General features: G+C 44.6%; 42 protein-coding genes and 1 tRNA gene (2 of these 43 running past the window's edge). 23 read left to right on the forward strand and 20 right to left on the reverse strand.

The genetic code is table 11. The annotated features are described in order from the left end of the window. Positions 1–595 carry the final stretch of an FAD-dependent oxidoreductase gene (locus FE810_RS09455; RefSeq protein ID WP_138319809.1) on the forward strand. It extends 596 nt beyond the left edge of the window, so 595 of the gene's 1,191 nt are visible here — the last part of the coding sequence; the start codon falls outside the window, past its left edge; the stop codon is at positions 593–595. A 129-nt stretch (positions 596–724) separates the two neighbouring features. Here FE810_RS09455 and FE810_RS09460 read toward each other — a convergent pair. Together FE810_RS09460 and FE810_RS09465 are read right to left on the reverse strand one after the other, a co-directional pair. After that, a tRNA-Leu gene (locus tag FE810_RS09460) sits at positions 725–809 on the reverse strand. Between the two features lie 159 nt (positions 810–968). Then, positions 969–2,624 carry a dipeptidyl-peptidase 3 family protein gene (locus tag FE810_RS09465; protein ID WP_138319810.1) on the reverse strand — a complete coding sequence of 552 codons (1,656 nt, stop codon included), beginning with the start codon at positions 2,622–2,624 and terminating at the stop codon, positions 969–971. A 258-nt stretch (positions 2,625–2,882) separates the two neighbouring features. On the opposite strand from FE810_RS09465, the gene FE810_RS09470 reads away from it, so the two are divergent. Beyond that, positions 2,883–3,383, forward strand: a complete 501-nt coding sequence (locus FE810_RS09470) for a glycine cleavage system transcriptional repressor (protein WP_138319811.1) — start codon at positions 2,883–2,885, stop codon at positions 3,381–3,383. Positions 3,384–3,622: 239 nt separating this feature from the next. Here FE810_RS09470 and FE810_RS09475 read toward each other — a convergent pair whose 3' ends face one another. Continuing rightward, positions 3,623–4,591, reverse strand: a complete 969-nt coding sequence (locus tag FE810_RS09475) for a PstS family phosphate ABC transporter substrate-binding protein (protein ID WP_138319812.1) — start codon at positions 4,589–4,591, stop codon at positions 3,623–3,625. A 314-nt stretch (positions 4,592–4,905) separates the two neighbouring features. Between FE810_RS09475 and FE810_RS09480 the strand changes: the two genes are divergently transcribed. From FE810_RS09480 to FE810_RS09495, 4 genes are all read left to right on the forward strand, one after another. Beyond that, positions 4,906–5,847, forward strand: coding sequence for a porin (locus tag FE810_RS09480; RefSeq protein ID WP_138319813.1), 942 nt, complete (start codon positions 4,906–4,908; stop codon positions 5,845–5,847). A 205-nt stretch (positions 5,848–6,052) separates the two neighbouring features. After that, on the forward strand, positions 6,053–6,745 hold the full coding sequence (phoB, locus tag FE810_RS09485) for a phosphate regulon transcriptional regulator PhoB (protein ID WP_138319814.1): 693 nt from the start codon (positions 6,053–6,055) through the stop codon (positions 6,743–6,745). Between the two features lie 6 nt (positions 6,746–6,751). Then, positions 6,752–8,083 (forward strand): phosphate regulon sensor histidine kinase PhoR, encoded by a 1,332-nt coding sequence (gene phoR, locus FE810_RS09490; RefSeq protein WP_138319815.1) that lies wholly within the window; start codon positions 6,752–6,754, stop codon positions 8,081–8,083. 208 nt (positions 8,084–8,291) lie between these two features. Next, positions 8,292–8,531 carry a hypothetical protein gene (locus tag FE810_RS09495; protein WP_138319816.1) on the forward strand — a complete coding sequence of 80 codons (240 nt, stop codon included), beginning with the start codon at positions 8,292–8,294 and terminating at the stop codon, positions 8,529–8,531. A gap of 274 nt (positions 8,532–8,805) precedes the next feature. Here the strand turns inward: FE810_RS09495 and FE810_RS09500 are convergent, their stop codons facing one another. Continuing rightward, positions 8,806–9,150 carry a phage holin family protein gene (locus tag FE810_RS09500; RefSeq protein ID WP_171022322.1) on the reverse strand — a complete coding sequence of 115 codons (345 nt, stop codon included), beginning with the start codon at positions 9,148–9,150 and terminating at the stop codon, positions 8,806–8,808. Between the two features lie 60 nt (positions 9,151–9,210). Here FE810_RS09500 and rdgC point away from each other — a divergent pair, with 60 nt between their 5' ends. Beyond that, positions 9,211–10,131, forward strand: coding sequence for a recombination-associated protein RdgC (gene rdgC / locus FE810_RS09505; protein ID WP_138319817.1), 921 nt, complete (start codon positions 9,211–9,213; stop codon positions 10,129–10,131). 320 nt (positions 10,132–10,451) lie between these two features. Continuing rightward, positions 10,452–10,823 (forward strand): ribosome recycling factor family protein, encoded by a 372-nt coding sequence (locus FE810_RS09510; protein WP_138319818.1) that lies wholly within the window; start codon positions 10,452–10,454, stop codon positions 10,821–10,823. Positions 10,824–11,071: 248 nt separating this feature from the next. On the opposite strand, the gene FE810_RS09515 is transcribed toward FE810_RS09510, so the two are convergent. Together FE810_RS09515 and FE810_RS09520 are read right to left on the reverse strand one after the other, a co-directional pair. After that, positions 11,072–11,518 carry a hypothetical protein gene (locus FE810_RS09515; protein WP_138319819.1) on the reverse strand — a complete coding sequence of 149 codons (447 nt, stop codon included), beginning with the start codon at positions 11,516–11,518 and terminating at the stop codon, positions 11,072–11,074. Positions 11,519–11,655: 137 nt separating this feature from the next. After that, positions 11,656–14,172: a M13 family metallopeptidase gene (locus tag FE810_RS09520; RefSeq protein ID WP_138319820.1), complete on the reverse strand. Its 2,517-nt coding sequence runs from the start codon at positions 14,170–14,172 to the stop codon at positions 11,656–11,658. Between the two features lie 125 nt (positions 14,173–14,297). On the opposite strand from FE810_RS09520, the gene FE810_RS17080 reads away from it, so the two are divergent. Next, entirely contained in the window at positions 14,298–14,456 is a 159-nt protein-coding gene (locus FE810_RS17080) for a hypothetical protein (protein ID WP_171022323.1), read from the forward strand. On the opposite strand, the gene ettA is transcribed toward FE810_RS17080, so the two are convergent. Further along, the gene (gene ettA, locus FE810_RS09525) at positions 14,453–16,129 is read right to left on the reverse strand and encodes an energy-dependent translational throttle protein EttA (protein WP_138319821.1); all 1,677 of its coding nucleotides are present in this window, start codon (positions 16,127–16,129) and stop codon (positions 14,453–14,455) included. The genes FE810_RS17080 and ettA overlap by 4 nt on opposite strands. A gap of 331 nt (positions 16,130–16,460) precedes the next feature. On the opposite strand from ettA, the gene FE810_RS09530 reads away from it, so the two are divergent. Together FE810_RS09530 and FE810_RS09535 are read left to right on the forward strand one after the other, a co-directional pair. Further along, positions 16,461–19,289 (forward strand): response regulator, encoded by a 2,829-nt coding sequence (locus tag FE810_RS09530; RefSeq protein ID WP_171022324.1) that lies wholly within the window; start codon positions 16,461–16,463, stop codon positions 19,287–19,289. 95 nt (positions 19,290–19,384) lie between these two features. Continuing rightward, positions 19,385–19,999, forward strand: a complete 615-nt coding sequence (locus tag FE810_RS09535; protein WP_138319823.1) for a LysE family translocator — start codon at positions 19,385–19,387, stop codon at positions 19,997–19,999. On the opposite strand, the gene FE810_RS09540 is transcribed toward FE810_RS09535, so the two are convergent. The 5 genes from FE810_RS09540 to FE810_RS09560 form a co-directional block, all read right to left on the reverse strand. Further along, positions 19,996–20,568, reverse strand: a complete 573-nt coding sequence (locus tag FE810_RS09540; protein WP_138319824.1) for a 3D domain-containing protein — start codon at positions 20,566–20,568, stop codon at positions 19,996–19,998. The two genes, FE810_RS09535 and FE810_RS09540, sit on opposite strands and share 4 nt — an antisense overlap. A 9-nt stretch (positions 20,569–20,577) precedes the next feature. Then, positions 20,578–21,120: a GNAT family N-acetyltransferase gene (locus FE810_RS09545; protein ID WP_138319825.1), complete on the reverse strand. Its 543-nt coding sequence runs from the start codon at positions 21,118–21,120 to the stop codon at positions 20,578–20,580. A 223-nt stretch (positions 21,121–21,343) separates the two neighbouring features. Continuing rightward, positions 21,344–23,560, reverse strand: a complete 2,217-nt coding sequence (locus FE810_RS09550) for a hypothetical protein (RefSeq protein ID WP_138319826.1) — start codon at positions 23,558–23,560, stop codon at positions 21,344–21,346. A 243-nt stretch (positions 23,561–23,803) separates the two neighbouring features. Further along, positions 23,804–25,207, reverse strand: a complete 1,404-nt coding sequence (locus tag FE810_RS09555) for a sigma-54 dependent transcriptional regulator (RefSeq protein ID WP_138319827.1) — start codon at positions 25,205–25,207, stop codon at positions 23,804–23,806. Between the two features lie 117 nt (positions 25,208–25,324). After that, positions 25,325–27,499 (reverse strand): M3 family metallopeptidase, encoded by a 2,175-nt coding sequence (locus FE810_RS09560; protein WP_138319828.1) that lies wholly within the window; start codon positions 27,497–27,499, stop codon positions 25,325–25,327. Between the two features lie 351 nt (positions 27,500–27,850). On the opposite strand from FE810_RS09560, the gene FE810_RS09565 reads away from it, so the two are divergent. Continuing rightward, positions 27,851–28,501 carry a cupin domain-containing protein gene (locus FE810_RS09565; RefSeq protein ID WP_138319829.1) on the forward strand — a complete coding sequence of 217 codons (651 nt, stop codon included), beginning with the start codon at positions 27,851–27,853 and terminating at the stop codon, positions 28,499–28,501. Here the strand turns inward: FE810_RS09565 and FE810_RS09570 are convergent. Both FE810_RS09570 and FE810_RS09575 read right to left on the reverse strand, forming a co-directional pair. Beyond that, positions 28,470–29,570 (reverse strand): acyltransferase family protein, encoded by a 1,101-nt coding sequence (locus FE810_RS09570; RefSeq protein ID WP_138319830.1) that lies wholly within the window; start codon positions 29,568–29,570, stop codon positions 28,470–28,472. The genes FE810_RS09565 and FE810_RS09570 overlap by 32 nt on opposite strands. A 471-nt stretch (positions 29,571–30,041) precedes the next feature. Continuing rightward, positions 30,042–31,046: a LacI family DNA-binding transcriptional regulator gene (locus FE810_RS09575; RefSeq protein WP_138319831.1), complete on the reverse strand. Its 1,005-nt coding sequence runs from the start codon at positions 31,044–31,046 to the stop codon at positions 30,042–30,044. A gap of 155 nt (positions 31,047–31,201) precedes the next feature. On the opposite strand from FE810_RS09575, the gene FE810_RS09580 reads away from it, so the two are divergent. From FE810_RS09580 to FE810_RS09615, 8 genes are all read left to right on the forward strand, one after another. Then, positions 31,202–32,242: a UDP-glucose--hexose-1-phosphate uridylyltransferase gene (locus tag FE810_RS09580; RefSeq protein ID WP_138319832.1), complete on the forward strand. Its 1,041-nt coding sequence runs from the start codon at positions 31,202–31,204 to the stop codon at positions 32,240–32,242. Positions 32,243–32,244: 2 nt separating this feature from the next. Beyond that, complete coding sequence (gene galK, locus FE810_RS09585) at positions 32,245–33,387, forward strand: galactokinase (RefSeq protein ID WP_138319833.1); 1,143 nt, start codon at positions 32,245–32,247, stop codon at positions 33,385–33,387. A gap of 262 nt (positions 33,388–33,649) precedes the next feature. Further along, on the forward strand, positions 33,650–34,759 hold the full coding sequence (locus tag FE810_RS09590) for a mandelate racemase/muconate lactonizing enzyme family protein (protein ID WP_138319834.1): 1,110 nt from the start codon (positions 33,650–33,652) through the stop codon (positions 34,757–34,759). A 9-nt stretch (positions 34,760–34,768) separates the two neighbouring features. Then, positions 34,769–35,803 carry a zinc-dependent alcohol dehydrogenase gene (locus FE810_RS09595; RefSeq protein WP_138319835.1) on the forward strand — a complete coding sequence of 345 codons (1,035 nt, stop codon included), beginning with the start codon at positions 34,769–34,771 and terminating at the stop codon, positions 35,801–35,803. A gap of 7 nt (positions 35,804–35,810) precedes the next feature. After that, positions 35,811–36,575: an SDR family NAD(P)-dependent oxidoreductase gene (locus FE810_RS09600; protein ID WP_138319836.1), complete on the forward strand. Its 765-nt coding sequence runs from the start codon at positions 35,811–35,813 to the stop codon at positions 36,573–36,575. Further along, entirely contained in the window at positions 36,576–38,027 is a 1,452-nt protein-coding gene (gene aldA / locus FE810_RS09605) for an aldehyde dehydrogenase (protein WP_138319837.1), read from the forward strand. Positions 38,028–38,116: 89 nt separating this feature from the next. Beyond that, positions 38,117–40,501, forward strand: coding sequence for an alkaline phosphatase D family protein (locus FE810_RS09610; protein WP_138319838.1), 2,385 nt, complete (start codon positions 38,117–38,119; stop codon positions 40,499–40,501). 27 nt (positions 40,502–40,528) lie between these two features. After that, the gene (locus FE810_RS09615) at positions 40,529–42,010 is read left to right on the forward strand and encodes a sulfatase family protein (RefSeq protein ID WP_306416902.1); all 1,482 of its coding nucleotides are present in this window, start codon (positions 40,529–40,531) and stop codon (positions 42,008–42,010) included. Between the two features lie 45 nt (positions 42,011–42,055). Here the strand turns inward: FE810_RS09615 and FE810_RS09620 are convergent, their stop codons facing one another. Together FE810_RS09620 and FE810_RS09625 are read right to left on the reverse strand one after the other, a co-directional pair. Then, the gene (locus tag FE810_RS09620) at positions 42,056–42,853 is read right to left on the reverse strand and encodes an alpha/beta hydrolase (RefSeq protein WP_138319839.1); all 798 of its coding nucleotides are present in this window, start codon (positions 42,851–42,853) and stop codon (positions 42,056–42,058) included. A 38-nt stretch (positions 42,854–42,891) separates the two neighbouring features. Further along, positions 42,892–44,004, reverse strand: coding sequence for a Zn-dependent alcohol dehydrogenase (locus FE810_RS09625; protein WP_138319840.1), 1,113 nt, complete (start codon positions 44,002–44,004; stop codon positions 42,892–42,894). 178 nt (positions 44,005–44,182) lie between these two features. Here FE810_RS09625 and FE810_RS09630 point away from each other — a divergent pair, with 178 nt between their 5' ends. Continuing rightward, positions 44,183–45,103 (forward strand): helix-turn-helix transcriptional regulator, encoded by a 921-nt coding sequence (locus FE810_RS09630; RefSeq protein WP_138319841.1) that lies wholly within the window; start codon positions 44,183–44,185, stop codon positions 45,101–45,103. Positions 45,104–45,757: 654 nt separating this feature from the next. On the opposite strand, the gene FE810_RS09635 is transcribed toward FE810_RS09630, so the two are convergent. The 4 genes from FE810_RS09635 to FE810_RS09650 form a co-directional block, all read right to left on the reverse strand. After that, a complete protein-coding gene (locus FE810_RS09635) occupies positions 45,758–48,130 on the reverse strand; it encodes an agarase (protein ID WP_138319842.1) in 2,373 nt (790 codons plus the stop codon). A 1-nt stretch (position 48,131) separates the two neighbouring features. After that, the gene (locus FE810_RS09640) at positions 48,132–50,120 is read right to left on the reverse strand and encodes a CRTAC1 family protein (RefSeq protein WP_138319843.1); all 1,989 of its coding nucleotides are present in this window, start codon (positions 50,118–50,120) and stop codon (positions 48,132–48,134) included. Positions 50,121–50,242: 122 nt separating this feature from the next. Beyond that, complete coding sequence (locus FE810_RS09645) at positions 50,243–50,857, reverse strand: GntR family transcriptional regulator (RefSeq protein ID WP_138319844.1); 615 nt, start codon at positions 50,855–50,857, stop codon at positions 50,243–50,245. Between the two features lie 250 nt (positions 50,858–51,107). Further along, entirely contained in the window at positions 51,108–53,471 is a 2,364-nt protein-coding gene (locus FE810_RS09650; protein WP_138319896.1) for a beta-galactosidase, read from the reverse strand. A gap of 470 nt (positions 53,472–53,941) precedes the next feature. On the opposite strand from FE810_RS09650, the gene FE810_RS09655 reads away from it, so the two are divergent. Together FE810_RS09655 and FE810_RS09660 are read left to right on the forward strand one after the other, a co-directional pair. Next, positions 53,942–57,589, forward strand: coding sequence for a TonB-dependent receptor (locus FE810_RS09655; RefSeq protein WP_138319845.1), 3,648 nt, complete (start codon positions 53,942–53,944; stop codon positions 57,587–57,589). A gap of 60 nt (positions 57,590–57,649) precedes the next feature. Next, on the forward strand, positions 57,650–57,671 hold the start of the coding sequence (locus FE810_RS09660) for an Ig-like domain-containing protein (RefSeq protein ID WP_138319846.1). Its footprint extends 2,039 nt past the window's final position; the window shows 22 of its 2,061 coding nt (coding positions 1–22); its start codon is at positions 57,650–57,652; its stop codon lies off the right edge, out of view.

Below are 57,671 nucleotides of genomic sequence, written 5' to 3' on the forward strand. Positions count from 1 at the left end.
CACTGAGCACGAGCAACAAGACATTACCTGGCAGCATTTTATTGATGGTGCTCCGGTGGCAATGTTACCTTTGCCGGGCAATCGCGCATCGTTGGTTTGGTACGACAAACCCAATACCATCAACGAATTGGCAAATTTGTCAAACGCACAACTCCAACAAAAAATCCTAGACCATTTTCCGAAACGCCTCGGCCAGATAGAGGTTGTTGATAAAGCGGCATTCCCTTTGGTTCGGCGCCATGCTAATCAATATGTGAAAGGCCGTGTTGTTTTGCTTGGTGACGCCGCCCATTCCATCAATCCGTTAGCGGGGCAGGGGGTAAACCTTGGTTTTAAAGATGTAAAAGCGTTACAGGAAGTGATAGCTACCGCGATAGGTTCGGGCGAGCATTACGCAAGTGCGAAGGTTTTACAGCGTTATGAGAAACAGCGTCGCAATGATAATTTGTTGATGATGACAACCATGGATTTAATTTACCGAGGCTTTAAACAACCTTCGGGACCAATAAAACTGTTACGAAATCTAGGGCTCTTCGGCGCTCAACGGCTTGGACCGATTAAAGACAAGGTATTGGCTTACGCCTGCGGCTTGTAAGCTAAAAAAAATCAAGGGGTCAGAGTTGTTGATTTTCCCATCAACAACTCTGACCCCTTGATTTTTTCGTGATAAACGAAAAAAACTCCGAAGTTAATCTCATCAGAAATTAGCTTCGGAGTTTTTTAATGGTGCGGGAGGAGAGACTTGAACTCTCACATCCTAGGATACTGGAACCTAAATCCAGCGCGTCTACCAATTCCGCCACTCCCGCGAACGATGTGCATTATAGGGAAGGCAATTTAAAGCGCAAGCTTTTTTTATGAGGAATTTTAAAAAATTTGTTCGTTTGTCTGATAAATGCTCACAAGGCGGGATGTGTCATCAAAAAAGGCGCAAAATTAGCGCCTTTTCGAGGCATGATCATATCGGCTTAAAGTCCAAGCACCATCTTGCCTTGCTTGAAGACAATGTCGACTGGAATTTGCGCATCTTCAAGTTTGGCTAAATCTGCCGCCAACGCTTCTTTAATCATTCCCGATTCTTCCATGAGCTTGCCGACACCATCATAATCGCCATCACCCTGTAATGTCAGGATCCGCTCCGACAATGAATCGATTGCTGCGGTCATCTTCTCCATGTTGACACTGTATAAACCTTGCTCGTCGCGGGAAAACGCGCCATTGTCGGCAAAGTAATTAAAACGAACCATATTGGCCTTGCCATGGGCGCTGCTGGCTCCGAATCGCACAGAGCGGAAAATGCCCGCCATAAATGTGGTGTAGTAGTCTTTTAACTCACCTTCGGTAATAACCTTCTCGGCTAACAATTGACGCACCATATACAGCCCAAGGATATCCGCTTTCCCTTCCTCTAAGGCAGAAGCATGTTCTTTCAACGCCTGGCGCACGGTGCCTTTGTCATTAATGGTATTTTTAATGCCTAAACCGTGAGCCACTTCATGGAACATGGTATTGGCAAAAAAGGCATTGAAAGTGACGTGTTTGCGGTCTTCTTCAACAATCAGTTGTTTGGAAATTGGCAACATAATGGCGTCAAACTTTGCGCGCATGGCATTTTTTAACTGTAGGCGGCGAGTGCCTTTTTGTAATTGAACTTCTTCGTCATTTGGCAGGTTAATGGCAATCGTTTTACCGCCGGCGTTGGAATGACCCGCGTAGTAGATAACATCGTACGCATTCAGATCGGCATCGGATCCTGGCACTTCTTTTTTATAGGCTTTTTTCACCGGTAAATCTTTCTGAAGTTTGGGCAGGTGTTCGGCATATTTCGCCAACTTGTCGCTCCAACTCATGTCTTTGACCAAGACATAGGATTCAAAGGCGCTGCGATAACCGAACAATAAATCTTCATAGGTTTCGATCGGGCCGATGACCACATCAATGGGGTTGGTTTTCATATCCATCCAAGCCATATCGGATGCCTGATATTCATCACTGCGCAACGCTTTCGCGCGCATTTTTAAGTAATTGCCAAAGGCTTTATCATCGGCATACGTCGACGCTTTTTCTAAAATCGCCGCCGCGCGATCAATGTGATCGGTATAGGCTTCCGAATAGGGGATCGAGAAAAGGTTGCCTTCTTTGTCTTTGCGCACGACAGTGTATAATGACGTTTTGCCTTTAAAATCGGCGTTTTCAAACGCTTCTTTGCTCATATCTTCCGGGTAAAATTGTGCCCCTTCACTCTTTTCTGCCACCGAGGTCAGAAATGGTTTGTCAGCATCGAGACGATCCCAGGGACCATAGTTGATCTCGACAAAACGTTTTACCGCCGGATCATCAATTTGTTTCAGCAGTTCTTTTTTTCCTTCGCCATAGGCTTGTAACCAAAACAGTTCATCCATAATTTTTGAAGCATCAATAAGCAAGGACAACATCTCACGCTGATTATCACTTAAATGGCTAAGGTCGGCATTGAGTTCAACTTCCTGATAGATATTCAGGCGTTCTTTAAATTCTGGTTTTAATGTGAGGCGCTTTTCGGTCGCAGTTACTTGCATGCTACCGAGACTGGTGGCAAGTAATATCGCCGCGCTTAAGCGTGAAATTGATTTTAAAGCCAACATAAAAATACTCCATGACAATTTTTGGCAGTGTGAGAACTGTTTACTTCGTCGCCATTTCTTGGCGAGTAGCGTCAATGAACAGTCCTTAGCTATGGCGAAAGACTAGAAAATTATCGTAACAATAGCAACTTGTGTTGTTTTACCAGTGCCTTCACACCGTTAAACATTATTACCTGCGAAGATTCATTTTTTTGAGCAAAATGATGAATTTTGCGTTAACTTATCAAAGTAGTTTCGATATTTTATGAGGGAAAGGCTATGAAACATATTGTGATTTCGTTTTTAGGTAAGGATAAACCCGGTATCGTTGATACGCTGGCGACAACCGTAAAACAGCATCATGGTAACTGGCAAACCTCAAGTATGCGCAAGTTATCGGGATTTTTTGCAGGTATTTTGGAGGTCTCGGTCGATAGTGAGCACAGCGATGGTCTGTTGTCGGCGCTTGAAAGTATCGACGGATTGCAAATATCTACTCAGGTGGCCGAGCCGGAATCGGCGGCTGATGCAACCATACGATTGGATCTTACCGCCAATGATCGAATCGGTATTATTGGAGAAATTTCGTCCGTTATTCATGCCAAGGGCGGCAATCTGGTAAAGCTGGTCAGTACTCAGGGAAATGCACCGCATTTTGGCCAGAAACTATTTAAAGCGACTGCTACCATCGCCATTACCGGTGAAGAGCATATTGATGCATTAGTTGGAGCGTTAGAAGGGATCGCAGACGATTTAATTGTTGATGTGGTCGTAAACTAACGCTTCTTCGTGTGATAACGGAAATTGAAATTTCCTTAAGATAATAGGTGACAGGGCTCAGAAAAAGCACGTCACCTTGCGTCATTCACCGCTTGAACTCACAGCTCAACTCGGCCGTTGGCACTAAGTGAAATTACCGGATTAGCCTGTATGATGCAAATAAGTAAAAATATTTTTCTAGAGAAACAAAAAAGCCACCAGGCGGTGGCTTTCAACTATAAGGCGTTAATCGTTAACGATTAAAAAAGCCCAAGTTTTTTCAATTCTTTCTCAGATACCGTTGCCGGAAGTGGGATGTAGCCATCTTTTTCGACAATTTTCTGCCCCGACTTCGATAAAAGCATTTTTAAAAACTCGGCTTCTTTTGGCGCTAATGGCTTACTTGGATGCTTATTCACATAAACATACAGATAACGAGACAGTGGATAGTCACCAGAGATAGCATTATCCATATTGGCATCAACGTAATCGTTACCTTTCTTACTCAGGGGCAGGGCACGAACACCAGAAGTCTTATAGCCAATACCTGAATAACCGATACCGTTAAGTGAAGCGGAAACCGATTGCACGACTGAGGCGCTGCCCGGTTGCTCGTTTACGGTATTTTTAAAATCCCCTTTACATAAGGCTTTGGATTTAAAGTAACCGTAAGTACCTGATACAGAGTTTCGGCCATACAGTTGAATGTCTTTCCCAGCCCAGTCACCCGTGAGTTCAAGATCACCCCAGCGATCAAAGTCTTTTTCGCCTTTACATTTACGGTTGCTAGAAAAAATCGCGTCAACCTGTTGAATGCTCAAACCTTCAATCGGGTTATCTTTGTGCACGAACACCGCTAATGCGTCAATGGCAACCCGCACTGGTGTTGGTTTATAACCAAATTTCTTTTCAAAAGCCTGGATTTCTTTAGATTTCATCTTGCGGCTCATTGGCCCCATATTGGCGGTGGCTTCCGTCAATGCAGGTGGCGCCGTTGAAGAACCTGCCGCCTGGATCTGAATGTTCACGCTTGGATAATTGCGCTTAAATTCTTCCGCCCAAAATGTCATCATGTTGGCAAGCGTATCAGAGCCCACAGAAGAAAGGTTGCCAGAAATACCACTTACTTTCTTGTATTCGGGTAGATTCTCATCCATTGCCAATGTAGATTGGCTGGTGAACGTGGCAATCGTAAAACTTACCGCGGTTAATACTCGCTTCATCGTCATTGTATTCTCCCAAGATTTGTCTTGATTAAAAAATTCAAAATTATCTTAAGAACTAATTGTGACGCTTTTATGACAAGTCGTGAATTAATATTTAAAACGATGTAACTACAACCAAATCATCCTATGCCGAATCGTTGCCTTTCCCGATAAATATTATATTTCAGATACCATTTTATTAATGAAAAGTTAATGCTTACAGCGGCGTCTAAAAATAAGGGAAAAAAATTTTAACTTGTCACAAAAGTGTCATATTCAAATGTCACAATGCGCTCAACAAAAATTACTATTAGCCAATTAATCTTTAGGGTAGCGCAATGAACTTAGTAAAAACTTCGGCAGCATTCGCTGTATTCACTGTATTTTCTTCGACAGCTTTAGCAAACAACGAATTTTATGGTAAAGCCAACGTGACTGTTCAACTTTCTGACGAAGGTGAGGGCAGTTTCTCGGAAGTGAAAAGTAACGCATCACGTTTAGGGGTTAACTCTCACTATGAAATTAGTGATGACTTAAAAGTGATTGTTAAATTCGAAGTACAGGTTGATGTAGACGGTGAAGGTGACGAAAACATCTCTGGACGCAATCAATATGTCGGTTTGGAAGGAAGCTTCGGTAAATTAGTACTGGGCAAAAACGATACGGTTACTAAGCAGTCGCAAGGTAAAGTTGATTTATTCAACGATATGGAAGGCGATATCAAAAATATTTTTCAAGGTGAAAACCGTCTTCGTGATACCGTAACCTACAAGACTCCAAAATTTGGCCAGTTCCAGTTAGGTCTTACTTACGTAACTAACGGTAGTGCCAATGAGGATGACGAAGGCGTCAGTGCAGCACTGTTTTACGGGGACAATCAATTGAAGCAAACAGATTGGTTCGCTTCAGTTGCCATGGACCGTGATGTTAAAGGGTATGATGTTAATCGTGCAACGGTTTCAACCAAGTTAGCGGGCATTGTTTTAGGTGCGATGATCCAGAATCAGGAAAATCTTGATTCCGGTGAAGAATTGGACGGATACTTTGTTTCAGCAAAATATTCTATCGAAAACTGGGATCTTAAAGGCCAATTTCAAAGCGGCAATTATGAATTGGAAGAGACGGGTTTGGTAACGTCAGACGATGCGACTGGCTACACCGTTGGTGTTGATTATAAACTTGCCAAAAATGCCAAAATCATGGCGTTTTACACCGACTTTCAATTTGATGATGCAACTGACCGTAACTATTTCGGTACCGGTATCGAATATAAATTCTAAGTTTGAGGGCAGTCAAGGGTTTAAACATCCTGTTTAATCACGCCCCTTAACCCGGACAATAAAGAAGCCGCATTTAATGCGGCTTTTTTCTTGCTAATTGCAACGGTATAACTGATGATCTTTTTATGAACACTGTCATAAAAGTGTCATCTTGGGTAGGCACAATGAGGTTAGTGTTTAGTTAATCAGTTTGTCAGGAAGGACTATGAACCGACAAATATTAGTTGTTGAAGATGAAGCGCCGATCCGGGAAATGATCACCTTTGTGCTCGAGCAAAATGGTTTTAATACCATCGAAGCGGCAGACTATAACGAAGCAAAGGCTTGTTTAGTTGACCCGCTGCCGGATTTGGTATTGTTGGACTGGATGTTACCCGGTGGTAGCGGCATTAAAATTGCCAAGGAGATGAAGCAGCTCGACTACACTCGAAAAATTCCAATCATCATGCTAACGGCTCGCTCCGACGAAGACGATAAAGTGAAAGGCTTTGACGTTGGTGTTGATGACTATGTGACCAAACCTTTTTCTCCCAAAGAACTGATTGCTCGCATTAAAGCGGTGATCCGTCGCGTGGTGCCAACGGCGTTAGAAGAGTTAATCGAGTTCAAAGGCCTTAGCTTAGATCCGGTTTCACACCGTGTTGCCATCGATAACAAGCCAATTGAACTTGGGCCGACAGAGTTTAAGATGCTGCACTTTTTTATGACTCACCCCGAAAGAGTTTACTCCAGAGAACAATTACTTGATAATGTTTGGGGAACCAATGTTTATGTGGAAGACCGAACGGTGGATGTGCATATTCGGCGGCTACGCAAATCTATTTCGGGCGATGGTCATGAAGAGTTTGTGCAAACCGTACGCGGTGCAGGCTATCGATTTTCCAGTAAGGTTAACTAATCAACTATGATCTACCGCTTTTCGTTAAAACAGTTTTTCGGTCGAGTTTTAACGCTCATTGGTTGCCTTGTGGTTGTTGGTTTGCTGTTTGACCAACTGCTGTTAGTGCTATTGTGCGGTGCAGTCATTACCCTGATTTGGAATTACCAACATCTGCTTAAACTAATTAATTGGCTATGGCAGAAAAATCTGATTTCTCCCCCTGAGTCGCACGGCGTCTGGGGCCATATTTACGATGGCATCTACCGACGAACTCAAAAATACCGCCGAAAACAACGTGAATTAAATGCCCGGATCCGCAAATTTCGCGATGGTGCAGAAGCGCTACCCGATGCCGCTATCGTATTGGATTTAGATTATTGTATCCGCTGGTGCAATAAAAAAGCCACGTCTTTGCTCGGCATTCGCTGGCCTTTGGATAATGGCCAACGCATTACCAATTTAGTACGTTCGCCAGAGCTGGCAAATTATGTCGGCAAACAAGATTTTTCCTCACCTTGCTCGCTTGAATCCCCCGACAATGAAGATCAACAATTAGAGCTACGGTTTATGCCATATGGCGAAAAACAGCTGTTGTTGCTTGCCCGTGATGTCAGCCAATTACACCGGGTTGAGAAAATGCGTCGTGATTTCATTGCCAACGTATCCCATGAGTTAAAAACTCCGTTGACTGTGGTGCGCGGGTATGTCGAGATGATCCAGGAAGATAACGATTTTTCTGATCACTGGTCGCGCTCATTTGACACCATTGAACAGCAGGTCACGCGCATGGACCGACTGGTTCAACAACTGCTTATACTCTCTCGGGTGGAGGTCTCCGGTGATAGTGAAATTCGAACTATGGTGAATATTCCTCATCTGATCAGTGCCTTAGTTGAAGATGCCTCGGTGCTAAATAAGAATAAACAGCATCGAATGTCCTTTGATATTGATGAAACCCTTGGCGTGATGGGGAATGAGTCGGAATTAAAAAGTGCGTTTGCAAATTTACTGGTGAATGCAATCAACTACACCAGTGACGGCGGCGAAATCCAAGTCAGCTGGCAGCGAATTGGCGATCATTGTGTGTATCAGGTTTGCGACACCGGCGATGGTATTCGACCCGAAGACATTGACCGCTTAACCGAGCGCTTTTATCGAGTCGATAAATCTCGCTCCAGAAATACAGGCGGAACCGGTTTAGGTCTGGCGATTGTCAAACATGTCGCCCAGCATCATAACGCGCAATTGCATATTGAAAGCATTTTGCATAAGGGCTCAACTTTTCGAATCGAATTCCCTGCCGAGGACAGCTTTATTCTTGGCGAAAACTATCCTCACCAGCAATCGACTTTTTAAATCTCAGCGTCGGCTGTAGCGCATTAATTACCGCGATGTTTACCGTTTAATTACCAACGTCTCATTTTCCTGAACAGAGCTTATATTCAAAGGGATTTACGATACGTCGTATTTCGTAGTATTAGTTGAATTCAATCAGGAAATATGTAAACGTGATAAAACTTAATGTTTTCAATTGGATATCATTATGGTTGCGGGATGTTTGAAAATGGTAGTTTGTGTTGCGGTGTGCACTGTGATTCTTGGTTGCGATGCCAAGGTATCGGTTAACGAATATAGCCACGTGATTGATTCTAAAAATTATCATTCGCAATTAAATCGCTCAAAAGCTAAAAACGTAAAAACGGCAACGTCGTTATGTACACCAGGAAATGAGGTATTACCGATACGCATCAAGGTGGACAAATACAATAACTTATACGCCTATGGCTCGCAAATTAGTGAGTAATACTTCAAACAACGCATTAACGCCTTACCTCCGGGGTGTAATAACGCCCGTATTACATTTCTTTATGAGAGTGAACAATCGCTCGAATATATGAATAAAATCAGTTTGATATTACGGCATTCCGGCACATTTAAAATCTATGATCCGATATTGATCAAACTTCCCAGCCCCAGACTTGATTAATTTGCCAATACCTGTCGCCAGACAATGGTGTGCAAAAGCGTTAATATCGCAATAAAATGACACCTTGGCAAAAGGCAACAATGACCCTGGCTTACCCTGCAGGTAAAAATATCCAACCCAAAATCAGATTGATCACGGTGATAATTAATGACGCGACAAGGGTGGTACCCAAGTCCTCAATTTCAAAGTCATCGAGGATTTGATCGGTTATCCAGAGCAAAAACGCATTTAAGACAAAGACGAATAAGCCAAAGGTGATGATAATCAATGGCATGGAAATAATCACCAGTAACCAGTACAGCAGAATATCGGCAATGCTATATACAATGGCGACAACCACGGCAGTCCAGAAGCTTTTTAGATGAATGCCAGACATCATTTTGGAAACTAAAAAAATAGATATACTCAGCAGTAAGATATTGGTTATGATGCCCATCTCAAATCCTTCTCAATAACGATCCCCGGTATTTCCATGTGAGGGGACAGGAATACGTCCATGTGGTTTAAAAATTTATATATTTTTGCATTTACGCGTCCGTTTACCATAAACGAAGACGAGCTTGAAAGCCAACTTCAGGAAAATCAGTTTACCCCCTGTGGTAAAACCGAAATGTCTCATTTTGGCTGGAGTAATGCACTTGGTAAACACGGTCAGCGCTTGTTGCACCATGCGAACGGCTGTTATTTATTGTCAGCTCGCAAAGAAGAAAAAATTCTGCCGGCTTCGGTTGTGAAAGAAGCGCTTGATGAGAAAGTGGATCAAATTGAACAAGAGCATTCCCGTAAAGCAACCAAGAAAGAAAAAGAGCAGTTTAAAGAAGATATTACCTTTGAACTATTGCCGCGGGCATTTTCGCGCATCAGTGATACGCAAGGTTACATTTGTCCCGATAAAAATATCATTGTAATTAATACTTCTTCACGCGGCAAAGCCGAAGATTTTCTGGCATTGTTGCGAAAATCACTGGGGACGTTACCAGTGACTTCTTTTGCGCCTGAAACCGGGGCCGAAACAATCATGACCAGCTGGTTGTTAGAGCAAACTTTACCAGAACAATTCCTGATTGGCTTTGAAGGGGAATTAAAAGCTCTGGGTGAAGATGCGGCGGTACTTCGTTGTAAGAATCAGGATTTATTGTCCGATGAAATTCTTGCCCATTTAAATACCGACAAACAAGTGGTGAAAATCGCCTTTGATTGGGACCAAACGCTATCTTGTGTGCTGGCCGAAGATTTAAGTGTAAAACGAGTGAAGTTTTTTGATGTGATCCATGAACAAAATGCAGACATTCAAAGTGATGATATTCTCGTTAAAATCGATGCCGACTTTACCTTGATGACCGGCGAGCTTAATCGTTTTATTGATGATTTGCTGGCCCAGTTTGGTTTGAAAACGGATAGTTATCTCGAAGAGTAGAGCCAACACAAGAAACAAAAATTATTCTTGTGAGAGCTCTATATTGAAAAAGGTACGTATCTCACAAGCGATACTCCAAGCACATGAATTGGAGATTCATTTCGGGTACGCGATAAACCTTATCGCTTCGGGTTAAAGCGGCTGTCAACCTGAAGGGCGCTGTTTGCCCATACCCGGAACAAAATCTTGATTTTGTGTACTCGAAGCCAATGCCTTTTATTGGCGTACTCACAACCTTATGTACTAACAATGTTAATGTGCTTTTCGTGCTGATATACTACTGTTCTGATTGGTAAATTCATGCATTTTTGTTGATTCAAATGGCGCAGTTAATCCATATTTTACTCCCCTCATTTTTGCGACGCGTAATGCGCGCTTATGAAGCCAAAGCGATCATCCGTGATAGTGGCGCAGATCTTAGCCGTATTGGCCGCTCGCGCAACTGGCGGCTTTCCGCGAATCGTGAACAATTAACGGCCTTGATTCATGAATTAGAGCAAACCGACGAGCCAAGCTGGCGCTGGGTGCTGACCAAACTCAAAGAAAGTCGTGGTCAGTTGACGCAAAAAGAGTTGGTGAACCTGGTATCGAGAAACCCTGGGATCAGTGTCAAAGAGCTGGTGAGCCTGGCGAGCTGTACGATTGGAGAAGCCCGAGCGGCAATTGATATTTATGAATGGCAGGACGATTAAACCGGATAAGTTGTTACCGACTAGGTAGTAACCGCCTTTGCTTTTTTCGGGCATATTCAGGGGCGTATTCAGGGTTTAGGTAAAGCAGGTTTACGAGATTCGTCGGGCTAAAAAAACGGCACTCGGCCAATCAAACAACGGTTGAATCGTCGCTCAGGCCAAGTGATCTAAATCACCGCTAGCAAATCATCATTCCAAACGGTGAGATCCCCTGCGAGATCTCTGGTGAAAGATACGCGGATAACAATTTAAGGCGTGGTTACTGGTCTAAATCGATTAATGCAGGTTAGCTGACAAACCTTAGCCGCATCCTGAACTCTTTGGCTACAGCCATTTTGCTCTGCTTGTTCATTCAAACCGCAAGCTTCGTAACCCGAATAGGCATTTTTGGCACAGGAATAGACACATTGACTGTATTCATCGCTAACGTTATTTTGCCAAAATTCCGGCGCGAGAAAGAATCGCGCTTCTGGGGTTAAAAATATGCTTGGCTCCTGACCTTCTAAACCCGCAGTCATGGTTGCGATAAGTTTCGTGTGGGTATCTCTGGCCAGTGTATTATTGATTTGCTGAGCTTGTTCGAGTTGTTGAACGCGATTTTGTAACGCTTCAATTTCGTCGGAATTGCTACTGCAACCGTTCAATAGAGTGAGGGATGATGCGATCACAACAAGGCTGACTAAATAAGACTTCATAACAAAACTCCTAATAAATCCAAGTACTTTGAGGATAGTAGAGGCTCAGACATAACGCGAGTGTCTAAAGGTACCCATGATATGGCCTTAACCATGTAAAACTTCATTGATGCGGCCAACACACTTATCAGACCGCGCTACCAAATTTTTACTCGTTTATCTGACTCTAGGTATAATTGGTCTTGTTCGGTAATGTCAAAAGCCGGATAAAATTCATCCATATTGCGCACTGCACCGTTCACCCGATATCGCAGCGGCAGGTAGTCTTCCTGTTGTTGTATTTGTTTTTGTCGCTCGGGACTGTAAAGAACACGCCAGCGCTGGGCATAACCGATAAAAAACCTTTGCATGCCGGTATAACCATCAACGGTGGGACTGGTGCGACCGGATAACGCGTATTGGTATGCGTTTAATGCGACAGCAAGGCTATTGATATCAGAGAGGCTTTGATTCAACGTCTGCTGACCGTTCACCATCGGAAATTGTGGCTCGGTTGCAACGGTTTGCTGTTGTGGGTTTTGTTGGGTTTTATCGCTCTCGGGGGATAATGATGAATCACCACTGGCGCCATCCGGTTGCATTGAGGCAAGATCTGTATTCGTCTGTTCATTTAAATTTGCAGATGGGAATTCGTCGTTAGCCGATGGAAATTCGTCGTTTGTCTCAGATGACGCTTCATTTACCGAGGGAAACTCATCGTTTTCGGAGGTCAAAAATAACTGCTCTTGCACCTGGCTTTCGGTTTCTTCGCTTTGTTCGAATCCTTCAGTTTCATTAACTTCAGGGGCATTGCCTCCATCTGTTACGTCTGAATTGTCTAGTTCCGCTGGTTCAAGTTCCGGTTCAAGTTCCGGTTCAAGTTCTGGATTTTCGGCACGCAATTTTGCGGCTGCCAAGGCTTCTTCTGCAGCCTTGGCTTGAGCTTTGGCAAGCAATGCCTGAGCGTGCAACTGGGTTTCATGTTCGGGGTTCAGAGCCAATAAATCGTATTGTTGAGCAACTTGTTTGCTGAGTTTTTGGTATTCGCGTTGATCTTCATCTAACCACCAGGGACGATAAATTCCCCGTGGGTCAAAGCTTTTGCCGGCGCCATCAATGCTGGCGATTAATTGGTCGGCGATAACGGTTCCAATTGCACCATAATTAACGGCTTGTTCGGCGTTGAAATCGTACAGGGGAGGTTGTAATGCGCCTGCAGGTATCACCAATTCGTTGCGTTCTGGAAGATAGGATATGCGCACCGATTGAGGGAGTTGTTGCCATCGCTTTGGATCTACCTTCTGGTTTAACAGGATCAACTGTTGATGATAATTAAACACCGCGGCACGCTTGCGATTGCCAAAATAGTCATCGAATCGAATGGTTAGATTGGCATAATCCTGCCAAACTTGTGGACCACCGAGTTTGACGGTAAGGCCTTCGAGTTTTTCCAGAGCAATATCCTGAGTGTCGCCGTCAAGCCAGTCAACATCATCGACCTGATTGGATAGCGCTCGTATTTGATTGTTGGTGATTTGTTGGAGGCTTCTCGATGTTTGGACGGTCAGTTGTTCTTTTAAATAGGTTTTACCAACAATATCACCGAGCACATTATTAACGACATCAACGGCGCGCAGTTTCGGTCTTTTCATCGCTCTTTTTTGGTTCAGCTTTCTGCCATAAAAGGCAAAATGCTGGCTGGCAAAACTGCGACTTAAATTATTCGCGTTTGCGTGTATGGCGTGCCAGGTCAGGTATAATTTCCAATCGTCAAGTTCGCTGGTGACCAGCATTTCATTCAGACCACGCAAATAATCGATTTGGGGGACGACCAGGCCATCGATATCTCTGAGCCCGGCATCCGTCATAAACTCTTTCCAGTCAAAATAAGGCATGATTTGCGGCAGGTTGTGATAGAGGAATTTATTGTAGAGACGATCGCCATTGCGGTTATCCGGCTTGTCTTCATGGTGGCTCGCAAGTTCCATTTCCAAGGTGATGACTTTACGTGCCGCAAGCTCTGCATCGGCGATCCCGGCAAGCTCAAACATACTTTGCACATGTGCCCGGTACTCACGCCGCAAATCGCGATACTTTTGCTCATCGCTCAAATAGTATTGTTTATTGGGTAGACCGAGCCCTGCTTGCCAGGTGGATATCATGTAGCTAGAGGTATCCTCCAGATCAATATCTACCCGTAAATTAAATGGTGGGTTGTAACCAACCTTGTTGGCGAAAGCGAGGTATTTTGCAAAGTCAGCGCGGCTATTAATCTCATTGATTCTTTTTAGTGTCGGCTTTAGTGGGGAAAAACCTTTGCGATCGCGACGTTTAAAGTCCAGATAGGACTGATAGAGATCTCCGACTTTCTGTTCATCGGTGCCATTTCCGTAGCGTGTGCGTGCCGCTCGCTCAATAATTTGTAAGACGGCATCGTTGGCTCTTTCTTGCAGTTCATCATAGACATCATACTGATGTTGGTCCGCCGGTAATAAACCATAGTCTTGCCAATGACCGTTTACATATCGGTGAAAATCCTTGCCCGGGGTTTCTTCTGGTAACATATTTTCCAGAGGGATCCCAGAACGGTAGGTGGCTGGCGTAGATTGCCGTGTACCAACCGAACAAGAAAGAAGGGTAATCAGTAAAAATGTTATGACCAGGCTTCGAACCATGGAGGTTTCCGTTTTAGTGCGCAGCAATCTTCCAGATCACTAACCATTGTTATTGCTTAATTAATTAAATATAGACAAGAATTTCAAAAGGGGGGAGTTGAGCGACCGATGTTGGCATCTGAATCGTGAACACGGCTGTGGGAAATGGTCGTGGATTGTTCATATTTGCAGCTGCCAAAGGGGATGGTATGGCTTGCTACGGTACGGAAAAGAACTTTGAGATGGCCGACCAAGCGAAGTTTTATCCTCTACTTGGTCAGCATTTTATGATGAATCCGTTTTAAGCGCTGATTCGCTTATATTTGATTCTGTGCGGTTCCACTGCCTGTGGCCCCAGCGTTTTTTTCAGCCATTCTTCGTATTCCGTAAAGTTCCCTTCAAAGAAATTCACCTGGCCTTCATCACGATAATCAATAATATGCGTTGCGATGCGGTCTAAAAACCAGCGGTCATGGGAAATCACCATGGCACAACCCGGGAATTCCAGCAGCGCTTCTTCTAAAGCTCGTAAGGTTTCTACATCCAAATCATTGGTTGGTTCATCGAGCAATAATACGTTACCGCCGGTTTTCACCAGTTTGGCAAGATGAACTCGGTTGCGTTCACCGCCGGATAAATCACCAATAAACTTTTGTTGATCGTTGCCTTTAAAGTTGAAACGGCTAACATACGCGCGACTTGGCGTTTCATAGCCACCGATAGAAATAATGTCGTTACCTTCCGAAATTTCCTGATACACCGTATTAGTGTCAACCATATCATCACGGAACTGATCTACGCTGGCCAGCTTTACGGTTTCACCGAGGCTGACGCTACCTGAATCCGGAGTTTCAGTGCCACTGAGCATTTTAAATAAGGTGGACTTACCCGCACCGTTGGGACCGATAATGCCAACGATTGCTCCTTTGGGAATGGAAAAGCTCAAATCGTCAATCAATACGCGATCATTAAACGACTTAGTCAGGTTTTCCACATCCAGTACTTTGTCCCCGAGACGAGGCCCAGGAGGGATGTAGAGCTCGTTGGTTTCATTACGCTTTTGATTTTCCTGGCTCGACAATTCTTCAAAACGCGCCATACGCGCTTTACTTTTTGATTGACGCGCTTTGGGATTCGAACGTACCCACTCAAGCTCTTGCTTGATGGTTCTTTGTAGGGCATTTTCGCTGCGTTTTTCCTGCTCCAGACGGGCATCTTTTTGTTCAAGCCAGCTCGAATAGTTGCCTTCCCATGGAATACCATGACCGCGGTCCAGTTCCAAAATCCAACCGGCAACGTTATCCAAGAAGTAACGGTCATGGGTAATAGCAACCACGGTGCCATTGTAATCGTGAAGAAACCGCTCCAGCCAGGCAACGGATTCTGCATCCAAATGGTTGGTTGGCTCATCGAGCAATAACATGTCCGGCTTTTCTAATAACAATCGGCATAGCGCAACACGGCGCCTTTCACCACCAGACAATACTTTGATTTTTTGATCCCATTCCGGTAATCGCAACGCATCCGCGGCACGCTCCAAAACATTGTCAATGTTATGGCCATCCTGAGCGTCGATTATCGCTTCCAATTCACCTTGCTCTTTGGCAAGTGCGTCAAAGTCAGCGCCTTCTTCGGCATATTCTACATAGACCTGATCCAGACGTGCCAGGGCATTTTTTACTTCGCTAACCGCTTGTTCGACGATTTCACGTACCGATGCTTCTTCATCCAGTTCAGGCTCCTGCGGCAGGTAGCCTATTTTGGTGCCAGTAAGCGCCTTTGCTTCGCCCTCAAATTCTGTGTCGACGCCGGCCATAATGCGCAGTAACGTTGATTTACCCGCGCCGTTTAAGCCTAAAACACCAATTTTTGCGCCAGGAAAAAACGACAGAGAGATATCTTTTAAAATGGTTCTTTTTACGGGCACCACTTTAGAGACGCGGTGCATGGAGTAAATAAACTTATCGGGCAAAGCCATGGAGAAAACCTTCATTATTGAGGATTGAATGTATAACCTGATATTTTATCTCAACAATTGCATGATTAACAATTTAATCGATTTGAATTCAACGGTTTTTTATGACTTTCAGATTATTTTAAAAATTGTCGATTTTTGGGCTTCTTTTGTATCAATGTATTCGTGAAAGTGGTATAAAAAACGAACAAGTACAATGTGCAGTTTCACGGCGCTAACAGTTGCGCAAAAGTGAATCTCGCCAACCAAACAGCCTAATTTTATAAAAATAATAACGATAGCTTATATGACGCTCAGTTTACGACTTTTCTTATGTGCTTTTTTAGTATTGGTTTTGCCTCAGGTAATCGCGTTTGAGGAGCAACAACCATCAAACCCGCAATCTTCACAACAATCCTCCCTCGCACAACAACTTGCCCGGATCGCCGCTGAAAAAAACGTTCAGCAAGGGTTGGAAAAGTATCAATCGTTATTAAATCAGGGCGATTTGAGCGATGCCGAACGGCTTGAGGTGATGCGCAGTAAAGCATTGTATACATTCCAGAGTGATGAACTACAGCAGGCCATTGTCATCTATGGCCAGGCGAAAATTATCGCCGAGGCGCTCAATGATCAACGCCAGCTCGCTGAAATAGAGAAAATGTTAGGCGTCATGCGTTATTTTCGAGGCGACAATCAGCAGGCTCTGAGTCATTACAAGCAATCCTTACTCTACTATGTGACTCAAGGGGAAGCATTACAGCAAGCCCATTTATTAAACAATATTGCCTTGGCAAATGCGGCGATGGGAAATTATGAAGTCGCGCTTAACGCCTACGAGCAGGCAGAACCTTTATATTCATTATATGGCAGTACAGGCGATCAAATTGATGTGCGTTTTAATATTGCCGGATTGTATGTCCACCTGTTTCGCTATGATGTGGCGATTGAATCATTTCTTGAGGTAAAAAAATACCGGGAGCAAACTCAGGATTTGGATGGGCTGGCGTTAGTGCACAGTGATTTGGGTATCGCCTATAAATATGCTGGCAATTTTGAACTGGCCGAGAAATTTCAATTGCTCGCATTTCACTATTACCAAGAGCAACAATTGGGTTACCACCTCGCCACTCAGGGGGTAAACCTTGCGGGTTTGTACAATCAATTCGAGCAATTCGATAAAACCCGTTTCTATGCGGAACTTGCAGTAGAGTACGGGACAAAACATGAACATTACGGGGCGCTGGCGGCCAGCTACTATGAGCTGGCGGTCGCCGATTATGTTTCTTCTGCGCATGATAAAGCCTGTGTAAACCTCGATAAGGCAAAGGCTCTCGCCATTAAAGTCGCCGATCAGGACTTATTGGATGATATCTCTCAACTTCGCGCTTTGACCCATGCTGCAACGGGTAAATATATTTTGGCTCTACAAGAGCAAAGCGCATTTACCCAGGAAATCGACCAGCGTTCGAATCAGGAGATGAATGAGAAGTTGGCGGAATTTGAAACCCAGCAATTAAAGCAGCGGATCTCCCACCTCGAAGCACAGGAAAAGCTTTCTCAACTGGAATTTGATAAAGCCAATCAGGCCCGCAATTTCATTGTTTTTATTTTAATTTTTATCACGGTTATCCTCCTCCTGTTGATGCAGAAAAAACGCTCCAAACAAGCGAAGTTAGAATTAGAAAGTATGGTGAATTCACGCACCGAGGAGTTGTTGGAAACGACACGTAAGTTAGAAGATGCGAATCGCATTAAAAATCAATTTCTGGCGAACGTTACCCATGAGATCCGAACCCCCTTGTCTGTGGTGATTGGCAATACCGAGGCCTTGTTAAATAACGAAGTGCAGGCGCAAGAGCAATACCGATGCTATCAGCACTTGCATTCGAATAGTCTGTATTTATTAGAGATTGTTAATGACATCCTTGATTTAAGCAAAATTGAAGCAAATCAAATCCAATTGTCGCCAAAACCGATAGAACTGGGCACTTTATTTGGTGAATTAAATGCGATGTTCGAGGAACAGGCACGAAATAAAGGTTTAGTGTTTCAGGTAAACCTGAATCTGCCTGAGAAAAAAATCATCAATATTGATGCGATGCGATTTAACCAGATACTTATTAATTTGTGTTCCAACGCCGTTAAATTTACCAGTCACGGCAATGTGACCGTTGATGTCTCTTTGCTTGACAATCAATTAATTATTAAGGTTTCGGATACCGGTATTGGTATGGATAGCGTTCAGGTTGAGCAAGTGTTTGGGTGTTTTGTTCAAGGCGATAATAGCATTTCGCGTCGTTTTGGCGGCAGCGGTCTGGGACTGTATCTTGTGTCAAATTTGTGCAAATTAATGGGTGCCACCATTGATGTGAGCAGTAAGCCAGGCCAAGGCAGTATCTTTAGCGTCGCAATCCCAGTTTCCAGCACCAAGCATGACGATCCGTCACAAGCGATGACCGCCAGTATTCATACTCAAACGGCTTACCAATTTTCTGGTCGGGTTTTGGTTGCGGAAGATCATCCTGAAAACCGCGCATTGATACGGCTTTATTTGCAACGACTTGGTCTGACGGTTGAAACCGTTGCGGATGGCCAGCAAGCACTGCATTGGCTGCAAGAGCACGAGGTTGATGTGGTACTGATGGATATTCAAATGCCAAATTTGGACGGGTTTAGCGCGTTGACGCGATTGATAAAATCCGGGTTCGATAAACCGGTTTTCGCGTTTACCGCCAATGCGATGGCCCACGAAATAGAACATTACCTGAATGTTGGATTTACCGGTTATATTGAAAAACCCCTAAACCGAGAAAATATTGTCGAAACTCTAAAACAACATTTACCATTCGAAGCTGAGCACGTTGCTCCGACCGTTCCTAAAGAAACCGTGAATCAAGATGATCAGGTTGAGATTTTAGCCACCAGCTTTATCGTTAGTGCGAAAGGGGATTTGAGCGCAATATGTCGTGCCGATGAAGCTCAAGACTGGCTTTATATGAGCGAACTTTGTCACAAACTCAGTGGCGCGGCACAAATGTTCAACTTTTCAAAGCTGGCAGACATCAGTCGACAGTTGGAATTGTGTTTACTCAATCGACGGTTTGATCAAAAGCGCGCTTTGTTGCTTGCGTTGAAAATGGAAGTGGTGAAATTGAATGAAACGTCGTCCGCTGAATCGTAAATAACGCGACGAGTTAGACTGTTTACGAAAACTTAAGTCCGTGCAATTCACTGGCGATTATTAATCGATTTCAACCGTATAACAGGAGCGGATCAATGACAGCTGACATGTATGCCGCTCTGGTTTTATTTTGTTTTGTCTCTTCGATAACCCCAGGTCCGAATAACCTGATGTTGATGTCTTCAGGGGCGACCTTTGGTTTTCGTCGAACCATTCCGCATATGCTAGGCGTTGGCATCGGCTTTGTGGTGATGGTCATTTTGGTTGGCGTTGGCTTGATGCAACTGTTTGATCTATTTCCTATTAGCTACCAGATCCTAAAATTTGTCAGTGTCTTGTATCTGTTGTATCTCGCTTTTAAAATCGCTCATTCATCGGACCCGGTTGAAGGGAGTAAAAACCAAAGTGATGATAGCAAAAAGCCCAAACCGATAACCTTCCTGCAAGCTTGTGCATTTCAATGGGTAAACCCGAAAGCCTGGACGATGGCATTAACCGCAATCAGTGTTTACGCACCGTCTCAGCAATTTAGCGCGGTATTGCTAGTGGCGTTAATTTTTGGGGCGATCAACTTACCTTGTGTGAGTTCATGGACCATACTCGGTCAGGAGTTACAGCGAGTATTGACCAATCAGCGTCGCTTACAACGGTTCAATTGGACCATGGCGGCATTGCTTGTGTTGTCTTTATACCCGGTGATTGTTAGCTAACCGTTTTTGCCAAAGCACACCGGGTGGTTACCCGTGATCGAATAGGTTCTCAGCTTTGCCTTTTCCCCTTCGCCTGTGTACACATCAACGTGCTTTTGTTTTATGGCACTGCCAACATCGGTGGCAATAAATATGGTGCGTTTTAAGTAGGGCTGAACATTGGGGATAAACACCGTACTTTGTTTGGGGATTAGGGATGTATCTACCGCGACTTCACCAACGTTTAATGTTTTGCCCATCGAATTTAACGGGGCAGGGCTTTTATGCCAGTTTCCGGAAAAGTAGCCTAAATACCAGCCAAAGCGGGTCTTGCCCCAACCCTCAATCCTAACGGCATTGACGAAAGTAACTTTAAATTTGTGGGATTCACCCGTCTTGAGCGTTACCTGTTTATATGGAGATACGCCATAATCCTTTTCTATTGGTGTGTAATAACCGGTAATTCGCCAGTTATCCTCGCATTGAAAGAGCGGATCTTGGTAAGTTATTTGCTCAGGTGCGGTTTGGCAGCCGCTGAGCAACAGCATGAAAGCGCTGAAAATGCAGCCGATTTGTTTTATTGGTGACATGTCTTTTTTTTATTCTTTTATTTTAAGTTGATAATAAACGACTTCTTCGCGAATACCAGAATCTTCATGGGTATAGGTTTTGACATATTCCATGCCCAGTTTTTCCATAATGCGAATCGAACCTTCATTCTCCGGTACCGCCAGAGCTGAGAATTTTTTTACATCCGGTTGAGTCGATAGGGCATCCATCACCGCCTGCGCCGCTTCGGTGGCATAACCTTTGCCCCAGAATTCCTGCTTAAAGCGCCAGCCGAGCTCCAGGTTTTGATCATCGCGCTGCTCGGAGAAAAAGTTCGCCGGGCGAACCAGAATCCAGCCGATAAACTCATCCGTATCGCTCAGGTTTACCTGCCATAATCCCCAACCTTTCGCGAGATTGCGATAAGCATTTAAGCGAGGAATAAAACGGGTTTCAATCTGCTCCCAGGTCGTCGGTTTTCCCTTATTGACATACTTCATCACGGCTGGGTTTTGATCGAGTTCGAACAGCAATTGTTTATCGTCCCCGGACATGAATAGGAATGATAATCTCGTCGTTTTTTGTATTTTCATGGGGTATTAGTTGATATATATCGCCCTGATAGATACTTTCCAGAATACCAGATACGGCGACAAACGTTTTGATATTTCTTTGGTTCTCTAGTTTTTATAGGACAGCAAGAGTGACAGCAATTATAGTGGTGATAAAAAGCAGACAACCAGCGTTGAACTATGCGGGTTATCTGCCAAATTTCGCTCTTCTAGAGCTTTGTTCTATGCTCTAAATAGTCAAAGATTAAGGGTCGACAACCTCCTCAAATTCGGCATCGTAAGAGATATCAAGTAACTCTAACGTATTGCCTCCTTCGGGTATTGCATCATCATCTTTTAGTATCACGTCCAGTGTATCTAAGAAAGGAAGCTCATTTACCCATGCCGAAAATTCACACATGTAAATACTATCTTCAGGCACAGTACCAACCGGTGGCAATGGAGTCTCTAAATTGTCGCCACAAGTCGTGCTCTCAACAAGTAGGCTGGTTAGCGTAACGTTACCAAAATAATCTGTTTCAATGGATTGGATTGTTAACGCGTCTAGGCTTGATTTATTGGAAATAGTAACTTTAAATGTGACCAAAGCTGCTTTCGCCTCAATCATCGCCATAGCGCTGGCTTCTACATCGTTAAAGCCAACGGTTTCACTATCACAGTCACTAACCGACGAGCCATCATCGTCTTGCCCTGAACCGCATGCCTCATTAACGTGGGCGTCGTCTCCGAAATTCCCTTGGATGCTTTCGATGAATTCACAGATTCTTTCTTCCCCTGGCCCCAAGGTAAATGGTACCAAGCAACTTCCTTTATTGTTTAAATCGCCAAAAATATCATCTTCGAGTACGTTAATGGTTACGGAATCAACCGAACTGGTGTTTTTAACTTTCACTTCGAATGTAACATCCACTCCGTCTGCAGATTCATTGACATTTTTATTTCCATCAACACCCTGGATAGCAGTTTTAGTTACATCAATCGTAGAGTCTGTGTCAGTTAAAGTTACTGTTGCAGAGTCTTGATCCATAGTTTCATTATTTTCTTCATCTTTACCTGTCACTTTTACGGTATCGGTTTCGCTATCACCGAAGTTTCCGGTAAAGCTCGCTGAAAACGTACAAACTTCTAATTTTTGCCCAGGTGCAAGAACAACCGAAGATACATCGCATCCGGTTTCTCTTAAACTTTCTCCGATTTTATCTTCAATTGTAGTTAAGGTTAACGTATCAGCAGCATTGGATGTGTTTTCAACCTCAACTTTAAAATAAACCGTTCCACCTGGTTCAGGGATACTTACGCTGTTGCTAAAGGTGCCATCACTTGTTGTTGAAACAGTCTTGATAACATCAATGGTAGGAAGTACATCCAAAATTTTTGCCGTAGCGTCATCCTTAACCGGATCTAGAACTATACCGTTTTTATCCTTACCAGAAACGGTTACTTCATTGGTGTGCATGAGCGGCTGGAGACCAAGGTTTTTAGTAAATGTGCATTGTGCTTCGCCAGGGGTAGAATCATCAATTCGAGCGGGAACTGTGGTGATATTACACTCGATTCCCTTAAGGTCACCGAATTTATCATCAAAAATGCTTTGGATATCGACAGCAACTGAGCTCGGATTCGTAATTTTGATGGTGTACTCGAAATCACCGGCTGCCGTATCACCCTCATTTTGTTGCAACGGAGACACCGTTTTCTCTACATCAATAGATGCAGGAACAATGATATTCACGTTAAATTCATCATCACAATTACATTTAGAGGGAGAGCCTGGATAAGTATCATCGGTACTAGTACAAACTTCATTTGCACCAGACTGACGCCAACTCACACAATTTGGTAAATTCAGTTGATCGTCACCATCCGTATCAGTACACAAAGTCGTTAACTCGACAGTATGAAAATAATTGGTTTTGCCTTCCGCATCGTTACAAATATCACCAATCTGTTCTTGAGAATCGAGATCAACACCATCATCGGTTAACGTGTATATTTGACAAAATCCCGGCTCTTCTTCCGCATCTAGCGCTCGTCGTGCAGAAGAACCACCAGATTTATTGAAATAAAGCCCGATATCGTAACGTTCTTGAGCTGTGGAAAGGACTTCGAAATCCGCGGAAAACGTAACATCTAATCCGTCTACACAGCGTCCGGTACCAACAAAGGGATGATTGGTATCGCCATCTATCGCTTTAACCTGGATGTTACTAGCGTCCGCTATTTGAATGTCGTTAGCTCTACAGGTCAGAGAACTTATCCCCTCTAGATCTGATCTATCTTCCATACAAAATCCCGATTGATTGCCGATATCGATGGCATGCACCTTATTTAAAAACACCAAGCAAATACAAATAGTGAATAGCTTTAAAATGGCAAAAAAATGTTGCTTTCGATTTGTCTTTGAGGACGACGGGGAAGAAGGTGGTTTTAATTTTGAGAGCAGTCTATTGAGATATTGCATATTTGCTTTCCTTACTGTGAGAAATATTCTGGACTGAACAGTATTCAGGGGAACTCAAGTCTCTCAGGCATTTTTCATACCAAAATTAACCTGCTGATTTTTTGATGGTTTTAAAACTAGCCGGTGTAACATTCGCTGGTTTGTTACGCTCCAAACAATGTTTGATACAGGCAGTTGATACAAAAAGGACGAATGCTAGTAGGGGGAGAGTCAGGGTAGATGACATCAACTATGGGGGAAGTGTTACTCTTTCGAAATATCTAAATTGGATTTATGGATAAGTCGGTAAAGGGATGTTCTGGAAATCGACAGTAGTTTTGCCGCTTTAGACAGGTTATAGTCACTGCTTTCGATTGCTTCGATAATTTCTTGCTTTTTTAATTCTCTGGGTCTTTTGATTTTGCGCGCTTCCATATTGGCTGTTTCTAAATTGCTCGCTGATTTTACTGGTTCAAGAATATCAAAAACTTGCTCGTTGTTGCTGTTTTCTGCACCGCCCATCACTACCAAGCGCTCAATAAAGTTAAATAATTCTCGCACATTACCTGGCCAATGGTAGTTTAAAATTTTCAGTGCCAGTTCATCAGCCAGCTGTGCCCCAGAACGATCGTTTAAAAGCTCAGAGAGTTTAGATTTTGCCAGTAATAAAACATCGTCAGAACGATCTCTTAAAGGGGGAGAATGCAGGCGCAAAATATTCAGGCGATGGAATAAATCTTCGCGAAACTTTCCATGCTCAACGGCTTGCTCTAAAGGTTCATGGGTTGCAGCTATGATCCGGCAGTCTATTCTTATCTGCTCATTAGCACCAATTCGTTCCAGCATCTTATCATCCAGAAACTTTAGCAAAATTACTTGCATGTGCGCGGGGAGATCACCGATTTCATTAAGAAAAAGAGTGCCACCCTGTGCTTGTTCAATTTTTCCTATGTGCTGCCCTTCAGCGCCGGTAAAGGCACCTTTTTCGTGACCAAATAGCTCTGACTGAATCAAGTGCTCAGGGAAAGCTGCGCAGTTTATATGAACAAATGGCGCTTTGTTGCGACTCGAAAGCTTGTGAATGATTATGGCGGCAAGGTCTTTACCGGTTCCTGTCTCACCCGTTATCAAAATATTGGCATTGGCATTGGCATTGGTATTAGCCACTAATTTAAGTTGTTGTTTGAAACATTGTATCGCTTCTGATGAACCCAGCATGTCCTCGATAGGCGAGTCGTTATACTTTTTGTCGGATTTTGCCTTGGAAATACTTGCCAATCCGTGTGCGTGACCGAGAGTATGGTTGAGTCGGTCAAAGTCGATTGGAAAGTGATGATAATCGTAAATAAAATCAGGAAGAAGCAGAGAAGCATTACTTTTCTGTAATTGCGACTCTTGCAAAATCGTAATCCATTTCAGTTCTGGAAAGCGATGATGAAGGCGGTCTAGTGAAGCAAAAAGGAGTTGGTGAGAGGGTTGCTCAAAAATCAGGATAATGACTTTAATCGCGTGCTCGCCAATCAGGCTAAACGATTTTTCAACGTCATGTATAGGGCAGTTTACACAATGCCAAGCCGACAGACGGACATTGATTTCAGTAAAAAACTTAATTGAACCAATGACCAGTACACTGCGTTTCTTTGTTTCTTCTGACTTCTTACTACTCATTGAAGACCAGATACTTCTTTAAACACTAATTCATGGCTAAAGCCTAGGGGATACTTGGCTTTTGGGCAAGAAAAAAGCCGGCGAGATGCCGGCTTTGTCAACGATAAAACCTATGGATTATTTCGGTGCGATTAATCCACGACGCTCTAACAAGTGGATCGGATCAGGCTCCTGACCACGAAAGCGCTTGTACATGATCATTGGATCTTCGGTACCACCGGATTCCAGTACGTTTTTGCGATAAGACGTTGCAGTGTCTTGATCGAAAATGCCTTTTTCCTCAAATACTTTCCAGGTATCGGCATCAAAAATATTTGACCAGATGTAACCATAGTATCCCGAGGAATAACCGCCGGCGAAGATGTGTGAGAAGTACGTTGTGCGATAACGAGGTGCGATTTCATTGATCAAGCCGATATTTGCCATGGCGTCAGCTTCAAATTTATCGGCATCTTGCTCTTCAGCGGTCTCTAACGTGTGCCATTTCAAATCAAGCAGGGCGGCGGCCATATATTCAGTGGTGGCAAAACCCTGATTAAATTTGCCAGAGGCCTGGATCTTCTCAACCATTTCCATCGGGATCACTTCACCGGTTTGATAGTGTTTTGCAAACTGCGCTAACACCTGTGGCTCTGTCATCCAGTTTTCCATGACTTGCGAAGGGTACTCAACGTAATCACGCGGTAATGAGGTACCGGTCAAAGAACGGTAATAACCATCCGACAGTAAACCTTGAATGGCATGGCCGAATTCATGGAATAAGGTGGATGCCTGATCGAAGGTAAGCAATACTGGCTCATCACCAATCGGTGCAGGGTAATTTAAAACGTTGTAGATAATCGGTTGAACATCGTCGCCGTACATTTTGTATTGCTTACGGAAAGAGCTCATCCAGGCGCCACCACGCTTAGAAGCGCGAACATAAAAGTCAGTCATGTAGACACCGACAGAAGAACCATCTTTATCGAATACTTCATAAGTCGTAACGTCTGGATGATATTTCGGCAGATCATTACGCTCTTTGAAGGTCACACCCCAAAGTTTTTCTGCGGTATAGAAAACCCCTTGCATGGTATTGTCTAACGAGAAATAGGGTTTGGTGGCTTCTTCGTCGAGGTCGTATTTTTGTTTACGAACTTTCTCTGAGTAATACCACCAGTCCCAGGCTTCTAATTTAAAGTCTGCACCAGTCGATTCCGCGAAAGTTTGCATGTCCGAAACTTCCTGCTTAGCTCGCGCTAAAGACGCAGGCCAGACTTTATCCAATAAGCCATAAACATTTTCAGGGGTTTTTGCCATCGCATTTTCAAGCACGTAATGGGCATGAGTGTCATAGCCGAGTACCTGAGCACGTTGATAACGAAGGGACGCCATTTTCGAGGCGATTTTCTTATTATCATTGGCGTTGTCATTATCGCCACGATGGGTATAGGCGTAGAATAATTGCTCACGCAATTCTCGATTGGTTGAGTAGGTTAAAAACGGGTAGAAGCTTGGACGATGTGTGGTAAATACCCACTTACCTTCATGGCCTCGGTCTGTTGCCGTTTTCGCCGCAGCTGCAACAATACCTTCCGGTAAACCATCAAGTTTGGCTTTGTCGTCAATCACCAATTCAAAATCATTGGTTTCGTTTAACAGGTTCTCGCCAAACTGGATACTCAACTTGGAAAGTTGCTCATTTAAATCACGTAACGTTGCTTTGTCTTCGGCGTTAAGGTTGGCACCGCCGCGAACAAACCCTTTGTAGGTTTTTTCTAAAAGCGTCTTTTGTTCGGTGTTTAATTCTAACGTATCTCTTTGCTCATACACCGCGTTGACGCGCTTAAACAAATCTTCATTCAAGTACACATCGTCAGACAGTTTTGACAGTTTTGGAGAGATCTCTTTCGAGATGGCCTGCATCTCTGGTGTTGACATTGAGCCAATCAAACCGTAAAAAACATTGGTGACCTTAGTGAGTAATTCGCCGCTTTTTTCCATGGCTTCAATAGTGTTATCAAACGTCGGTGCGTCGCTATTATTGGCGATGGTTAGAATTTCGGCTTTTTGCTCTGCAATGCCTTTTTCCAGAGCTGGCATATAGTGATCAATTTTGATTTTTTCAAACGGCGCGATGCCAAACGGCGTGTCATATTCCGAATAGAAAGGATTGCTCATTTCCTGGTTGTCACTGCTTTGTGCGACTTGTTCAGTCGTGGCGGACTGATTGCTGGCCTGGTCTTTGTTTTCAGACTGACAACCTGCTAGGGCAATCGCCAGAGCAATGGGCGTTAACAGATGTTTTTTCATATCTCTTCCTGTTCTATTTTCAAGTCAATTTTTCGGGCACATAGGATTGCGCGTTATCCCTTTCTATCACAGACTAACTGTGACACACCGCGTTTCGACAGCTTAGATGCTGCGGGTGTAAAGGATTTATTTAACTCACTGTTTTATCGTATCCATTGCTATTTGTAAATTGATTTGTCGGCCGGATTCTGGCAATAGTGTTACGAAATGATTCCACTTAGAGGTATGATAAGCAAAGCGTAGGTCGGTGCACAGGCCATACCATGATGCCCAGTGAACGGTTTGCCTTAGGTATACGTATTCCTTCATCGTATCGGGTACTTTTATTACCAAGTAAGAGGGGTTATTTGTTTGTTAAATTTAGATCGCACAGTTCGCCTGGCCATAAATACTGCGGCCATGGATTGGGAGGCATCGCCGGCTCACGGTGTGTATCGCAAGAAGCTGGAACGGGAAGGAGTCGAAAGTGGATTAACGACCAGTGTCGTTAAATATGATGAAAATACCGCATTTGCACCGCATCCTCACCCCCATGGCGAGGAAATTTTTGTTCTCGATGGCGTTTTTGAAGATGAACATGGACAGTATCCGAAAGGGTCATATTTTAGAAATCCTCCAGGCAGTTCCCATGCTCCGAAAAGCCCCCAAGGGTGTGAGTTATTTGTTAAGCTCAATCAATTTCAGCAAGGCGACACTGCTCAGGTACATATCGAAACGGCTAAGCAGCCCTGGCGGCCCGGATTGGTTGATGGTTTGTCGGTTATGCCATTACATTCCTTCACAACTGAACACACGGCGCTAGTGCGCTGGCAACCGGGCACACATTTCCAGCCCCATGTGCACCCAGGCGGCGAAGAAATCTTTGTTCTTGACGGTGTGTTCGAAGATGAGTTTGGTCAATACCCCAAAGGTACATGGTTGCGTAGCCCGCCATACTCAAAACACAATCCTTTTTCAGAGCAAGGCTGCATTATTTTCGTAAAGACGGGTTATATGGGGTAGGGACGCTCTTTGATGGTATCAAAGGCTTGATTGCCGCCGCCGGATTGCCGATGGCATCGGCCGTTTTGACCGGGCGTTTTGGGCGACGTAGACGTTTTGGTAAAAAGCGGTTTCGTAACCATTCATTGCTGCGTTTTTCAAGCAAGTAATACGAGACAATGGAGCATAACCCGCAGGCAGTAACAACGAGTGCCGCGACAAATATGCTTTGCCAACTAAAGGTATCCATACTGAACACAATACGGTCTACGCCATGAACGAGATAGGGGTGGAATAGATAGAGTGAATAGCTGGCATCGCCTAACAAAATTAGCCATAGGGGAAATCTGATGTTTGTCGTGCCCCATAACATCAGGCACACAACGGCAATTGCCGGTAGACCAAAAGAGAGGAAACGGATCCCATTTCGGTCGATAAAAAACATCGACGTAACAATCACCAATGCCAACGCTAAAGACAAATAACTTGCCGCTTTGCTAACCTGCCAATGATGAGTATTTTTCCAGAGTGTGTAAATGGCCATGCCGTAGACAAACTCAAGCAAAATGGTATCCGTATAAAATTGGTAAAACAGGCTACTCGATTTCGTTAGCTGACCGATGCAAATACAGAACACCAGCAGGCATGCGCAAATGGCACTGGCGTGAACTTTTGAAATACGCAAGCTGATGGCAAAAACCACATAGAAAAACATCTCATAATTTAACGTCCAACCCAGCTTTAATACCGGAGCGATTTCACCACTGGCGTTTTGATATGGAATAAAGAGAAGTGATTTGAGCAGTTCTATGAGTGAACCAGGTTCAGAAGAGACAAGAGTCGGAATGTAGTTACCAATTACGAACACACCTATGGTACCTACATAATATAAGGGCAATACTCGAAACACTCGTTTCAGGATAAAGTTATCGCTATCCCGTTCCGTGATAAAGCAAATGATGAAACCACTGACGATAAAGAAAATATCAACGCCAAATTCCCCACGGTTGATCATCGGAATATGGCTAAAAACCACCGCAAAAGCAGCTAAAGCGCGGAGTACCTGCAGGGAGTCTAATTTATTAGTCACGTGTTACTCGCAATATAGGATTTAAAAATTTGCGACATTCAATCCCTGAATTTTTGTACGTTCGAGATTTAAAATGCCAACAAAGCCGACAAAATTAATTTGCTACTGATAAACACTTAAGGAAAGTCGTGTTGAGTCCGTTAACACTAAAAGCAGGCAATGGCACAAAGTGCATTGTTAAAACTAGTGAATAATTTAACTATAGAGTATGTCGACAAAATTCCTATTGATGAGCGAAAAAATAATCTGAAAGTATGGCGCATTGATAATACATCTTTCACATGCAACGAAAATAATCTTACGAATAGCAAAAACAGGGTGGGCAAAACGTGAATGTGCAACGAACAGTCAGCTTGGGAATTATGCAGGTAGATTGATATACGCGTTGAGAGTAATACTCGAACCGAAAAACACAAACACGCTTGTTTGCCGGCTCGGGGCTTATTGGTCAGTCATTTGACGGGAATTCATTTACCTTCTTGCACAAGAGGCGCGTTTAACCAGACGAGGTAAGTATTTCCCTTTAGTGGTCGAGGCATCTGTTGCATCTGATGATACTCGTTGTAATGCCATTTGGGCCGCCTGTTTGGCCATGGTATGTATTGGATAATGCATCGTGGTGAGTTTAGGGCGAGTGTAGCTGGCCAGAATGACATCATCAAAACCGATCACAGAAATGTCTTCCGGTACCCGATAACCATTATCTTCCAAAGTGCTGATGGCCCCGGATGCCATCGCATCGTTGTATACAAACAACGCGGAAAAACGATGTCCTTCCGTTAATAGTTGCTGTGCCGCGATTTCACCGCCTTGTTGATTCGGTGCGCCAAAGCTTACCGGAATCGCAGCATTATTCACGCCTTGCTCTGCCAGGCATTCTTTAAATCCATGCAAACGCAGTCGTGGATCTTCAATCTCATATTCGCTCGATATACAGGCGAAGCGGTTGTGACCCAACGCAAGAAAATGACGAGCGGCAATTCGCCCACCTTCGATATTATCCAGCCAGACACAACGTTCTATGGTCTCTGGGACTAGCCGGTCAATTAGGATCAAACCCGAATGCAGAGCCATTAAATCTTGTAATTTCTTACTGGAAATGTGTTTTGAATGCATGACGATGGCGTCACAGTTGCGATCCAACAAGACATTTAATGCGCTCAGCTCCGATTCTTCACTCCCCATGCCCGTACTCAGCAGAAGTTGCAGATTGTTTTCTTTGGCGACGTTATCAACGCCACTGGCAAGTGCTGCAAAAAATGGATCGGTCAGCTCTGGGATGACAACGCCTAAGGTTGCACTTTTTTGGGTGACTAGAGCTCTTGCGTTAGCATTAGGGCGGTACCCAAGTTGTTGCATCGCACGTGTGACACGATCACGGGTTTGTGCATTTACCTTATCCCCTTGATTTATTACCCGAGAGACAGTGGCAATGGAAACACCAGCAACTTTTGCGACATCCTTAATATTAGCCATAATGAAAACGTTTTAAATTGAGCGGTTATGGAAAAACATACCTAATCATAAGTATTTTCGCCATTGTTGGCTAGTTTAATAATATATTTATGGCTATTGTGATTATTTATGTAAACGTTTACACTTTTGCCTAATGATAACTAATGGAAGCCATTATGACCGATATTTTTGATCCAACAGAGCATCCTCATCGCCGTTTTAATCCGTTAATTGGTGAATGGGTACTGGTTTCTCCCCACCGGGCGAAACGTCCATGGCAAGGCCAGGTAGAGCCTGCCGCTGAGGAAGTTCGTCCAGCGTATGACGAATCTTGTTATTTATGTGCGGGCAATACGCGCATCAATGGCGAAGTGAATGAGCAATACCAAGGCACCTACGTATTTGACAATGACTTTGCGGCGCTCAAAGAAGATACCCCTGTGGCAGCAACGGACGATCCATTGTTTAAAATGCAAACCGAGCAAGGCAAGAGCCGAGTCATCTGTTTTAGTGATGACCACAGTAAAACATTACCGCAATTATCGGTAACTAAGCTTCAGAAGGTAGTGAAAACCTGGCAGCAACAATGTCAGGAGCTTGGTCAAACGTTTCAGTCGGTACAGGTATTTGAAAACAAAGGCGCGATGATGGGCTGCTCGAATCCGCATCCCCATGGTCAGATCTGGGCACAGACGCAACTACCAACATTGGTAAGTAAAAAGCAAAACGCGCAACTTGAGTATTGGCAGACTAACCAGAGTAATCTGCTGCTGGACTATGTTGCACGGGAGATTGAAGCGAAAGAACGAGTCGTCGTTAGTAATGACGACTGGGTTGTCGTGGTTCCTTATTGGGCGGCCTGGCCGTTCGAAACCTTATTGCTGCCAAGGTTCAACATACAACGAATGACGGATTTAACGACCATGCAGACATTGAGTCTGGCCGATATTCTTAAACAAATTACCACCCGCTACGATAATTTGTTTCAGTGTTCATTTCCTTATTCCATGGGCTGGCATGGCGCGCCTTATGATGGCGATGCGCACCCAGAGTGGACATTACACGCAAGTTTCTTACCACCGTTATTGCGCAGCGCGACGGTGAAAAAATTTATGGTGGGCTATGAAATGATGGCCGAAGCCCAACGAGACCTTACCGCAGAACAAGCCGCTGAACGTTTACGCAATGTCAGCGCTACGCACTACAAGGAGTCCTAATTGTGAAATTAAAAGAACAAGCAAGTCAGTATTTTCAACAACAATTTTCGGTAAGCAGCGAATTGGTTTGTTATGCACCGGGTCGTGTCAATGTGATAGGCGATCATACCGATTACAATGACGGCTTCGTGTTACCGGCGGCCATCAATTATGGAACGGCTATTGCCGCATCAAAACGCGATGATAATAAGGTTGTTGTCTATGCCCATGACTGTGAGCAACAAACAACGGAATTCTCGCTCGATGATATTCAGTTTGATGACCAGTATATGTGGAGTAATTATGTCCGCGGTACGATCAAAATGTTGCAACAAAAATTTCCCCAATTAGGTGGTGCAACATTGGCGGTTACCGGTAATGTGCCGCAAGGCGCTGGGCTAAGCTCTTCGGCAAGTTTTGAAATCGCGATTTTAAATACGTTTGCGCAACTATACTCGCTGTCACTTGATGGCATTGAAGCCGCGCTTTTAGGCCAAAAAGCGGAGAATCAGTTTGTCGGTTGTAACTGTGGCATCATGGATCAGTTGATTTCGGCGATGGGACAAAAATCCAATGCGATGTTGCTCGATTGTCGCGCATTAACGTTTGAAGATGCCCCAATTCCGGCAGGGTTTTCATTTGTGATTGTTAATTCTAACGTCAAACGCGGTTTAGTGGATAGTGAATACAACTTGCGCCGAGAGCAGTGCGAAGCGGTTGCAAAACATTTTAACGTGCAAGCACTACGTGATTTAACCATGGAACAATTACAGTCTGAGCAGGCCAATCTATCTGAGGTTGAATATCGTCGTGCTCGTCATGTGATAAGTGAAAATGACCGCACGTTAGCGGCGCTGGCAGCGTTAAAAACCAATGACATTGCTACCATGAGTAAGCTGATGATGGCGTCACACCTGTCATTAAAAGACGATTTTGAAGTGACCACGCCAGAAATGGACGCGTTAGTTGAGATTATTGCTAAGGTGCTTGGCAATAAAGGCGGTACCCGCATGACCGGTGGTGGCTTTGGCGGTTGTGTGGTCGCGTTGGCGCCAACGGAGTTGGTGGAACCCATCAAGGTTGCAATTACCAATCAATATCAACAGCGTTCAGGTCTTGAAGCGGATATCTATGTGTGTACGGCAGAGCAGGGCGCATTTCGCTAAGCGCAGCTAGCAATTGTCTATAACTTTATAAAGAACAATCTATTGAGGCATCGATGGATTGTTCTTTATTCCTCGCCTTAAAATCTATTTTTACCGTCGAATTAATCATTTTCTGCTTCGCAATTTTGTGCCGAATACTCCGATTCCACCCTTATTTTCGAACTTTCTTATTTACATTGTAGGATTGTTAACAATTCATCTTTACAAAACCAGTTGTCGCGTGTAAATTGTTAACAATAAACTCGCTAATAAATAAATAAGAATGATTACTGCGCCAAGTCAAATTTCCTCTGTCAATATTGAATATTACCAGGTGCCATTGGCTGAAGTCCTGTCCGACGCCAAGCATGGCGATCATACCCATTTTGAAATCATTGTCTGTCGTATCATGAGCAGCGATGGCGTCGAAGGGGTTGGGTACACCTACACCGGTGGCAAGGGTGGCCGTGCGATTTATACCCTGCTAAACGATGAGATCCGTCCACATCTTATTGGTCTTAACTGTGCAGATATCGATGCCATCTGGCATAAATTACAGTGGGACTTCCATTATGTTGGCCGTGGCGGGATTTTAAGTTTCGCCATCTCCGCCGTCGATATTGCCCTCTGGGATATCAAATGTAAGCGCTTGGGTCAGCCGCTGTGGCAAGTTGCAGGAGGTGCGAGTAATCGTACTAATTGCTATGCGGGCGGAATTGATTTGAATTTTAGTGAACAAAAATTACTCAATAACATTCAAGGCTATCTGGATCGCGGATTCGAAGCGGTGAAAATCAAAGTCGGTAAAGAAGATTACCGAGAAGATGTTGCCCGGGTCCGCGCCGTACGAGCGTTGATTGGTAATGATCGTACCTTTATGGTGGATGCCAATTACTCGATGAGTATCGATGAGGCGATTCGTTTTGGTCATGCCATTGAAGACCAGGCAATTACCTGGTTTGAAGAGCCAACCATTCCGGATGATTATCAAGGTTATGGTAAAATCGCCGACGCGATTAGTATCCCTTTAGCGATGGGCGAAAATTTACATATTATCCACGAGTTTATTTATGCCATTGAGCAGGCCAAGCTTGGTTATCTGCAACCAGATGCGTCGAATATCGGCGGTATTACCGGCTGGCTTAAAGTTGCCGAAATGGCAAAACAGGCAAATATCCCTGTTTGTAGCCACGGTATGCACGAATTACACGTGTCACTCATGGCTTCTCAACCGCACGCCGGTTATCTGGAAGTACATTCCTTTCCTATTGATCAATATACTAAATCTCCTCTTAGGCTTGAACAGGGAAAGGCTTGTGCTCCAGATACACCTGGTACTGGCGTCGATTTCGACCCAGTACTTCTATCACCGCATTTAATTACACAAAGTTAAGGGTTTACCATGATTGCTGCCCAATATATTGGCAATAAGTCGTTTCAAATTGTTGAAGGTTCTTCGATCCCTCCTAAAGCTGGAGAAGTTCGTCTAAATGTTGGCTATGTTGGTATTTGTGGTACCGACATGCATATTTACCATGGTGTTATGGACCAGCGTGTTAACCCACCAGCCACCATCGGACATGAAATCTCGGGTGTTGTTGCTGAATTAGGTGCTGGCGTTGAAGGTTTTGCCGTAGGCGATAATGTTGTCGTTCGTCCGTTGGATTATTGCGGCCAGTGCCCGGCCTGTGAAGCCGGACATTCTCACGTATGTCAGAACCTGAAGTTTATGGGCATTGATACCCCAGGGGCGTTTCAAAATTCCTGGACCGTGAAAGCTCGTACTTTACATAAACTGCCAGCAAATGTTTCTCTGCAAACCGGCGCTTTGGTGGAGCCTTTAGCCGTCGCTTGCCATGATATTCGTCGTGCCAATCTAAAATCCGGTGAAAAAGCCGTTGTGATTGGTGGTGGTCCGATCGGCCAGTTAGTCGCGCTCGTGGCCAAATCCGTAGGGGCCGAAGTGATCATTTCTGAAGTTAATGATGCGCGTCGTGAGTTTTCTTCGCAATACGATATTGCAACGGTGAACCCATTGCAGCAAGACTTACCGGCTTATGTCAAAGATTGGACGAATGACAAAGGCGCCGATGTCGTCTTTGAAGTGTCCGGTGTTCAGCCCGCGATTGATGTAATGACACAAATTGCTGCTGTGCGTGGTCGAATTTGCATGGTAGCGATTCATGCCAATGCCCCGCAAGTCGACTTATTCCAGTTTTTCTGGAAAGAGCTAGAGTTAGTAGGTGCAAGGGTTTACGAACGTGAAGATTTTGATATGGCCATTGACTTGATCGCCACCGGCAAAGCGGATTTGGCACCGTTTATCAGTTCCGTGAATAGTCTCGATGAAATCGGTAGTGCCTTTGCCAATATCGACAACAATCCAACCGGAATGAAAGCGCTCGTTTCTTGCCAGTCAGAAAAAAATAAGGACTGAAATTACCATGTTAAAGCAATTTGATCTTACAGGAAAAGTCGCCCTGGTAACTGGGTGTAGTCGTGGTATTGGTTTGGCGATGGCGGAAGGTCTGGCAGAAGCTGGCGCCGATGTTATCGGTGTATCTGCAACTTTGGCGTCACAAGGCAGCGCGCCGCAACAAGCGGTAGAAAAAGCCGGTCGTAAATTTTATGCCTATCAATGTGATTTTTCGTCTCGACAAAGCGTTACCGCTTTTCTTAAGCAAGTGTTAAATGATCACCCGTGTATTGATATTTTGGTAAACAATGCCGGTTCGATTTTACGCGATCCTGCCGCGGTGCATAGCGATGAATATTGGGACAATATCATTGAAATTAATCTTAATTCGCAATTTGTGATCAGTCGTGAAATCGGCAAAACCATGGTGGAACGAGGCAGCGGCAAGATTATTTTTACCGCATCGTTATTGACGTTCCAAGGCGGTATCACCGTTCCAGGTTATGCAGCAAGCAAGGGAGCCATTGGCCAGTTAACCAAAGCCCTTGCCAACGAATGGGCCAGTAAAGGTGTTAACGTTAATGCCATTGCGCCTGGGTATATCGCTACAGATAATACTGAAGCTCTGCGCAATGACCCTGAGCGTGCAAAGTCGATTTTAGATCGTATTCCGCAAGCTCGCTGGGGTGAACCTGAGGACTTTAAAGGGCCAACGGTATTTTTGGCGTCAAATGCCTCAAATTATATGAATGGTAGCGTTGTTCTTGTGGACGGCGGTTGGATGGGACGTTAGATGATGATCTTTAATAACCAAAATTTTATTGATGGCAAATATGTCGCGTCAAGTGCCAGCGATACGCTCGATGTACTTAGCCCAAGTACGGGTGAGTTAGTTGGTACCATTCCTGCGGGAACCCGTGACGATGCGCAAGTGGCATTAGAAAGTGCCGAGCAGGCGCAAAAGTTGTGGGCTAAAAAAACAGCACGGGAAAGACAAACAATCTTACGAAAGTTCGCCAGCCTGATCCGTGACAAAAACGAAGAGCTGGCGACTTTATTGGTAAAAGAGCAAGGTAAACTTATCGATGTGGCGCGGATGGAAGCAGAAGTTACCGCGACCTTTATCGAATATGCCTGTGACAATGCATTGACGATAGAAGGTGATATTTTACCGTCAGATATTGCCGATGAAAAAATCTATATTCATAAGGTGCCGCGTGGTGTGATCGTGGCCATCACCGCCTGGAATTTCCCTCTGGCGTTGGCAGGTCGTAAAATTGGTCCAGCACTGATCACGGGTAACTCGATTGTGATCAAACCGACTCAGGAAACACCATTATCGACATTGGCATTAGGTGAACTGGCAAATGCTGCCGGTATCCCGGCGGGTGTCTTAAATATTGTTAACGGAACGGGGTCTGTCGTTGGCCAGCATTTGTGTGAGAGTGAGATCACCAAGCTGATAACGATGACGGGAAGCACTCGAGCAGGACAAATCATTCATCAGGCAAGTAGTAAATATTTAACCCCTTTAATGCTTGAATTGGGTGGCAAAGCACCGTTTGTGGTGATGGAAGATGCGGATTTGGATAAAGCCGTAGCCGATGCGGTCACGACTCGCTATGCCAATTGTGGTCAGGTTTGTACCTGTGCAGAGCGCATCTATGTTCATGCCGCCGTTTATGATGAATTTATTGCGCGCTTTGTACCTAAAGTACAGGCGATTAAAGTTGGTGACCCGATGGATCCCTCCACGGAAATGGGGCCGAAGGTTAATGCCAATGAAATTCGCCACATCCATTCGTTAGTGGAAAAAGGCATTGCGGAAGGCGCTAAACTGGCGACCGGCGGTAAAATTGCCAGTGTTAAAGGTTTTGAAGGCGGCAATTGGTATGAGCCAACGGTATTAGTGGATGTAGAGCAAAATAATACCTTGGTACATGAAGAGACCTTTGGTCCTATTGTTCCTATTGTTAAGTTCAGCACCATTGAAGAAGTTATTGGCTACTGTAATGATTCTGAATACGGGTTGTCGGCCTATCTATATACGCAAAATCAACGCTATATTCATCAGGCTATCGCCGAATTAGAGGTCGGTGAAGTGTATGTGAACCGAGGTATTGGTGAGCAACATCAGGGATTTCACAATGGCTGGAAACTTTCCGGTGCCGGTGGCGAAGATGGTAAATATGGCCTCGAACAATATATGGAAAAGAAGACTGTCTACTTAAACGAGTCTTACTAACCAAACGCTTTGAAAGCCGAACGAAATGCAAATTTTGTTCGGCTTTTTTGTATCCAGCCGATCAACAATAACAACAAAAGAAACGAATTATGCAAAGACGACAATTTCTCAAGGGTGGTGCCTTTTTAGGTGCTTCGGCATTATTGCCACTTTCTCTGCGCTCAATGGCTGCAAAATCTCTGTTAACTACTCGCGACCTGAAGTCCGTTGTAGATTTTAATCCTGACGTTACTCGTCACTGGTTAGGAGAATCTTTATGGGGCAATCGATTACAAGACTGGCAGCTTAATCAGGGCCGAGTAGAGTGCCTGCAAGGCGATAAGAGCTTTGAAGTTCGCACCGTTTCTTTACTCACCCACCAGCTTAATGATAAACCCGCTAACGCACATTTACGGGTGAAACTTGGATTGCTTACTCAAAATCGTAATGGTTTTGCCGGCTTTATTATTGGTGCGGGTGGCACCGAACTGGATTATCGCGGCGCCTCATTGGTGCAGCGCGCCGGTGGCACCAACGGTGGCTTAATGGCGGTTGTCGATGAAAAGGGAGCGTTGAGTTTTCGTGATTTTTCTAATGACGCTCAGCCATTAAACTATCGCTCGCTAAAGGCAAAACCGCTGACCAAAACCGGTAAGTTTTCCCGAAAAGCCTTTTACCTGGATTTACAGATAAATGCACCCGCACCTGGTCAAAGTTCCAACAACACGCTGGTTTTGACGTTATCCGATGCAGGCACAGGAAAAGCCTTAAATCAGGTCGCACTGGACGGTATTGATGCTCAACGGTTGGCCGGTAATATTTTATTGTTGTCATCACCGCCGGTCGGTGAGGGTGGCGCGCGCTGGTGGTTTAATGAACTGGCGTTAACAGGGGATAAGGTCGAAGAAAACCTGTCCCAGACACTTGGCCCTGCTGTGGGATGTTTGTATAGCTTAAATCAGGATTCATTGCGGCTGAGCGCGCAATTAATGCCAGTGGCAAGCAATGAATATCAAAAACTTAGACTGGAAAGTCGTGAGAGTGACAATACGGATGCTGGCTGGAAGGTACATCAAACCGCACCCTTAGAGGAAGGTTTTGTCGCCGCTTTTGATATTGAAAACTGGCCGTATCAGCTAACTCATGACTATCGCATTGTCGATGTTGCCACAGAGCGTGAGCTATATTCTAGCCAAATTGTTAAAGACCCAGGTAATGCGCAGCCGTTGAAAATCGCCTTGCATTCCTGCTTAACGGCAACCGCTAAAAGCCTGGACGCAGGCCCGTATGTGCCGCGCATCAAACAAGAGAAAAATATTGGCCGTTACAGTAAAGACAATATTTTATTTCCGCATCAGCAGTTGGTGCAAAACTGTGATAGCCATCAGCCAGATTTGTATGTGTTTTGTGGCGATCAGTTTTATGAAGGCGTGCCAACCCGGGTCTGGCGCAATAAACCAGATTCAAAGCTGGATCTCCTTTATCGCTGGTATCTTTGGTACTGGACCTATCGTGACTCGGTGCGCAATCGTCCGGTGATCATGCTGGCCGACGATCACGACGTGCTGCAGGGCAACCTTTGGGGCGTTGGTGGTCGTGATCCTGTGGTGTTAGAAACCGATAAACGCATGGAAGAAGATGGTGGTTATACCCAGACCAAATCGTTGGTTCGTATGGCATATCGGATTCAGCATTCCCACAACCCAAGACCGTATGATCCAACACCCATTGATCATGGCATCGAAGTGACTTACGGCGCCTTTATTTATGGCGCGACAAGTTTTGCATTGGTTGAGGACCGAAAGTTTAAATCTCGCCGCAATACCAAAGTAGATCCGCGTCATGCACAGGGAGAACTATTAGGACTGCGTCAGGAGATGTTTCTGCGGGCATGGAAGAATATGCATCCTGGTTTACCTAAGGTGTGCTTAACCGCATCGATGTGGGGCTCAGCGCAAACCCAAGGCAATGTTAAACCGTTACTCGATTATGATTCCAATGGTTATCCTTACGATGGTCGAACCCGAGCCGTGCAACTGATTAAAGATGCGGGCGCAGTGGTGCTGGCCGGTGATCAACACCTTGCGATGGTAGCCAGACAAGGCATCGATGATTTTACCGACGGCCCTTTGTTTTTCGCAGGGCCAGCTGGCGCAGCTTTCTGGCAACGCTGGTTTGAAGGGGAAGGGCGATTAGAAAATAAACGCAACAACGATCCGAATACTGGCGATTTCACCGATACCTTTGGTAATAAAATGCACTTGTTAGCCGTGGCGAACCCTAAAGTCACATATCAAAGCTTTAAGTCTCAGGTTGGCGATAGCTGGTCGAATTTCCTTGCCGATCCTGCCGTTAAAAGCGAAGGCTACGGCTTAGTAAGGGTTGATCATCAACAACAGGCATTTGAGTTTGAATGTTGGGAGTGGAGTGTCGATCCTAAAACCGGAAAACAATTTGATGGCTGGCCCTACCGATTGTCCTTTTCCGATGTCTAGATCTATACCAAATAACGGAGATCTTGCTTGAATCGTACAATCGCAATGACTAAGGCTTTGACGAAAACAATCGGACTATTGTTTTTGTTGCTTGGTGTGAACCCCAGCGTGAAATCGGCAGAGAGCAAAGCGCCTAATATCGTTGTGATTTTTGCCGATGATTTGGGGTATTCGGATGTCGGTTTTACCGGTTCCAAAGAAATTTTCACCCCTAATCTTGATAGTCTTGCTAACAATGGTGTGATATTTACCAACGGCTATGTCACCCATCCTTATTGTGGTCCGTCACGAGCAGGGCTGTTAACCGGGCGTCATCAGGCCCGGTTTGGCATGGAAAATAACGCCGCGCATTCACCACAGGACCCTTATATGGGGTTACCGGTTGAGCAGCAAACCTTTGCCAAACGCTTGCAAAATGCCGGGTATAAAACGGCAGTTATCGGCAAATGGCACTTAGGCTCGCACCCAAATTTTCACCCAAACAACCGTGGTTTTGATTATTTTTATGGATTTTTACCCGGTGGGCATGATTATTTTCCTGACTCGGTCACAGTCAGTGACAATGCTTACCATGTGCCTTTGCAGCGCAATGGTAAGTCGGCGGAATTTAATGAATATCTGACGACGACATTGAGTAAAGATGCTGCGGATTTTATCGATAATACGCACCAGCCTTTCATGTTATATCTTGCCTATAACGCACCCCATGCACCATTACATGCGCCAAAAGTATTAATTGATAAGTATCAGCATATCGAAGATAAAAATCGCCGTATCTATGCCGCGATGATTGATTCCATGGATTCTGGGATCGGGATAGTGGTTGAGGCGTTAAAGCGCAATAAACAATTGGACAATACGCTGATTTTCTTTTTATCGGATAATGGCGGCGTATATCCCGAGTATTGGAATGCCTGGGAAAACTGGGCCGATAATCGACCGTTCAGACGGGGTAAAGTCAGCCTGTTGGAAGGTGGCATTCATGTACCTTTTATTGCCCATTGGCCAGCGAAAATTAAATCCGGTACTCAGTTTGACGGGTTAGTATCTTCCTTAGATATTGCCGCTACTTCGGTTGCTCTGGCAAATGCAGATGTAAAACAATTAGATGGGGTAAACCTGATGCCGTATCTGCTTGGAGAAAAGACCGGTTCGCCGCATCAGGCGTTATTCTGGCGCCTTGAAGAAGCGGATAATATCTGGGCGGTGCGAACCCCAGATGCCAAATTTTTAAATCAGGGCTTGCCCGGTGTCGGCTTGAGCTTGTTCAATATGCAAAGTGATCCTTTTGAGAAAAATAATCTGGTTGGTAAGCGGCCAGAGCTGCAAAAACGGTTGGCAGGGCTTTGGAATGCCTGGAATCTGGATAATCAGACTACGCCTTTGCTACAGGCGCTCCCCTATAAGCAACAGCAGCAAGAGTTCTATCAACGCTTGTATCAACAGGGTAAACAGCAAGCCGAGAACAAAGTGCCATATCAGATAGCGGTAACAGAGGATAGTAAGTAGTAAGTGGAAAGTAGTGAGTGGTCGGCTAAAAACAGTGAGTTAAGGCTATTGCCCTAACTCTATCTGATTGAAAAAGTTAAGCGTATCTTCTAAATGTTGATGCCAGTACGACCATTCATGGCCGCCAGAAAACGCCTCAAAGCTGTGTTTGATGCCAGCATCGTTCAAGGTTTTACTAAGCGCTAAGTTCGAACCATATAACTCATCCTGCATACCACAATCGAGCCTTAGTGGCGGCAGGCTTTGTGCCTTGATGAACCAGGGTAATAATTCACTTTCTGCCAACACCTTTGCGGTAAATAGCTTCTCATCTACATCGGTAAACAGTTTTAAATCGGCAATCGATGTAACACTGGAATGAGCGGAAATTCCCCGATAGTTATCCGGATATTTAGCGCCCAGGCGCAAGGCGCCAAAACCACCCATGGATAACCCGCAGATATACCAGCGACTCTTTGCTGACACACAATCGATAGTTTTCGTGACAGCCGCGCGCAGATCATCGGTTACCCAGGCGTCATAATCTTCGCCGTTAGCCAGCGGCAAATAGCCGCTGCCATCGCCAATACCACCATCGGAAGGCATCACCAGAACAAACTCGTTAAGACCTTGCTGACGCAACCGTTCATAGACGACATGAGCGCCACCTAAGTGCATCCAACACCAGTGATCGCCATAAACTCCATGCATCAAAATAACCACGGGTAAGTCTTTACTTGTACTCTGGGCGTTGTAAACACTGACCGAATGACGACGTGATGTATGGCTACTATGAACCGTTAACAACGTTAGCTTCTCTGGTGTGTACTGATTGTCAGATTGTTCCAGTCTTAAAATTGCCATTGTTAATCCTTAATCTTTTGCCGTTAACCCTGTTGCCACTAACCCTGTTGACCAATCAGGACCACACCTTTGGCGTTTTTGCCATCTAGCATGTCGTTAAGGCCCTCGGTGACGGTTTCCAGGGTGTAGGTATTGGTGACCAGTTCATCCAGTTTCAATTGTCCGGATTCATATAGACGAATCAGCACTGGGAAATCTCGCTGCGGATTGCACTGGCCATAAAGTGGATTGATATAAATTTTATCCCATTCAAACAGTTCACAGTCAAAATCGATTCTTTGTTCAATACCACTTACCTGTACCGCGGTGCCTGCACTGCGAATAAGCGCTAATGGCGCAGAGCCAAGAGCCGGAATAGCAGTACACTCGAACGCATAATCGGCACCTCGGCCACCCAACATTTCCCTAACCTTGGCAGCGACTTCAACAAAATCGATATCATCACGAGCAGCGACAATACCATGCGTGGCGCCAAAGGATTTAGCCTGTGCCAGTCGTGCTTCATTGATATCGATGGCAATAATCGGGTAAGCGCCAGCTTGCTTGGCGCCCTGAATTGCGTTTAAGCCGACGCCACCACAGCCAATAATACAGGCACTGCTGCCCGCTTTTAAATTGGCGGCGTTAATGACCGATCCCCAGCCTGTCATTACGCCACAGCCAACAATAGATGCACTGGCAAACGGAATGTGTTTCGGCATTTTTACCACAGCGGTATGTTTTACCACCGTATATTCACTTAAGGTTCCCAGATGAAATGAACGCTCAAGAGGCATATCATCTTGAGTGCAGGCTTGTGGGTGTGCATGACCGCTCAGGTCACAACTACAAACGGGGGAGTTAACTTCACAGATATGCAGGTTGCCTTCACCACATTGAAAGCATTCACCACAGGGGATCGCCCAGTTCAATATGACATGATCACCAACGGCGACGGAGCTCACCTCACAACCTACAGCAGTAACGATACCCGCGCCTTCGTGACCTACGATAAATTCCTTGTTCCAGTTCTGGATCGAATCCCAGTCCGTATGGCAAAGACCTGCGGCCATAACTTTTACCTGAACTTCATCATTGCCAGGTTCACCCACGGTGATAGTTTTCAGAGCCATATTGCCCTTGCCATCGGAAATAATTGCGCGTGCTTGCATGAAATAACACCTAGTTGTTGTTTAGCGTTCATTAAATCATGAAGTCAGTAAAGTTTTTGACAGCAAGAAGCTATAAAATAATAAAATTATGCCCTGTTACTCACTGAAAAAGCTGTGATAAACTCATCAGAAGATAATTATTATTAAAATCTTGCTCTGTTGGAGAGCGGTCGAGACCATGGCAAATTCCGGAAAAACAAAGTCAGCAACCCGTCAGGTTTATTGCGAACCCTATTGCATCGAGCAGGGGCTGACCTTTGAAGTTCATCATGTGCGTTATTTGCCAGATGATCATTATTCCTGCCTGATGCACTTTCATGAGGTGCACGAATTTATTATTTTTGAGCAGGTTGATGGGTTTTATCTGAACATGCGTGGCCAATCTGCCATTGCTGATAACAGTGTGGTGTTCACCCCTGCGATGGAAAGCCACGATTTCGAATTATCGACGGGTGAAAAAAGCTGGTATATCGTTCAGTTCTTACCCTCATTATTCAATCATGGTGAACTCAAAACATTAGCCACACTATTTAATAATGCGCAAAACTTGCACCCCAAAGAAACGCAGACAAATCACGGGAAAGACGTTCATCAGCGTTTATTGACCCTGGTAAAATGGTTGCAGCAAAGCTATAAGCAAGACCCTCATAGTGCTCACAGTCAGGCACTGATCAGGTTGTTAATTCTTACCGTCGCGGAATTTTATCAGCCTTTGCAACAGCAAGAGCAGACGGCGTTGCCGGTTCGTGACGGTTTTGCCCGTCTGGCACCCTTGATGGGACTATTTAAAAATGATGAGAACATTGAGCTGACCTTAGAGCAAGCCGCTGAAAAATGTTTTTTATCACCGTCGTATTTTTCACGTCTTTTCAAACGCGTATTTCGCTGTAACTATTCCGAGTACGTGGTGCGCCACAAACTGGCAATTGCCGCCAGACAATTAAGCCAAAGTGAGCGCTCAATTACCCAGATAAGCTACGATTTAGGCTTTGCCAACCCGTCACATTTTATTGCCCAGTTCAAAAAAACGTATCAGGAAACGCCATTACAGTTTCGTAAAAAACTGTTAACCCATATCAGCGACGGCCAGTGGAATTAAAATATCAGTTACCGAGACACCCACTGTAATCAAACGGCAAAGTTATTAAGACACCCATGGTAATTACGGCCAAAAATTAACAAGACACCCACTGTAATTAAACCGAAAGGCTTGTTTTCCGACTTCGACACAAAAGCCATAACTGAAGGAGGAGGAAAACTTGCAAGCACCATTTATCCCAGTGTTTAATAACAATCGATAACCGCCAAATCGATTTGCAATTCAAAACAGATTATTAGCTGCACCTATTGAGTTAACAGGCGCCATGCTATGCGTCCTGATGGACGTATGTTAAAACCTTATCAAGACACCCATTGTAACGTCGCAAATAAGCCATACAGTTTTTAGAAATCTAACAGAATGCAACTCGAAGAATTACATGCATAATTCTCCGCTTTTAGGGCCATAAACTTTGCATATTACGGTGGGTGTCCATGTAAGAACTCGCATTCGTTGCCGTGGGTGTCTTAATAAAATCACAGTTAAAAACGTTAGCTGAGTCGCGCAATGAAATGAGTTAGGTAAATGCGAGCTAAACAGGTGTTAATTGATGCAATGGGTGAAACTGCAAGGTATTAGATAGAAAGTGAGGGAGCTAGCCAAAGTGGCTCTGGCTAGCGTTTGTTGAAGCCTCAAATGGGCGGACAATTGTTTCTATTGAATTGTCCGGCCAAGAGGTTGTTCAGTGTTAAATACCTGCAATGCGGTGCTGGCGACAAATCCACCGGTATCGCTAAAGCGGATGCTGATATCATTGTTTTCAGCCAGGGCTGAATAAGGCACTGGTATTTCGATCACGCCGTAAAAGCCATCGCGTGCAACTGAGCTTTTGCCCATTTGCTGATCATAACCGCGAAAATCTTTCGGAACATTTAAGCTCGTGCCGTTGATGGATACCTCCGGCAATAGCGATTTTCCATGATCGCGACCAATACCTAATCGTAATATCGCTTCGCCATGGTCATCTAAAACAATGCCATTTAGCGTGTTGGTAATGAGTTCATTAGCAACGATTGCCTGCTTGTAGCTTTCACCATAATACTTGGTTTCTGCAACAGTCTTAGCCAACGCCGGTGCGCTATCAAACGTCACTTTAACAATCATGGTACTTTCAGCACCTAAGGTTATCACCTCGGGCAATTCGTTATACGCCGACTCAACAATTGCCGATGCCTGAGTGGCATTATCTACGGTGGTTAGGTGCTTAACTTCAACCTTGCTTATATTGGCACTGTCTAATCCAAAGGCATTGAGGTTAATATCCGTGTCGGTAAATTCGAGACTATTGAGAATGATATGTGCGGTTTTTTCATCGACATAGGCATCCACCTGAATGTCCAAATCACTGGCTTTTGTTTCAATGCGGGTACCATTTACCTCAGACCATAACTGATAAAACTGTATCAGATCTGAATATACCCATTTGTCACCGGCAGCATCGCCATCACGCTCAAATTTTTGCACCATTAACCTTGGGCCATAAGGTACCTCGGTACGACCCCATTCCGCTTTAACCACAATAAATGGAATGGTTTTAAGGATCATGTCCGGGCGCTCCATAAACTGCATCAGCATCGAGTTAATCGCTCGCATCTGCAATGTGTTGCGCTCAGGGTTCCAGCCTTGCTTAAACATCGAGTGAATTGCGGCGCCATATTCAGAAATGACTAGCGGTCTCGTTTCCCCAAACTTAAGTAACGAATAGTGCTCAAGCATATCCATTGTCGCTTCGGCGTTACTGCCCTTGCGATATTGCTCTTTATTTTGAAAGGCAGGGAAGTCATATAAATGGATTGCATAGAAATCCATATTCTCTCCGGCGATATCGATAAAGGCTTTATCTCTTTCTTCCCAGCGCTCGAAGTTATCCCAATCAAAATTCGGGAACGCTACCGTGTATCCACCTACCTGAACATCAGGGTTTGTTTTGCGGATTTCATTGGCTACGGCATTGTGAAATTCAAAGATCTTTGCAGGCTCTACCTGATCAGACTGACCTTCGCGATCGGTTACCAGATCGTACAATGGCTCGTTCATCACTTCCACATATGGCGGTTTAACCTGACCATTAGCGACATTATCATTCGGATTTGGATCGAAATATTTGCTGACATACTGACCCATATAATGACCCGTCGCGGTACCAAAAGGTTCTGCGACTGTGTCGGTTTGCGATAGTGCCCAGCCTTGAGCGGTAAGGGTACCGTCTGGCCAATAAGGGTGTTGCTGGGCACCTACCACCATACCAAGGGCGCGGTGTTGAAGCGACCTTATGGTATCCCAGTGGGTACCTGTGTAGTTATTAAATCCCCATTTTTGGCCATTACCCCGGGTCGTCGCATCCGCTTCGGACGCAAATCCTGGACGAGAAGCATCTTCTGCAATCTGGCTTAACTGCCAGGTCATGCCGCCGGTGTTTCGGCCAAAGTAAACATCATAACCGTTAGCAAATGATTCGAGCAGGTTTGGATCTTCGTTTTCCGCATTGGCACTATGAACATTACCTCCGCGCCAGCCGTTTTCGGTGATATCGGCGTGGATGGTAATAAACTTGTCCCTGGAAAACTCGCTGACACCGCCAACCTTGTGCACCGTATCAAAGTTGATGTCGACAACAACGCCTGAAAATACCGACCCTGTGGTTACGATAAAGGTTGCGTTCACGCCGCCAATCGTTAGCGATAATTGCGTACTGGTATCATCCATTGTCGATGACTTAATCCGCACCTTTACATTATCGCCGCTGTTTACCTGACCGGCAGAAGAGGTAAATTCGCCATCATTTACTGAGTATTCACCACCACTGATGCTGATATCGGTGGCAGTACTAATGCCGGTTACGGTAATACTCTGTGATTCAATCCAGGTATTGCTGGCAGCATCCGTAACACTGGCAAAACTAAATTGGGCGGGTATTGTGTCTTCCACCTTTAGCGGTTTTTGTGAATCATCGCCACCGGAGCCGCCGCAACCAGTTAAGGTAAGTGCTAGGGTTGTTGAAATCGCGATTAGGCTTTTTTTATACATATTATTTACCCTTACCTGGCGCGATCAGTCGCTGTCCCAGGAATACTTGCTGATTTATTGTTATATCGTTAATTTCTTGAATAGAACCATCGCGCCACTGCACAACAATCTTCTCTACGCTCTCATCTTCGCCCAAACCAAAGTGCAGCGTGTTAATAAGAGATTGTGAGTGGCTAGCCGACTGGCTGTTGACAAACCGAGTCTGGGTTGAAGTAGCGCTGACCAAAGTGACTTTAGCGCCAATGGGATCGATAGCGTCGATGTTATTGACGGAGTAGCCAATTTCAACGCGGATAAAGTTGTGCTGATTTTGCAACTGGTTGGCAAACAAATGCCAACGGCCATTGTCATCATCACCGCTTAAAATGTCGATTTTGCCATCAAGGTTAAAGTCGAACGCAGCCCCCATATCACCATGGGCTTTGGCTGGTAGGTGGGTGGCGCCGTGTTCTGTGTTTTGATTAAAACGCTTACCTTGATTTAGCATCAATACATCTGCCTGACGCTGCGTTAAGGTACCGAATCGATAAACAAAGAAATCACTACGACCGTCGTTATCAAAGTCACCAGTAATTACCCCTTGATTATTGTCTTTGCTAAGTGGTGGCAACCGATGAGATGCATCAGCGAATCTAACCTGAGGTTTTTTATTTTTAGCATTTGCATGAGCCTCACCCATCAAGAGTACGTCAGCGATACCGGGCGTTTGCGGATCAAAGTCGGCCGTAAAGGAATCGACGCCAATAACGGAAGCACGAATATCCCAGGCCACATTGGATGCAAGATGCCAGGCTAAACGCCATTGATGTTTACCTTCTTGGTTTTGTCCAAGATACCCTAAGTACCAACCGGTTTTATCTAGCTGATTTGGAAAGCCCTGCGCTTGCTTGGCCTTGATGGCAGTCATATCGGTAACTTCAGCAATGGTCATTTTATCTTTACCCAGATACAGAGGGAGGGCTGTGACGTTTCGGTCTCTTGGAAAGTGATAAAAGTCGCTTAGGTAAACTTGCCGATCACCGGTGAATGTGACGCCATCTTGACTTTTATTCCCCTCGTCACGTAAATCCAGGCGTCTGTGGCTTTGGTCATATTCAATACTATTATTGGCAATTTGATATAGCGCTTTGCCACGAGCCAAATAATAATCCATCAGTCCGTCATTATTGACATCCGCTTCCGCAATCGCATTGACATAGGCTAGCTCTGACAACTCGCTGGGCAATAGGTCATGGGTAACGTCTGAAAACGAAAAATTGCTACTGGCCTGAAGGATGACCAAGGGGGTATAAGGTGCAAAACCCAGTAAATCCGGGCGACCGTCGTCATTTAGATCGGTAATGAATACCCGCTCGGCATCCATCTGTTCAAACACCGGACTTGGTCGATACTTGAACGTATCATTACCTAAGTTTTCAAACAGAATATTCCTCGGGCCTTTCTCACCTTGGATCTGCGTTGCATTGATTTGCAGAAAATCGAGATCACCATCAGCATCTAAATCAAGCCAACGCACCGAGCGGCCGCGCGCGCCCATATCGGCAATGCCGGCTTGAACCGTAATATCTACAAATTTACCTTGTTGGTTTTTTAACAATCTTGGCGGTTGTGGCTGACTGCCATTGCCTCCACCAAGGGAAACAAGAAAGTCCAGATCGCCATCACCATCGTAGTCTCCGGGGGCAATACCATGGGCATCCCACTGACCAATTGGTGTTTGGTGTTTTAACAGGGTGTTGTCTTTTTGAGAGAAATAAAGATAGGCAGGGTGTTGATCATGATTTGGCAACACGAAATCCAGTCTGCCATCCTGATCCACGTCAGCGACACTTGGCCCGCCATATTTCCAGCTGGTTGGCTCGGCAAGACCGATGGAATCGCTAATATCGATAAACATCGGCGGTTTGGAATCGGCTTTTACCTGAGCAGATGTCAGACTATACGAGACTGCGAGCAAGGCCAGGGCAGTGCGGAACCAATACGTTGTCATTTCAATCCTATTCTTGTTATTTAGTCTTAATTGCGCTCAAATTGAACAATGTAAATTGTTGACAATATGTGTGAGCGATAAAAAAAACACCCGCGAGGGTGTTTTTCGTGAATAATAACCTGCTATTTAATATTCGCTTTCACGGCTTTGCTCGCCAATTTAACATCGCCTGCTTTCAGCGCATCGAGAATTCGGCTATGTTCATCAACACATTGCGAGCTGCTGCTGATACGCTTGTAATTTAAGCGCATACGCATCACATACGGATACCAGATATTCACCAATTCATCACCGCCGGCTTTATTAATTAAATAGCGATGGAATGAAATATCAATTTTGGTGACTTCCGCATAGTCTTCGGCATCCAGGGCTTTTTGCAAATCCGCCAGGATAGCTTCCAACTCGGTAATTTCCTGTTCGCTCAATGTGTCATTGATTTGTTCAATGGCAAAGACTTCGATTTCACGACGAAGCTTTATCATCAACTTTTGCATGCTGGGATCCAACACACTATTTACCGAGGCACCACAATTATTCTTTGAGATCAGCAAACCTTCTTTGGTCAGCTGTAAAATCACGTCACGGATAGGACCGCGTGATAAACCAAAGCGATTGGCCAGCTCGGTTTCGTTTAGCTTAGTATTTGGTGGAAACGCACCTGAGATAATATCCGTACGCAACTGCTCTGCGATTTGGTCTTTAACGGATAAAATTTTCGTTGTCCGTGATGTTGCCATGTACTTGTCCTTAATCAATCCTATACCTTATTGTAAAGACACCAACTACTCTTGACAATTGTAAAATAATTTATTGTCGACAAAAAACAGCGTTAATAGGCCAATTTATGTGTTTTTATAGTGGTTTACAGGATGGTCGACTCTAAAAATAGAAAGTGTCGACCATAATATATCGTTCTTTGTGTTTTTTGTTAACACGCGGATTATGGCTAATGAAAGCACAATAATTCGTTGTTAATTTTCACATCGATTACTTTGAGTCGCGACTAAAGCGACGCTCATAAATATAACTATTTACTTCAGTAGCAGCATCGACGATCGGCTGATAGGGCTGATCGGTGACACTAATAAAACCGACATTATAATTTTCTCCATCGTAGGCTCGACCGGTGATTGGCGAGTCCATGTACTGGAACCAATGAGCGCCAACGAAGTAAGGGTTATCAATGACGGAGTTCATATAATCTTTATACATTTTAGCGCGGTCCTGCTGGTCCGCCGCATGGATTAAACCTGGATGATACAGACCAGAATCTGAGGCACCTATATGCCACTCACCGATAATGGCAGGCATGTCAATTTCTTCCATAAACTTCCATTTGCTTTCGACTAGCCCTTCTTTATAGGAGTTAAAGCTAATCACATCGACAAATTTGGCTGACGACTCGACCACTTCTTTAGGCATACCCCAGTCAGGAAAACGTGCGCCCATGTACATATGGTTTGGCATGTATTTAACCATCGCCTTTTTCACTGTGGCGAAATACTTATCTGCGTAGGTTGAAAGCAAGGTAGCAAAATCAATGACTTGTCCTGCGTGATTGACATCCCCTTCAAACCCTTGGTTAAGTGCTTCCCAACTTGCGATTTCACTGCCCCAGGCATTGTTAAGCTCCTGAATATTCGCGTATTTGTCTTTTAGTACTTTCATAAATGCGGCTTTGGTGGGGACATCATTACCATCGCGGGCCAGGGTATGTAAAACAATACCGTAGTGCGAGGATAGGCTGTCCGGGCGACCAAAGCTCTTTTCATTATCGATAAAGACACCCACGCACCAGGGGTTGTTTTTCACCTCGTCAGACACTTGTTTTAACGTAACCATGGCGCGCTCTTCAAATTTAGGATCGAACACATCAGGCAATGGTGCCCAAAAGTCGTTGCCGCTGGAAACGGTTTTGAAATCACCAATTATCCAGCCATTGGCAAAATAAGGAACCTTGTTATTGTCGTAATACATAGGGTCGGTCCAGTTACCAAACGATGTAAACCCCCAGGTTAACATCCGACGAATGGTCACTTCGCGCCATACGGCTAAATAATCCGGGTCGATATCTGCGTATTTACGTTCTAGGTTAGCCGAGTAAAAGCTATAAGTTTCGCCATGTTGAAGTGGGCCGGAATGGGCACTACGACGGTAACCAAAGTGTTTGCCTAACGGCTCGTCATAAGACGGTAACCAGTTAAATAAGTCTTTTCGCAATTCTGATGCGACATAACGGGTAGCAATGGCCTTATCACTGACACGGTTTAATTTTTGCGAGTCTTCCGGGGTAAAATCACCGTCCTGGCGTTGATGAATAAGCCCTTGATCGAAATCATAGCCTGTCATTGTTGAAGTATTGGATAGGCGTATGATATCAAGCCCGGTGGCGAAATAGGGATACCCTTGTGGGTCAACCATCATCCATTTGCCATTAATTTTTTCGGTACGAAAATAGCCTGTAGCTGTTTGACGTGGTCCATTTTTCCAGCCGCCAAATTTAGATCGGCTGTCACTAAAGGACTCTTTTAATCCTGCAAATTCTTTATCGCGAGCAGTGATTAATTCTGCCTGATTATGAATTTTACCGGTAAATTCAAGCGTCGCATTCTGACCATATTTATCGACAATCCCAGTTAAAAAACTCGGATCCATAGGCGGATTTTCCCTGAGGCGGATATTGCTGATGGTAATGGTTTTATCATACAAAGCACTTTGTACGCTGAATGAAATTTTGCGAATATCAGACACATCGAGGTTCTTTTTACCCCATAAGGAAACAAACTGTGTTTCGTCACTTTCCCAGGTTGGTGGGTTTGAGCGAAGACCGGAGGTGAAATTTAGCTCGACCTTTTCATCGCCATCCGGTGTCGCCAAATCGTGACCGGCTAACTTGGCGTAATAGGTAGACGCCGCTCCTACCGGGATGCTGACACTGCGCGTATAGGTGTCGTTATTGCCATCGGTAATGTCCAGATAAACCTGTACCGAATGTTGTCCTGGGTTGCCAATATCAAAGGCAATATTAAAATCCTGATAGGCCTGCCAGTTCCAACCTGGCTCGGAAACAAACGTTACTGAGCTATAAGCGTTCTTTTGGGCGGCGAAGTTAACGGTTAAGGTGTCACTGTTCGCGTCATAAATTGTATCTGCTTTGAAAGCTTTAATATTTTTGCTTCGTTGCTGAGCATCGGTTAGGTCAAATAAGCTAGCGAGCTTAACAGGTTCCTTCTCTGCTTCATTTTTGCTGTCGTTAGCGTTAGTATCAGAGGCAGGCTCTGGCGCGCTGCATCCCCACAAAGTGGCGCAAGACAATATACTGGCCAAGATGAGTTTTTTCGTTGTTAGCATCATTATTCCTCTACTTGAATGGGTCGAGTATACCCAAGGAATTGTAAAAAGAAAATTGTTAACAATAATTTTATTTTTTACAACCCTTGTTATGATATTGACGAGTCCACTGTTGCTGCTATTTACCCGTTTTTAGGACACCCCATAGCTAGGCTTTATTTGAAAATGATTATTGCACCTAACGTGTTGTAATAGTTGTATATATTTTCTCATCTATGTAAAGGGAGATATTTTTCATGACCGATTTTTTGTACATATCGCACAAAAAATCAACAACACTACCTGAGGTAGATTGTTAACAAAATCACGGGGTGTTAATTGAAGATTGTTAACAAAATTGTTGACAATCTACGATTTCAAGGTCTAAAGTGGGCAATAATTAGCAAACGATCTAACAACAAACCTGTGTTAGGTATCCCGCTGATTGATTTAAAAAACAAAAATACTGAAAATCTTAATGGGGAAATGAGATGGGAGATACAGGTAAAAAGTTTCAGCTTAGTGCTGTCTATGCTGCAGTCCTATCGGTTCTGAGTGTGAATGTTTACGCTCAGGAAGAAACCGATACGCAGCAAGCCAAAGCCGAACAAGATATTGAAGTCATTGAAGTGACTGGCTTAAAAAGTAGTCTGAAAAAGTCTATCAATGATAAGCGTTTTGCCGATGGGGTTGTTGATTCAATCAATGCCGAAGATATCGGGAAGAACACCGACCAAAATATCGCTGACGCGCTTGGACGAGTAACCGGTGTATCGGTGGTGTCCGGTGCCAATGGTGAAGGTTCGCAAATCACCGTTCGTGGAGCATCAGCCAACCAGAACAATATTACACTCAATGGTCAGCAATTGACGTCAACCGATTTCAACCAGGCGGTTGATTTAAGTTCCTTTTCCTCTGATATTTTATCTAAACTCGAAGTGGTTAAAACCTCGAGTGCTGATCAGGATGAAGGTTCACTTGGCGCAAATGTTAACCTGGTATCTGTGCGTCCATTAGATGTCGCCAAAGATATCCGTAGCTTCACTTTACAGGGTCGTTACAATGATTTTGCCGAAGAAGAAGATTATAAAGTTCAATTCGCGTTTTCTGAAAAATTCTTAGATGAGACCTTTGGTATTGCGCTTTCTGTCTATGACGAAACCAATACCTTTCGTAAAGATCAATATCGTGTAGAAAACTTCGTTGCTTCCAAAGATATACAAGTTGCCAGCGACCAGGATGGTAATATTATTGCCGGTCCGGTAAGAGCGATTCAGCACCAAAGCACGCGTTATGAATTGCATCAAAATAGCAATGACAGAGCGGGTATTAACTTAGGTTTACAGTGGGTACCTACCGACAGCACTGAAATCATGTTTGATGCGACTTACACCAAAGCTGAGCAAAAACGTTATAACGATGCCGTGGTTAGTCGTTTCCCAGGCAACAACAATTTTGTCGAAGGTGAACAACCGCTAGGTACCTTGCGCCCGGAAGCGCCTTTTAGCGATCCACAGGCGGATTGGTACACCATAAATACTGACACATCGACACTCACAAAATTCGTTAACCGCTTTGGCGCTGGTGATATTCAAAACAGCACCGGTGGCGACGAATCGGATAATTTCAGTGCGGCACTGAATATTAAACAGGAAATTACCGATGAGTTCCGTATGTCGGGGTTAATTGGTTATTCCTTAAGTAAATCGGATTCTTTACCGAGTGCGTTTGCGGCATTGCAAAACTTTCCAAATGTTCCAGCCGTAAAACTCTACGATGCCGGTGAAATGATTGAGCCGGTTGGTTATGACTGTACCTCAGGCCGTTGTGAAATGGTGTTTGGTGATAGTTTTGTAGACTTGGGCGAGCAAATTGTTAATGAAGTCGATCCGGATACCGGGATTTTTGTTCCTGGTTATGACGATAATACTGTCTATACCGGTTTTAATCCGGCCGATGTTGATGTTCAGCATCTCGCATTTTTACGTGAAACCGATCGTAAAGTTGAAGATGAGCTAGCAAATATTCAGCTGGATTTTGAATATGACTTAGATGTTGTCGGCCTTACCTCGGTAGAGTTTGGTGCTAAAGTTACCCAACGTACCAAAGACGTCGATAATCAAAGCTATCAATTTGATACTGTCACTGCCTCTGAAGTTATTGAAGATGAGTATGGTAATCCGGTTGTTGTGCCTGGCGGTTCAATGCTCGATATCCGTGCGCCTTTAATCGCACGAGAAGGCGGTCTTCCTTATGATGACTTTATGGATAGCCTGGGCTATAGCCGTAATGGCGCTACTCAGGGCTGGATCCCGGTTGATGCGGCTTATGCTGCATCCATCATGTTGGACTCTGAAGATACCGTTCGTACCCCGAACAACACTGAATCCCGGATCACTGATATTGACACAACAGCATTTTATTTGAAAACAAACTTCGAATACTTTGATGGTCGATTAACCGGTAACGTGGGTATTCGTTACGTAGAAACAGATATTGATGCTGACGGTTATGCCGGTGCAAATTTTTGGCAGTTCACCGAAACTCTTGAACGTGAATTTGATTTAGTACAACTGCGTGATTTACGCGATACCAGCTTACCAGCCTGTCGTGCGCCAGTATTTTCAGACCCAGCTGCAACACTAGGTTATGAGAAGAAATATCAGCGTGTTGATGGTCGAGGGTATGATACTAGCAGCGGTACCGATCCGTCACAGTGGACACCAATCCCAGATCAAGGGCCTTGTCATGATCCCGATTATGCGGCCTGGGCAGCGTTCCAGCAAGATCCAAGCCTTGCAGATCCAGGGATCGCGCTTAACTGGCTGAATATGTGGCGTTATGCCGATGTATCTACGACTCGTAACCACGGTTGGGGATCGGCGATCACTTATGATGGCACTACGCCGTTAAGCACCTTAAATGCAAACCAGTTTCCGTTCACGTCTACGCAAAATAAAGAATTGCAATCGTTTGCGGCAGCCGGTTCTCATTCTTATGAAAATTGGTTACCAAGCTTGAACCTGAACTATGCATTCAGTGATGAGTGGATTGGTCGACTGGCTGTTTCAAAAACCATGACTCGTCCTGAGATTGACAAGTTACGTCCAGGTTTTCAGTTAAATGAAAACGGCTATTGGGGATCAGGTAACTCCCAGTCAGGTAGTCGCCTTGATATGTATAACACTAAGCTTGAACCGCTTGAGTCCAATAACTTAGACATTTCTTTGGAATGGTACTTCAACGAATCGTCAATGCTAAGTGCCGCTATCTTCCACAAAGACATGAAAAACTTCACCGATACCGAAAGTGCGGTGACTTACTTAATGGACTTACGTGAGGTAGATGGCCCGGTTTCTCAGGAAGATTTACCGCTTCTGGCAACTGGGGATGAGAGCAGTGATTACGGATTGCAAGGCTGTATGCCGCTTCGCGCAACCGCCGATTACGGCTGGTGGCCATCCGATCCAAATCGTTTCAGTGATGACCTACGTGATTTGTGTGCACAATATAGCGTGAGCAAAATCATCAATGGTAAAGGCGCACAAATTACAGGTTTGGAACTTGGTTATATTCAGACTTACGATTTCTTGCCGGGTATCTGGAGTGGTTTAGGTGTCTCTGCGAACTATACCTATCAGGATAGTGAGTATGATGCGGATAAATCAACGATTGATCCGACCAAGGACTTACCGGCTTACCCGGTAGCAGATACACCGGAGCATACCTATAACGCAACGGTTTTCTGGGAGCAGAATGGTCATCAATTCCGTATCAGTTATCGCGGCACCAGTGATTCATTGGTGGGTACTGACTATGATACCGGTTTACAGGGAAGAACATGGAACCAAGGTTCTATTTGGAATGAAGGTCGCGGAACCTTAGATATTTCTGCGAGCTATCAGTTTAACGAAAACGTGATGTTCACTTTCCAGGCAATCAACCTGACGGATGAAGAGTATCGCACTTACTTTACCAGTCGCGAAATCGCGGTTGAGCGTGAGTGGGATGGTGCAGGTTACAACTTTGTTGCACTGGAAGAAGGCAATCCGCTTGAAGGCGATGCGCCAACATCTCGCACCTATCGCAACTATAAGGTCGGCACGACTTATCGTTTAGGTGTTCGCGTTAACTTTTAATCCGTTAAAACGGGGCTAGGGAGCTAGCCCCGTATTTAAAAATAATAATGGTGTTTGATTATGAAGACATTCCAAAAATCTA

It is taken from the genome of Thalassotalea litorea (genome assembly GCF_005843925.1).
In the GTDB taxonomy this organism is placed as follows: domain Bacteria; phylum Pseudomonadota; class Gammaproteobacteria; order Enterobacterales; family Alteromonadaceae; genus Thalassotalea_A; species Thalassotalea_A litorea_A.

What these genes read in the sequence shown, in the direction of transcription:
- FE810_RS09550 (WP_138319826.1), bottom strand. Translation starts at nt 23,560, where the DNA reads ATGCAATATCTCAATAGACTGCTCTCAAAATTAAAACCACCTTCTTCC.
- ettA (WP_138319821.1), bottom strand. Translation starts at nt 16,129, where the DNA reads ATGGCTTTGCCCGATAAGTTTATTTACTCCATGCACCGCGTCTCTAAA.
- FE810_RS09640 (WP_138319843.1), bottom strand. Translation starts at nt 50,120, where the DNA reads ATGACAACGTATTGGTTCCGCACTGCCCTGGCCTTGCTCGCAGTCTCG.
- FE810_RS09590 (WP_138319834.1), top strand. Translation starts at nt 33,650, where the DNA reads ATGATTACTGCGCCAAGTCAAATTTCCTCTGTCAATATTGAATATTAC.
- FE810_RS09580 (WP_138319832.1), top strand. Translation starts at nt 31,202, where the DNA reads ATGACCGATATTTTTGATCCAACAGAGCATCCTCATCGCCGTTTTAAT.
- FE810_RS09560 (WP_138319828.1), bottom strand. Translation starts at nt 27,499, where the DNA reads ATGAAAAAACATCTGTTAACGCCCATTGCTCTGGCGATTGCCCTAGCA.
- FE810_RS09625 (WP_138319840.1), bottom strand. Translation starts at nt 44,004, where the DNA reads ATGCAAGCACGCGCAATTATTTCCGATGGCAAGGGCAATATGGCTCTG.
- FE810_RS09470 (WP_138319811.1), top strand. Translation starts at nt 2,883, where the DNA reads ATGAAACATATTGTGATTTCGTTTTTAGGTAAGGATAAACCCGGTATC.
- aldA (WP_138319837.1), top strand. Translation starts at nt 36,576, where the DNA reads ATGATGATCTTTAATAACCAAAATTTTATTGATGGCAAATATGTCGCG.
- rdgC (WP_138319817.1), top strand. Translation starts at nt 9,211, where the DNA reads ATGTGGTTTAAAAATTTATATATTTTTGCATTTACGCGTCCGTTTACC.
- FE810_RS09520 (WP_138319820.1), bottom strand. Translation starts at nt 14,172, where the DNA reads ATGGTTCGAAGCCTGGTCATAACATTTTTACTGATTACCCTTCTTTCT.
- FE810_RS09645 (WP_138319844.1), bottom strand. Translation starts at nt 50,857, where the DNA reads ATGGCAACATCACGGACAACGAAAATTTTATCCGTTAAAGACCAAATC.
- FE810_RS09465 (WP_138319810.1), bottom strand. Translation starts at nt 2,624, where the DNA reads ATGTTGGCTTTAAAATCAATTTCACGCTTAAGCGCGGCGATATTACTT.
- FE810_RS09495 (WP_138319816.1), top strand. Translation starts at nt 8,292, where the DNA reads ATGGTAGTTTGTGTTGCGGTGTGCACTGTGATTCTTGGTTGCGATGCC.
- FE810_RS09535 (WP_138319823.1), top strand. Translation starts at nt 19,385, where the DNA reads ATGACAGCTGACATGTATGCCGCTCTGGTTTTATTTTGTTTTGTCTCT.
- FE810_RS09480 (WP_138319813.1), top strand. Translation starts at nt 4,906, where the DNA reads ATGAACTTAGTAAAAACTTCGGCAGCATTCGCTGTATTCACTGTATTT.
- FE810_RS09635 (WP_138319842.1), bottom strand. Translation starts at nt 48,130, where the DNA reads ATGTATAAAAAAAGCCTAATCGCGATTTCAACAACCCTAGCACTTACC.
- FE810_RS09650 (WP_138319896.1), bottom strand. Translation starts at nt 53,471, where the DNA reads ATGCTAACAACGAAAAAACTCATCTTGGCCAGTATATTGTCTTGCGCC.
- phoB (WP_138319814.1), top strand. Translation starts at nt 6,053, where the DNA reads ATGAACCGACAAATATTAGTTGTTGAAGATGAAGCGCCGATCCGGGAA.
- FE810_RS09600 (WP_138319836.1), top strand. Translation starts at nt 35,811, where the DNA reads ATGTTAAAGCAATTTGATCTTACAGGAAAAGTCGCCCTGGTAACTGGG.
- FE810_RS09620 (WP_138319839.1), bottom strand. Translation starts at nt 42,853, where the DNA reads ATGGCAATTTTAAGACTGGAACAATCTGACAATCAGTACACACCAGAG.
- FE810_RS09610 (WP_138319838.1), top strand. Translation starts at nt 38,117, where the DNA reads ATGCAAAGACGACAATTTCTCAAGGGTGGTGCCTTTTTAGGTGCTTCG.
- phoR (WP_138319815.1), top strand. Translation starts at nt 6,752, where the DNA reads ATGATCTACCGCTTTTCGTTAAAACAGTTTTTCGGTCGAGTTTTAACG.
- FE810_RS09515 (WP_138319819.1), bottom strand. Translation starts at nt 11,518, where the DNA reads ATGAAGTCTTATTTAGTCAGCCTTGTTGTGATCGCATCATCCCTCACT.
- FE810_RS09630 (WP_138319841.1), top strand. Translation starts at nt 44,183, where the DNA reads ATGGCAAATTCCGGAAAAACAAAGTCAGCAACCCGTCAGGTTTATTGC.
- FE810_RS09545 (WP_138319825.1), bottom strand. Translation starts at nt 21,120, where the DNA reads ATGAAAATACAAAAAACGACGAGATTATCATTCCTATTCATGTCCGGG.
- FE810_RS09595 (WP_138319835.1), top strand. Translation starts at nt 34,769, where the DNA reads ATGATTGCTGCCCAATATATTGGCAATAAGTCGTTTCAAATTGTTGAA.
- FE810_RS09575 (WP_138319831.1), bottom strand. Translation starts at nt 31,046, where the DNA reads ATGGCTAATATTAAGGATGTCGCAAAAGTTGCTGGTGTTTCCATTGCC.
- FE810_RS09555 (WP_138319827.1), bottom strand. Translation starts at nt 25,207, where the DNA reads ATGAGTAGTAAGAAGTCAGAAGAAACAAAGAAACGCAGTGTACTGGTC.
- FE810_RS09475 (WP_138319812.1), bottom strand. Translation starts at nt 4,591, where the DNA reads ATGACGATGAAGCGAGTATTAACCGCGGTAAGTTTTACGATTGCCACG.
- FE810_RS09540 (WP_138319824.1), bottom strand. Translation starts at nt 20,568, where the DNA reads ATGTCACCAATAAAACAAATCGGCTGCATTTTCAGCGCTTTCATGCTG.
- FE810_RS09655 (WP_138319845.1), top strand. Translation starts at nt 53,942, where the DNA reads ATGGGAGATACAGGTAAAAAGTTTCAGCTTAGTGCTGTCTATGCTGCA.
- FE810_RS09500 (WP_171022322.1), bottom strand. Translation starts at nt 9,150, where the DNA reads ATGGGCATCATAACCAATATCTTACTGCTGAGTATATCTATTTTTTTA.
- FE810_RS09510 (WP_138319818.1), top strand. Translation starts at nt 10,452, where the DNA reads ATGGCGCAGTTAATCCATATTTTACTCCCCTCATTTTTGCGACGCGTA.